The following is a 52,046-nucleotide window of genomic DNA, read 5'->3' as shown; positions in this document are numbered from 1 at the left end:
GTTCTTCCAGTWGCACCWGTGAATCCAGTTCTACCYGTAAATCCTGTTCTTCCRGTMGCACCTGTGAATCCAGTTCTACCTGTAAATCCTGTTCTTCCRGTAGCACCTGTGAATCCAGTTCTACCTGTAAATCCTGTTCTTCCRGTWGCACCYGTGAATCCRGTTCTACCYGTAAATCCTGTTCTTCCRGTMGCACCTGTGAATCCWGTWCKWCCYGTAAATCCTGTTCTTCCRGTMGCACCTGTGAATCCTGTWCGACCAGTAAATCCTGTTCTTCCKGTRGCACCTGTGAATCCRGTTCTACCCGTAAATCCTGTTCTTCCRGTAGCACCTGTGAATCCAGTTCTACCYGTAAATCCTGTTCTTCCRGTAGCACCCGTGAATCCAGTTCTACCAGTAGGTCCTGTTGGTCCAGTAGGTCCTGGTAATCCAATAGATCCTATTATCGTAACAGTTCCGTCTTCTGCTGTGTACGTAAAAGTCCCATCACCATTATCGACTAAGGTAGAAATAGTTTCTGTTACACTGCCTCCACCATTAGATAGTGTTATCGTATTACCGGTTTGACTTAAAATTTGAATTTCGTTAGTAGGATCTGGATCTGGATCATTTATTAGAGAAGTAAGATCCACAGACCCTCCGTCTTCTAATGTAAGAATATTGGTAACTGGATCAAAACTTAGGACTTGATTATCATTTCCACTACATAAGCTTGTCCAACTATTATTATTATACTGAAAGATACAATTGTCATCTGTATTGTAGATCAATGCTCCATTCAATGGAGTCATTGCATTCATTTGAGCAGTGTTGATTCTTGTTAAAACAAAAGCTTTATCTACGCTCTCTAACTCCAATATAGATGATGTATCTATTTGATTAGGGTTATCTCCAACTTTTACCTGAGAATATACTTGGGCTAATGATGAAAATATACATATAAAAATAAGTAATTTTATCTTCATAGGCTGTAGGAAGTTTCTTTTTAAAAGAGGTTTTACCTTCTTTTGGTTGGGGTTATCGCGTAATTTAACTTTTTTATTATCAGTGTCTTATCTTTGCTAAAATAGATAAGTTGCTAATATATTAATATTTTCTTAACTACAAAAATACACTTTTTATTCGATAAAAAGCATTTTTTTTCGATAAAATGCTTTTTTTATGCAAATTTAATTTTTTACAAGTACTTGTTAATCAATAGTAATAGTGTGTTTTTTAGCTTCTTAAAGATGGGGAATTATTTTAAATGTTAAAAATATTTATTTTTAGTTTTTATTTTTAAAGAATTCTAATACATTTGTCGCGTAAAAGCGGGAGTAGCTCAGTTGGTAGAGCGTCAGCCTTCCAAGCTGAATGTCGCCGGTTCGAACCCGGTCTCCCGCTCAAAAACCTGTCTTTTAGATAGGTTTTTTGTTTTTATATAATTTATCTTTTTATTTGAATTCATGTATTTTGCTAAATAAGTATTGTTTTATTAGTTAGATAAAGGCTTTTTAAATTCGTTTAATACTAACAGAAGTTAAGAAAAAAAAGATCACATAGTATTTTATATTTGTTTAGTTTAGAAAAACTGTTAATGGTTCTAACACCATTTTGATGAAAAAAAATAGCATTAATATTAGTTTTTGGTTAAAGTTTCTAGGGTTCTTTTTATTAGCTTTTTTAATTTATAGAGTTGGTTGGGAAGAAACTTTATTATCGATAAAGAAAGTTTCAATTATTCATATTATAGTTGGGTTAATAATTCTATGGCTTGCTTTTTTTATAAAGAGTATTAGATGGAGAATTATTTCTAGTTCTTATGGAATAAAATTCGGAACCTTTAAAGCTGTTAAAGTATTTTTTATAGGGCTTTTTTTAGGGAATATTACTCCAGGAAAACTTGGTGACTTTGGGAGGTTGTTATACATTAAGGATGACTTGCCTAGTCAAAAAATAGGATGGTCGAGCCTAATAATGGATAGGTTGTTTGATTTGTTATGCTTATCCTTTTTTAGTTTTTTAGCTCTTATTTATTATCAGTTCGTTTTTCATATTTTAAAGTTACCGAAGGAATATGGATTGATTATTCTTTGGTTAATATTAGGTGTTATATTTTTCTTTATAATTTTTAGATATAGAGGGAAATTTAAGAGCAAAATAAAACCTTGGTGGAACGCGTTCAATTCACATGATTTAGGGGTGATAAAGAGTTTTTTAAGCATAGCTCTTACTGTATTTAGCATGATTTTGATCTACGGAGTCTTTAATTTTATTGCCTGGGCAATGGAAATTGATATAGATAATGTTGGTTTGTTTTTAGGGACTTTTATATTAGGTATTTTAAGTTTACTCCCAATCACTGTCTTAGGTATAGGAGTTCGTGAGACTTCTCTTGTTCTTATTTTTCAATTATATCAACTTCCAGCAGAAGATGCTATTGCTTTATCTCTGATAATTTTTTTACTTCAAATACTGTCATTCATGCCTGGAGCAATATGGTTTTATCTATCTCCAATTGAATTAAAAGAACTAAAATTTTCGAAAGACAATTAGATTACTTAGAAAGTCTTTCATTATCTTGAATATCCATCCACATTGCAAAGAGTAGTGATTGAAAACCAGATATGGTTAAGAATATAAATATTATTAAATAATCTGTTGGAGTCTTGGTGTCTGGATCTAAAAAATTAGATACTAATTGATAAAAGAAATAACTGTTGATAATGGCTATAATGAATGATATCCAATACAATAAATATAATGGATGAAAACTTCTATATAGATATTTTGTTTGTAAGCGTTTAAAAAAACATCTAATTAATAAGAACAGTATAGGGAGTGAAACTTTTATTATATTCAATTTTGATTTTTCTCCTACTCCATAGATCGGTTTAATTTTTACTTCTCTTATTGTACAAAACGCAATATTTAATTTTACTAATAAGTCATTAGGCATCCCATATCGTTTATAAATATCGTATAGAGGAACAGAGTTAAGTGCATTATTTGATATTGCAGTATATCCACTTTGAGTATCTGATACTCCCCAATATCCTGAAGCAATTTTCGTTAAAATGCTTAGGATAGAATTTCCTAGAAATCGTACTCTAGGTATGATTACCCAAGCGCTTTTGTGAATTAATCTATTCCCTTTTACATAATCGATATCTTCTTCAACCACAGGCTTGCAAATCGATTCTAATTCATCAGGATCCATTTGTCCATCTCCAGCCATTACGGCTGTACAATCAATATTATGATCCTTGCACCATTTATAACCAGTAGCAATTGCCGCTCCAACACCTCCATTGGTTAAATGTTTGATTACTATAATTTTTTCATTGTCAGGATTTGTATTGACGATTTCACTGGGAGTGAATTTTTTGATTTCATCGATGCTTTTCTGTCTAACTTCAATATCAGCTCTATTATAAATATTTGCAGTAATTTCTTTTTTTAAATTGGAAGTTAGTTTAAGTTTAGTTGTGTTTTCTGTTAAATGCTTCATTACAGTGCCAACTGTATCATCCTTTGAAGCATCATCTACGACTATAATCCTATCCACAAATGAAGGCATACTATTGAGTACCATCATAATTTGTTGAGATTCATTATAACAAGGTACTACTACGGCAATTGTTTTGTTATTCAGCATTTTGTTATTCTTTAATATTATTTGTGGCCCACCTTAAGTTATTCTTAGCTAATTGAAAATCAGGTTTGATCTCTAATGCTTTTCTGCAAGCTTCAGCTCCTAACTTCCATTGTTTAAGTTGATTGTATGAAGCACAGAGATTGTTGTAAGCATCTGCATTATTAGGGTCAAGTTTTAAAATCTCTTTACAAGTCTGTATGGCTTTTTGATATTCTCTGGCATCGTAATAAGCTAGACTTAATTTTATAAAATCCTCTATTGAATTTGTATTATTAACATTGTTCAAGAGACTTTTTATTTGTTGTTGATAATTATCCGCTTTACCTGAAATTTGAGCCAATAACTCTTTAGAACTTGTATGATTAGGACTTTTTTGTATGGCAAGCTTTAGATATTTTTCTGCTTCACTATATCTTTTTTTGTCCACTAAAAAAATTGCATAACAATATTCGGGATCAGGGGATGAAGAATTAAGATTCAAAGCTTTTTTAAAATGTTCTATAGCTTTTGCTTCATTGTTTATGCCATTGTAGAGTATGCCAAGATTAATATGAAGTACATAATAATTTGGTAAAATAGCTAGTGCTTTATTGAAGTATAAGAGTGCATTTTCATAATCTCCTTTAGCCATATGGGTAAGGCCATAATTCATTAAACCTCGACCGTTTTTAGGGCTTTTTATCGTTACATCTAACCATAGAGACTCTGCAGAAGACCATACCTTTGTTCTGTTGATTGTTCCAATTCCGTGACCAATAAAAAGTAAGATCGATACAGAGATTATCGAAATTTTATGTTTTTGTAAAAGATTATACTTTTGCAATAAGATATAGATTCCATAAGGAATGGTAATAAAAAGACCTATATAAGGGAAAAAAGTTCTATGATCATTTGCAATTTGAAATAATGGATTCAATGCAGTTGGAAGTAAAGCAATAAAAAACCAAGCTATTCCAAAAGCAATGGGTCTTAGTTTCTTGCTAAATGACGTTTTAAGCATCAATGTCAGCATTCCGAGAATTACTAATAGTCCAAATATATTTTTGAAATGATACCATGGTCTTATAATAGCAATATCTGGATCTGCACTTAGGTTGATAGGTAATAAAAAATTAGATAAATAATGAACTGTTACGTACCATTGGGTACTAAAATACTCAAATCTTGATACATCATAATTTGTAGAATGTGTCGATGTAGGTGTAAGAAAATATTGGTTGAAAATAAAAAGTGAAACAGCTATGATACCTGTTGGCGCAATCTTTTTGATTACTCTAATTAATTTCGCAATTGTATCTTTTTTAAAATTGGTTATTAATGATTCTTCTTCAAATAATATTACATACGCGGTTAGAATTGGAAAGAACATTACTCCAGTTTGTTTAGTCCATATCCCAAGTACCATTGTAATTAGATATAAGAACCATTTTCTTCCTAAAGGGTGTATGTATAATAAGAGCGAAGCAACTATACAAAGGGTTGAAAAAGAATCAGAACGAGCACAGATATAGTTTATAGTTTCTGCATTTGCTGTATGCAAGGCGAACCAGGTTGTGCTAAAAAGAGCAATAATATTTAGATACTTTTTGTCTTTCCAAGAAATTGAATATATGTGTTTAGATAATTTTTGAATTAGGATAATAAGGGCAATAAACCAAAAGAAAATATGATAATGAAAAAACTTAGAATCCAATCTGCCGGCCATAGAATAATCAATAGCATTCATAAGGGTTACTAATGGACGATAGGCTCTATTAGCTGGTAAGGAGCTGAATGTGTCCGCATTGGTGAAAAAATCAGTCCAGTTTTGTAAACTCCGGATAGATTCGTTTTCAGATATTGTATGCTTATCATCGAAAAAAAAAGGATTGTCAAAATGACCAATATATACCAAAGTGGTTATGACTACGATTAGTGTTAAGATAAAAATCTCAAATTTTCTTGAAGCAAAATTTTTAAGCATATAAATTTTGAGGTTTTTTAATACTAAATAACAAGCAAGTTTTACCCAGATCTTGTTTGCTTTTAAAAGTGAGTAATGCGAATATAATTTAAATTTTAAATATAATAGTTTTAACTTGTTTTAAGAGATGTTCCGAATAAATAATTTTAAGATAAGACATCTAATAATTTCATTTTTGAAATAAAAGAAAAATGAATTATTCTATATTTGGGAATCTTAAAAATAATTTTTAAGTACAATTAAAAAGGCTAAATGAATAAGGAGTATTTTGTACACGAAACCGCAGTGATTGATGCTGATTGCCAAATAGGAGAGGCTACCAAAATATGGCATTTTTCTCATATCATGTCTGGTTCTACCATCGGAAATAATTGTAACATTGGTCAGAATGTTGTGATCTCACCGGAAGTAATAGTCGGGAATTATGTAAAAATTCAAAATAATGTTTCTTTATATACTGGAGTAACCTGTGATGATTACGTTTTTCTGGGTCCATCTTGTGTGTTTACTAATGTGATTAATCCTAGAAGTGCTGTTAATCGAAGAGGGAAATATTCAAAGACTCATGTTGGAGAAGGGGCTACAATTGGAGCTAATGCAACTATTGTATGTGGAAATGATATAGGAAGATACGCATTTATTGGAGCAGGATCTGTTATTACTAAAGCAGTAAAGCCATATGCCTTAATGGTAGGAAATCCAGCGCGACAGGTTGGATGGATGAGTGAATATGGAAGTAGGTTAGAATTTGATATGAATAATAAAGCTATTTGTTCAGAGAGTAATGAAGAATATGAATTAATAGACGAAACCGTTTTTAAAATATAGTTTATGAACAATAAGAATTTTGCAATTATGGGTGTCGGAGGTTATATCGCGCCAAGACATCTTAAAGCTATAAAGGATACAGATAATAATTTAATAGCTGCACTGGATAGATTTGATAGTGTAGGTATTATTGATAGTTATTTTCCTGATTCTCATTTTTTTGTAGAATTTGAACGTTTCGATAGGCATATTGAGAAGCTAAAAAGAAGAAAAAATATTCAGTTGGATTATGTAAGTATTTGTACACCGAATTATTTGCATGATTCTCATATTCGAATGGCTTTGAGAAGAGGTGCGAGTGCAATATGTGAGAAACCATTAGTTTTAAATCCATGGAATATTGATACGCTGGTCGAGATTGAAAATGAATCCGAAGGGAATGTGAATACTATTTTACAGTTAAGATTGCACCCTAGTATTATTGCTTTAAAAGAGAAAGTTGCAAATGGTCCTAAAGACAAAATATATGACTTTGATTTAACGTATCTAACCTCCAGAGGTAATTGGTATCATTCATCTTGGAAAGGAGATGTTTCTAAGTCAGGAGGAATAGCAACTAATATAGGTGTTCACTTTTATGATATGTTATCTTGGGTTTTTGGAGAAGTTAAAGGTAATAAAGTTCATTTGTTAACAGATGATAGTGCGTCTGGTTTTTTAGAATTTGAGAAGGCGAGAGTTCGATGGTTTTTGTCGATTAATTATGATAATATCCCTGAACATATCAAAGCAGAAGGTAAACGTACGTATAGATCTATCACCTTAGATAATGAAGAAATTGAGTTTAGTTCTGGATTTACTGAGTTGCATACAAGAAGTTATGAAAGTATACTAAAAGGTGAAGGATTTGGCTTATTAGAAGCAAAACCTTCTATACAAATAGTTCATGATATTAGAAATGCTGAAATTTCCCCATTAAAAGAGGATTATCATCCGTTTATGAAGAGATTTTCTTGATACATTTTCAAATAATTAATTAGCTTCTATTTTATTAATTGTAATTTTTCTTTGGGTCTTTTATCCTAATTTTTATACTTTCATGAGTGTAAAATTGGTTGGTTTTATTCTATTTTATAAAAAACAATTACATAAAGAGAAACAATTTTTCTTCCTAATAAAGAATGACTTCAAAAAAGATAGCTATATCACAATCAAATTATATACCTTGGAAAGGATATTTCGATATGATTAATATGGCAGATATTTTTGTTATCTATGATGAGGTTCAGTATACTAAAAATGACTGGAGAAATCGAAATATTTTAAAAACGAAAAATGGTTCAGACTGGATAACTATTTCAGTTAAACAAAATAAATTAGGCCAGACAATAGATGAAACTGAAGTTTCTTTTTCAAAATGGAATGTTAAACACTGGAAAACTATACAGGCGATATATGGAAAATCACCTTTTTTTAAAGATTATAAAGAAAGATTTGAAGAATTATATCTAGGAATAAAGACTCCTCTTTTAAGTGAAATTAATCGCAGATTTATTTCAGAAATCTGTGATATATTAGATATTAAAACATCAATAATTGATAGTAGAGAGCTTTCGCTTAAAGGGAATGCTAATGAAAGGTTAGTAGATGCTTGCGAGAAGTTAAGTGCAACCACATATCTATCAGGACCAGCGGCAAAAGCCTATATAAATGAATCTATTTTTGAGAAAAATTCTATATTAATCGAATGGATAGATTATTCGGGATACAAGGAATATAAACAAATGTGGAATCCATTTGAACATAGAGTCAGTGTTTTAGATCTTATATTTAATACAGGAGATCAAGCTAAGACATTTCTTAAAACCTTTAATTCATGAAGTTATCAGTAGTTACAACTTTATATAGATCAGAGCGATTTGTAAAAGAATTTTATGAAAGGGTTAGTGTTGTTGTTAAGGAAATTACAGATGATTATGAATTGATTTTTGTTAATGATGGATCTCCAGATAATTCTAATTTGAAAGTTTTACAAGCGAGAGAATTAGATGATCATGTTAAACTTATTGAACTTTCTAGGAATTTTGGTCATCATAAAGCGGTGATGACTGGTTTGCGATACGCTTCTGGAGATTTGATTTATCTACTTGATATTGATTTAGAAGAACCACCAGAGCTCTTAAGAGTATTTCATGATAACATGGTTGATAAAAAAGTAGATGTTGTTTATGGAGTTCAAGAAAAGAGGAAAGGCAAATATTTTGAAAAAATAACTGGTAAGTTTTTTTATACCATGTTTAATTTAATGTCTGAGATACCCATTGAAGAAAATATTCTAATGGCAAGATTAATGAATAAAGAATATGTAGAATCTTTGAAAAAATATAATGAAAAAGAATTGTTTTTGGGAGGTGTCTTTGCAATGGTAGGATACAACCAAATTTCAATTCCGGTTGCTAAAGGATCAAGACCAGATACAACATATACTTTTAAAAAGAAGATGAGCTTATTGGTGAATGCAATTACAGCTACTTCAAATCGATTATTAATTTATGTTTTTTATTTAGGATTAATAGTTAGCGTCGCTTCTTTTGCAGGTCTTGTATATTTTACTATAAGAGCTATTTTTTATGATGATTATTTAGAAGGATGGCCCTCATTGATTGTTTCAATATGGTTTTTAAGCGGTTTAATTATTATCAGCATAGGAATATTGGGGATATATTTATCTAAAATATTCAATGAAGTCAAACAGAGGCCTTTAACGGTGATTTCAAAAATCTATGATTAATCTATGCGTTGAGTTTTATAATATTTGATTCGTGATGTGATAGATTTATTGAAGCTTTAAAATATAGGTATGAGTGAAATTTTAGGTATCATTGGGGCTGGTGATTTGGGACAGCAAATTGCAAACTTCGCTCTAAAGGACAATCACTTTAAAGAGGTTGTTTTTTTTGATGATTATACAGATAAAGATGTCATTAAAGGATGTAAAGTGTTAGGTAAACTTGACGATGTGTTGAATAGTTTTTCTGAAAAGAAAATAACGCATTTAATGATAGGTATTGGTTACAAGCATATGGATGTGAGAGCTGAGATATATGATCGATATAAAAGTATAATACCATTCGCTACCATCGTACATTCTTCTTGTTGGATTGATCCATCTTCAAAAATTGGAGAAGGAGTAATTATATATCCAAATTCAACTATAGATGCCAATGTAGTGATCGAAAATAATGTACTTTTAAATATTGGTTGCGCTATTGCTCATGATACAGTTATAAAATCTCATTGTTTTTTGTCACCTAGTGTAGCATTAGCTGGTTTTGTAGTGATTAATGAACGATCTATATTGGGTATTAATTGCACAATTATAGATAATGTAACGGTTACATCCAAAACACAAATTGGAGCAGGAGCGGTGGTTGTTAAAGATGTAGTTCAAAGTGGAATATATATTGGAGTTCCAGCAAAGATTTTACGTAAGAAATAGTATAAACAAATCATTGTATCAATAGATGATAAAACGAATACAATATTTTTTTTCAAAAAAAATTTCCTCAAAAGGATTAGCTATATTTAGAATAGTTTATAGTTTCATATTCCTATTAGAAGTAATAAAAATATTTAATTATCGACAGTTGTATTATGATAATCTACCATATCTAAATCCTCATTTTCCCGATGTTAGTTTGATATTCATTTTTTGGATGGTCGTTATTGTATTTTTAATTCTTGGTTTTTATACAAGGATAATGACCATAATTAATTATGTTCTTACTCTTTTTCTGATTTCAAGCGCAGTTGCTTACGAATATCATATGTTTTATGTGTATTCTGGTATGAACTTTTTTCTTGTTTTTTTGCCTATTTCAACGACAATCTCAATTGATTCGATTCGAAAAAAACTAAGTTATTTAAAACAAGGTTTCATATATGTAGCACCCAAAGTATCTAAATTAAATTATCTAGTGCCGGTTTTTGTTGGCTTAGGATTGGTGTATTTTGATTCAGTGATTTTTTATAAAATGCAATCTCCTATGTGGCTTAGAGGGCTAGGTTTATGGTTGCCTTCTTCATTGCCTCAAATTACAATCTCTGAAAATCAATGGTTTTTAAACCAAGAATTTTTGGTAAGATCATTATCTTATCTAACCCTTTACTTTGAGTTTGTATTTATTTTTATGTTTTGGAACAAACTGTTTAGAATACCACTTCTTATAATAGGGGTGGGTCTTCATTTAGGGATTCTTATAGAGTACCCTATTCCATATTTTGGTTTAGGCTGTAGTGCAGTTTATATTTTAATGGTACCTGTAAGTCTTTGGTCTAAATTATGGGATAAGATTTTTAAAAATAAAAAAAATCTTACAATATATTATAACCATTTAGATTTATCACATCAAAAATTTAGGGTGATGATTGAGGCATTAGATATATTTAAAAAAGTTGAATTTAAAATAGCAACAACTCAAGACAGTAATAATATTTCTGATAAAAAGGAGATTGCGAGTGAGATTTATGGAATTGATAAGAATGAAAATAAGTATACAGAAAAGTTATTACTTAATAAAATAGTTCAAGTTTCTCCAATATGTTATTTGCTTGTTGTTTTTGATAAGTTATCAATACACGAACTCTCAATGCTAAGTGATTCAAAAGTGAGTTCAGAATTTAAAAATAGCTTTTCTTATATTGAGAAAGGTGGTGCTAATGATGAACTTCATTATAAAATGAGAAATGTAATATTAACTTCATTCTTTTTCTTTTCTTGTATAGCTCAAACACAAGTTCATTACAGTTTTTTTGAGGCTAGAGAAACAACTAGAAACGTGAATCATTTTTTGGTTAAGCATTTTGGGATTTGTCAACATCCTGTTTTTATGGATGCTCATTTTAGAGGGTATAATACGATATACACTTTAAAATATAAAGGAGAGTTTTTGCCAATAGTCGATGAAAGAGGAATGCCAGATACATATTTGTCTGGAGGTACTTGGGTTAATTGGATGTGGAGGGTTAATAGGCCAACGCAAAATAGGTATTCTTTAAGAAAAGGGTTTGAGGATTATACTTCTTTTTGGATGCATAATAATGGATTAAATATCTATGAAGGGCAGGAATTTGAAATTGTAAGAAAAAAAATAAACGTGGTTTTTGAGTGGCAGAAGGATCTATTGAAAAATAATATTAATTCTCCTTGGGAAAAGGCAGGAACATTAAAATGGAGCGGAAGAAAGACTGAAATATCTTGGGATTCATCTAATTAGAAAATTAGTTGGTGAATTTTACCTATGACCATAAATGATATATATATTCTAAGGAGTCTACTTTATATCCATTTTTGMTGTAAAATTTGTAAGCTGTAAGGTTATCAAATTGAGATATAATTTTAATTTGGTTTTGATTATTTTGTAAAGTAACTTCTTCTATTTTTTGTAATAAAGCTGTTCCTATCCCCATTTCCCTATGTCTTTCTGAGGTTGCTATTAAACCTATTTGATGAAATCCATCTTTCTTTTTWAAAGTTACAAAACCAATAATTTCATCATTTTTTTCATAAACAAAAACATAATCGGCTAATTTGCCATTTAGACTATTTTGGATCCATAGCGTATATAATTCTTCAAATCGATGAGATAACTTAGGGTCTAATTTAAATCTTGAGTATAAACCACTGGCGATTGCTAGATCTACTAATTCTTTCGTTAAGCCTCCTTTATACTCTTTTACAGCTGGAGTTAAGTTTTTATGATCATTAGATATCGTTTTAACAAATGTTACCTTTTTGTCATAACAGGGTATTTTAGTTGTTAAAAGTTCGTTTTCAGAATGAACATATATCAAATCAAAAGACGTATTGCTTAAGGACAGTTTTTCATCTTTGTTTATTAAACTTCCAACTTCAATTCCAAAAAAATCAGAATCCCAATCTAATCTCATTATTTTTTGATTCTTTTTCATAAATTAAGCTTTTCCGAAATGATAAAAGTTGGTCTTTCCTTTACTTTGTCAAAAGTCTTACCTAGGTAAGTTCCTATTATTCCTAATATAAAAATAATTAAACCTGATAAAAACCAAATAGAGATAATTATACTAGCAAACCCAAGAACAAGGATTTCATTATTTAGATATTTATAAATATATACAAGTCCAGCAATAAAAGAAAGTACAGCAATACTTATTCCTAAACGAATTGTTAGTCTTAGTGGTTTGTCCGAAAAAGAAATAATGTTGTCAATAGCTAACGTAATGAGTTTTTTCCATGAATAAGAAGATTCACCTTCTGCTCTAGAGCTGTGTTCTACATTTACTTTCGTACTATTATATCCTACCCATTGAACCATAGTTGGAAAAAACCTAACATGATCTTTCATAGAAAGAATAGAGGCAACCACTTTCTGATGATATATACCAAAATTAGCAATGGTTGGGTCTTGTTTGCTATTTGTTAAGTAACCGAAAATTTTGTAAAATATTTTTGAAGATATTTTTTTAAAGAAGCCATCTTGTCTTAATTCTCTTTTGGCGTATACAATATCATAACCTTCGATAGCTTTATTATATAATTTTGGTATTTCTTCAGGTTGATCCTGTAGATCACAATCCATTACGATTACCCATTCTCCAACGGCATTATTTAGTCCGGCGGTTATTKCATAATGTTGGCCAAAATTTCGACTTAGCTTAATTCCTTTTACATTTTTATTTTTAGTACATACAGTTTCTATAACTTCCCAGGAGTTATCTGGACAACCGTCTTCAACAAGGATGATTTCATAAGTATCAAAGACTTCTGATAATACGCTCTCTAATCTTTCTACAAGTTCATGAATAAGATTTTGAGCTTTATAAACCGGACTTACTATTGATATTTTCAAATGTTTTTTTATGTTAAGGTAACTATTTTTTTAAATTATTAAATTAATCAACTTATTTTTATTTGATTTATGAAAAAGACTTAAATACTTCTGAAAAATAATTAAATTTAAGTTTTTTAAGTTATAACCAATCAATAAATGATCCCATTCAACAAACCCTACATGACTGGCGATGAGCTGTATTATATTAAAGATGCAGTATCAAAGATGAAAATTTCTGGTAATGGATATTATACCAAAAAATGCCATTCTTATTTTAAAGAGAAAGCTAGTTTTCGAAATTGTTTGTTAACATCTTCCTGTACAGATGCTTTAGAAATGGCAGCAATTCTAGTAGATATAAAAGCTGGAGATGAGGTGATTATGCCATCTTATACTTTTGTGTCTACGGCAAATGCATTTGTATTGCGAGGAGCTAAAATTGTGTTTGCAGATTCCTATGAAAATAATCCTAATATAGATGCAAATTCATTAGAAAATTTAGTAACTGAAAAAACTAAGGCGATTGTAGTTGTCCATTATGCGGGTATTGCTTGTGATATGGACATTGTTATGGATCTTGCTAACAAATACAATTTATTTGTAATAGAGGATGCAGCTCAAGCCATTGATTCTTATTATAAGGGTAAACCATTAGGTACTATAGGACATTTAGCTGCTTTTTCTTTCCATGAAACTAAAAATATCATTTCAGGAGAAGGCGGAATGTTAGTTGTTAATGATGAAAGATTTGATGCCAGAGCTGAGATCATATGGGAAAAAGGGACCAATCGTTCTGCGTTTTTTAGAGGTGAAGTGGATAAATATTCTTGGGTAGATGTAGGATCTTCATTTTTGCCCTCGGATGTTACTGCAGCTTTTTTGTATGCCCAATTAGAAAACTTACAAAAAATACAATCGAGAAGAAAAACACTTTGGAATAATTATTATGATAATTTAAAGGTGCTTGAAGAAGAAAAATTGATAAAACTACCTGAAATACCTGATTATGCTACGTGTAATGGTCATTTATTTTATATAGTTTGTAACTCTCTAGAACAAAGGAGTAAATTGATTTCATTTTTATATGATAATAATGTTTGTTCAGTTTTTCATTATCTATCACTTCATAAAAGCCCTTTTTATTTGGATAGGAATGAATATGTAGAATTGCATAATTGTGATATTTTTTCTGATCGGTTATTGCGGTTACCTTTATTTTATGAATTACATGTAGGGGATCAAAATAAAATAGTGGATCTTATAAAAACATTTTTTGATAGAAAGGAACAAGTATGATATCTGACTTTTTAAGCAAAAATATATATCGAACAGCATTTATATTTTGTTCGATTTTTATTGGATTGTTGATGACTTTTTTAAGTCAGGATTATGGACCTTTAGAAGACACAAAAATTCATCAGGATCATGGTGTGCGTATATTAAATTACTTCAAAGGAGTAGATGAATTGGCGTCACTGAGTCCGGTTGATGAAAATGGGAAGTATATTGACGTTGCATTAAGTAAGGATAATGAAAATCGTGGGATGAATGGTTTTGGTGGTTTTTTTGATTTATTAACCAATTTTCTGCATCAGTATTTTGAAGACGTTAATGTTTACACTTTTAAAAACCTTATCAATTCCGTTTTTGGTTTCCTTTTGTTTCTTTTTTGCGGATTGATAGGAAAAGAAATTGGTAATTGGAAAACCGGGATGTTGGCTTTGTGTTTTGCGGTATTATGTCCAGTGTTTTTTGGATACGCTATGAATAACCCTAAAGATATACCTGCTGCTGCATTTTATATGTTTTCCTTATATCATATTATCAAATTAATAAAAGAACTGCCTAAAATTAGTTTAAAGAGAGCCTTTTTTTTAATTGTAAATATTTCTTTGCTAATCAATATTAGAGTTATTGGTTTAATGACAATAGGTTATTTAGTGCTAGCTGTTTTTTTATGGTGGTTTTTAGAAAATTATGAATCGAAATTCACAAAAATAGACAAAAAAGCTACATTGGTTTTGTTAGGAAAAACAATAGGGGTTTCAATACTTTCTTATTTGGCGGTAAGTATTTTCTGGCCATATGCACAAACAAACCCTTTAAAAGTTCCAGTGGAGATTTTATTTAAAATGGGTGAGTTTAGAGGTTTTGAAAATTTACAGTTGTTTGAGGGCGAATGGAAGAGTAGTTTTGAAATGCCTTGGTATTATGCCATAAAAAACCTGTTTATTATTATGATGCCATTACATGCATTTCTAGGTTTCTTTTTGATACCATTACTGTATTTTAAAGAAACCAAACAAAATATACTCAAACTTTCGATGGTTTTATTTGCATCAGTATTTCCAATGATCTTGATAATTATTGCAAATCCAAATAGCCACGACGGTTCTAGACAGTTCATGTTTTTGGTATTACCTATGGTTATTTTAAGTGCAGCTAGTTGGTATAAATTATTCAGTATGATTCCTACTAAAAATATAGTCAGAATTGTTTTTGGTTGTATGGTATTTCTGATGTTACAGCCTTTGAAATTTATGATACAATACCATCCATTGCAAGCATTGTATTTTAGTCCAATCATTGGTGGTGTGTCTGGAGCATTTGGTAATTATGAGATTGATTATTACGGTGTGGCGGCAAAATCTGCTGTGGATTGGTTGTCAGAAAATGTAGGAGACAAGAATAATCCTCCAAAAGTGCGAATGTATTATGGTAGTCAAACCAAATTTAATTATCGAGATGAGAAAGAAACTGGTCTGAAATATATCGAGGATAGAAGGCATTCGCTAGATTGGGATTATTCTATCGTTTTATTGGCAGAAGGAAAATATAATAAAGATCATCTCAATGTTAACTGGTCAAAAGACCATACAATTCATGAAATAAGAATTGATGATGTTGCTATATGTTTTATCCTCAAAAATCATAAAGATTTAAATAGACATATTTCAGAACTTAAGTTAGAATTACAAAAAAAAGCTTCTTCAAATGGATATGGACAGTTGGCAATTTTAGAATATGATAAAGGGAATTATTTTAAAAGTATAGATGCTTTGAACGAATCCGTTAGATTAGATCCTTACAATTTTATTGCATTTAATAATTTATGTTCGACATATAATCAACTATTGATGTTTGATGAAGCTAAAATTGCTTGTGAAAAAGCTTTGTTAATTAAATCAGACTTTGGATTGGCAAAAAATAATAGGAGTTTAGCTATACAAGGTATCCAAAAAAGGAAAGCTAAAAATTTTACGGTAAAAGAATATAACTTTATTAGTGACAATTATTATAAAATAGGATATCAAAGAAAAAGTATTCTTGCCATTGAAGAGTTGCTCGAGAAAGATCCGAATAATGCTGTAGCATATAACAATTTATGTACTTCTTATATTAGATTAGGTCTTTATGATAAGGCTATAGAAGCATGTAATCGAGCAATAGAAATTGCTCCTGATTTTCAAATGGCAAAAAACAATCTTAAATGGGCCGAAGAGAGTCAAAAAAATAAGTAAGAAGTGAAGTTCTTTTACTTAATTTAAATTATAGAGTTTCTGTGAATATTTTAATTTCAAATAGGTATAGAGGATATGTAGATATAACATTAGGTTTGATAGTCCTGTATGGTATATTATATCATTATACTGCACTTATTACTTTAATTACCGATTCTTACTATCCAGTAAAAAGCGATGAATTTTTATATTTCATAAATACAGAATCTTACATTTTAAATGATACACTTAGAGCAGCATTGACATTTACGGGAAACGGTAGCCCTGTTTTTGGGACTGATTCACATGGTTTTGGATATCCGTTAATGCATGGTTTTATAGGTGAAGTTTTTGGATGGGGACATCTTAATTTCATTTATTTTAATTTTATTATAGTATTAGTAGCTATTTTTTTTATAGCAATAATGCGATCCATTTCACTCAATCAAAAGTTATGGATAACATGTATCATACTCTTATTTCCTTTTTTTCCTATATTCTCTTTCACCTATATGCAGGAAATAATTCACGTCTTTATAGGGATATTGATGAGCATATTATTATATAATATCTATAAGAAGAATGATAACATAATCTATATATCAATTTTTATTGGTATTACCATTGCTGCTGGTTTTTTTCGTCTGTTATGGCTTTTTTGGTTAATAGGACTAATTCCGTTGGCAAAAACAAAACCTGAATTTGTAAAATATGGACTGATATTCGTTTTTGGTGTTATACTTTCTTTTGTTTTTGTTAAGTTATTTGCTGAACCAGTTTCAAATTATTTCACTTCTGTCATAAACTTATTAACCAAAGGTGAAATTATAGAGGCGATTAGTTCTGTGGTGAATCATTTTTTTAAGAATCTTAGGCTTTATTTTTTTGAAGATGATGTTACGATAATTTATACTTCTATAAAGTATATCAATTTTGGACTTGTAGCTTACTTTTCTTTTGATGCAATTAAAGATAGAAACAGATTGTCTATGGCAATTGCGTTAATCGGAATTATAAATTTTTTGTTACTATTTTTTTTGTACGATGCTTTTGCATGGAGAGAAATTAGAACCTTATCTCCATTGTTCTATTTTCATGTTATTTTTATAGTGTTAAAATTAAATAATATTGGGAAGTATGTATTAGTGACAGGTTTATGTTGTTTGTTTTTTCTAACATTAAAAACTTCCAATAGAGTTATTTCAGAGAGAAATAGCGTTGATGTACAAAATTTGAATAAGCAAAAAAAAATATACAGTGAGATTGCAGAAAAAGTTCCAGATAATAGTACTATTTTATTGGCTTATTTACCACAGGATTTTTCTTTAGATTTACTTAGTTTGCCATTGCGTAATACTAATAATTCACCTATTCGTTACATTGTGCAATATCAAAAAGTTAAAATTGGGAAGTATGATTATATTCTGAGTAGACCAGGAGCCAATGTGCCTAATAAAAAGGTTATCGAAAATAATTTGTACGCTCTTTTTGAAAAAAAATAGTCAATATTTTTATACGAACTATTACCAAAAAAAATAAATAATATGGTAGTTAAAAATATCTTTGAATCAAAAGTAATTGATCGAATAGTGGTGTTTACACTGTTTTTTATTCTTTTTTGGTTTATCATAAAATACCTTCCTGCAGATATGAAGCTTCATATTGATGCAATTGTTAGAGTAAATAATGGGCAAGAGTCTTATTCCCCACATTTTTTGTTCTTTTTTATAGTTAATTTTCTTTCTTTTTTTTCCAATAATATTTCTTTAATGATTTTTGTTACAGCAGTAGTTTTAGCATTGGCAAGTCTTGGTAAATATTTAATAACAGATAGAATGATTTCAGATGTTGGGTTAGGTATTCAGGAAAAGTATAAGGCTACTGTAATTAAAATGATTTCTTTTGCATTGCTGTTCTGTTTTGCAATTCCGGATGTTTATAGCTTTTTTGTTTTAAAAATGATGTATTTAGGGAGAACCCCATCTATGGTTTGGCATAATTCTACCATTATAACCGTTTTTCCCTTTGCAATACTTCTTTTTTGGAAGCAATTAAGAATATTTGATAACAATTATGAAAAGTTGTTTCATAAGGATATTATGATAGTATCTCTACTGGTTATTATAAATATATTAATTAAACCTTCTTTTGTTTTTGTGTATATTCCGGTTACTGCTCTTTTTATTCTTAAGCACTTTGATATTCGTAATTATAAAGATTTTTTAATTAAAATTTTTCCAATTGTACTGGGGGCTATCGTAATTTTAATTCAATTCATTAGTATTTATTACAATACATCAGAATCTTTAAAAGTGGATAACAATTCTATAGCAATTGGGACTCCATTTGAGTTTATTAGGAATTTTATTCCAAGTTGGTATATACCTTTTGCTTTTATATTCTCTTTTGCTTTTCCGATTATTGTTGCTTCCCTTTATAAGGAGATTTTGAAATATCTCCCTTTTGTATATTCAGTATATCTAGCTATTTTCGGAATTTTGGTAAGTGCTTTTTTTATAGAAGATGGATCAAGAAAGTTTCACGGTAATTTCACTTGGCAAAATATAGTTTGTGCTTATATGGTTTTTTTAAGTACTGTTCTTTTTTTAGTGTCTAAGCATTCGGAAAAGAGAGATTTTTCTAGGAAGATGTTTATCGTTTGGGGTGTTTTGCTACTACACTTTTTATCAGGTGTTTTGTATCTGTTTAAAATGTATTTTACGGGATCATATATCTAAGAAAATTTCATCTAGTTATTTTTCTTAGCTTTAAGAGCATTTAAATTGTTTTTCGCTAATTGAAAATTTGGATCAATTGTTATTGCTTTTTCGCAATGTTTTATTCCTTTTTCATATTGTCCTATTTCTCCATATGCATAGCATAAATTATTATGGGCAATTTTATTATTTTGATTGATTGTTAATACTTGTAGATTTATAGTTATGCTCTCGTTATATTTTTTATTAACCATATAATTGATACCCAATTGAATTAATTCATTTTCTTTTTTAGGTTGTTCTTCTTTGGATATGGTAGAAACTGGATCGTTCTTAATTTTTTCTTCAACTTCACTTTTACTTTTTGAAAACAATATTATAAATACTATAAAAGGAATAATTAATAAGCTAAAAAACTCAATAATCGTTGGTGCCTTTTTATTAAAAAAATTAATCTTCATACTTTGTTTTAATAATGTTGATGTTGTACTAAAATAATATTAAAATATAGAAAATCCAGTAAGAGTTGTTAATCTTTCTAATGCAAACATACCTAATTCAGAATTTCCTTTAGGATTTAGTTGAGGACTCCATGTAGTAACTGCATATTGACCTGGATGTATTGCTGCAATTCCACCACCAACACCACTTTTGCCTGGCAAACCTACTCTAAAACTAAATTCTCCGGCTTCATCATAAAATCCGCAGGTTTGCATAATAGCATTAATTCTTTTTACTTTCCGTTTAGAAATAATTTGAGTGTCATCAAACAGCGTTTTACCAGAATTAGCATAAATCATAAAGGCAGTTGCTAATTCTTTGCAAGACATCTCGATAGCACACTGAAAAATATAGAGATCCAATACTTTTTCAATATCGTTTTTAATATTGCCAAAGGATTTCATTAGATTTAATAAAGAAGCATTTCTATGACTAAATTTTTTTTCGGATTGGAATACTTTAGGATTGATATCAATTTCCTTATTATCAGAAATAGTCCGAATAAGTTCTAGAAACTTCTCTTTAGGATCGTCTACAATAGAAATTAATATATCCGCTATCACCAGAGCACCTGCGTTGATCAATGGGTTTCGCGGAATTCCATTTTCATATTCCAATTGTACTAAAGAATTGAAAGGATCTCCAGAAGGCTCAACATCAACGCGTTTGAACAATTCATCATCTTCAAGTAATGACATTGCCAATGTTAATGAAAATACTTTAGAAATACTTTGAATAGAAAACCGTTCGTTTTGATCTCCAAAACCATAATGTCCAGAATTAATGCAATAAAGATGCATTCCAAATTTATTGGGATTAATTTTAGCTAACTCAGGAATGTAAGAAGCAACATTACCATTAGATTTTTTATGAAAAGCTTCTTTTTCAATACTGTTTAAGATCTTCTGATATTCCATATAAATAGTTAGTTTAAGTCAGCTAAAAAACTACCAGTAGCTATTTCATAAGGAGTTTTATTTTGTTCAAATACTCTAGCAGATAGATTGCCTTCAAGCGATATTTGATCTCCATTTATTTTTAACCAACTTCCTTCTCTTAAACCTACAACAGGTTGAGGATTTAAATGATGAAATTCTTTAATGCGAGTTTCTCGGGTTTCCCCTTTATGAGTGGAGTTGGGATCAGGATCTAAATAATGCGCATTTATGTTAAAAGGAAGTATTCCTAAGGTTTTGTGGCTTGGTGGATGTACAATAGGCATATCATTTGTAGTTTGCATCGTGAGACCACAAATATTACTTCCTGCACTTGTTCCTAAATATGGTACACCTTGATTAATTGCCGTTTTTAAAGAAGGTAAAACTTCATTTCTATATAACTGATCTACAAGTAAAAAGGTGTTTCCTCCTCCAGTGTAAATACCTTGGGTATTTTCAAAAGCTTCATTTACAGAAGAAAACATATGTATGCCCAGTACTCGTTTATTTATTTTCTTGAAAATGTTATTTACCCCAATGGTATACTCATCATGAGAAATTCCTCCAGGACGCGCATAGGGAATAAATAATATTTGATCAGCATCTTTGAATAGTTCTATTAAAGTTTCAAATAAATATTCTAAAGGACCACTACCATGAATTGTAGATGTACTTGCTATGATACAGTTTCTCATAAAATTATTTTTTGTAAAAGTAGTTTAACGTTTTCTTATAAAGAAATCTTCTGAGGATATTGAAAAAATATAGTATCTTGAATACGAAGAAATGTAATTGCACCAACTATGAAAATGAAATTATCCCTACTTTTTATATTCCTTATTGTTACTAGTTCGATTGCTCAAATTACTTCAAGAGTTATGATTGATGGAAGAATAAGTGCGCCAATTGGAGATGACGTGGAAGGAGTTGTAGTGTATAACCTAACTACAAAAAAAGGAACGATTACAGATGGCGATGGTAATTTTAGAATTAGTGTAGGAACTAATGATAAGATAGAAGTTATTGCGATGCAATATCAAAAATTTGTTGTATTAGTCGATAAAGGGGTGTTGGATAATAGAAGATTAAATATTTTCTTAAATGAATCTGTTAATTTATTAGAAGAAGTGATTGTTACTCCTTATGATTTATTAGGTAACGTGACTATAGATGTAAAAAAAATAAATGTTGCCGAAAGTGGAGTAGATGAGGTAGCCAAGTTAACTTCTTCTAGAATTAATGATACTGATTATAGTTGGACCCAAGATGAGCTATCAGAGCTGGATAACAAAGTTTTTTTAGAAGATAGAATGATTTATGGATTAAACTTTGTCAATCTTTTTAGAGAAGTGTTTCAGAAAACGAATAAAAAAGATAATAAGATTCCAGCGGATATTGATGTGAAAGTGAGAAAAATGTATGATGATGAGTTTTTTAAGACAAATCTAGCTTTAGAAATGGATCAGATCAATGATTTTATATTTTTCGCGGAAGAGAATGGTCTTAATACCACATATTTAGAGGAAGGAAATGAGTTGAATCTAATAGAATTTTTAGTCTCTCAAAGCAAAGTCTATAAAGGACGTAACTAGTAACACTCTTTTCTTTTCGCAACATTTTTAGGAAATTTTCGTCTTTGGATTAGTTGATTGAATTTTGAAAATATTTCAAGTTTGGTCATAAACTAATTCAATATATGATCAAAATACTACCTTTCTTTATACTTATTTTTTTTGCGTTTCATTTTTCTTTTGGACAAAATACAAGACTCAAAGGGACTATTGTTGCAGATTCATTACAAGGTTTTGCAATTAATATTGTAAACTACACCAAAAAAATAGGAACAACTAACGATCAAAGTGGATTCTTTGATATTCCTGCATCTGCGAATGACTCTATTATTTTTTCATCGGTTCAGTATAAAGTTGTTTCTATAATCGTATCCGAAGATGATCTTGATAAAGAAACTTTTAAAATTAAATTATTTCCTGTAATTCAAAAATTAGATCAAGTCAATGTTAGTAATGTGAAACTTTCCGGAGATATAACAAAAGATGCTAAAGATATTCAGATAAAACCACACATAGATAATAGAGTACTAGGATTGCCCGTTAGAAATATAAAACAACCTACTCTGGAGGTTAGGAGGATATATACAGCAAGTTCTGGACCTGTAGATTTGTTATTAAATACTTTAAATGGAAGGTTGAAAAAATTAAAAAAGCTAAAAGAACTTGCGGATTTAGAAAGTCTTATCGAAAAAGGAGAAAGAGCTTTTGACACTACCTTTTTTACTGAAGATTTAGGATTACCAGAAAATCTGATTTCTGATTTTGTATATTATTGTTCTGAAGATGAGTATTTCGAGAATTTATTAGAAAACACGAAAAGGTTGTCATTACTGGAGTTCTTTCAGAAAAAATCTAAAGAATACAAAGTGCATAAAGAAATTGACTGACATTTATTTTTTTACAATAAAGATTTTTTGGCACGGTATTTTATGCCAAAATAGTACATTTACGACTTTCTAAAATAAGAGAAATTGAAGAAACAATTATTTATAGTATCAGTACTTGTAATTTCATTATGTTCATTTAACGTGTTACATAAGTTTTATGTGAGCGTAACCCAGATAGAATTCAACGAGGAGGAACAATCATTGCAAATAATCTCCAGAATTTTTATCGACGACATTGAAAAAGTGTTGAGAGAACGTTATGACGAAAAACTTGAATTACAATCTAAGCAGCAAGAAACAAAGGTTGATCAATATCTAAATACCTATTTAAAACAAAAGCTAAGAATTACTGTTGATGGAGAAGAAGTATTCTTTAGTTTTTTAGGTAAAGAGTATGATAATGATTTGGTATTGTGTTATCTGGAGGTTGAGAATGTTTCATCCTTCGAAACTATCAAAGTTTCTAACCTGGCATTAATGGATTTCTTTGAAGAACAGCAAAATATAATACATGTTAAGAAAGGAAAAAAACGAAAAAGTTTGATCTTAGAAAAAGAAAGGGATCAAGGGATGTTAAAGTTTAGTGAATAAATGACTAAACTTTTAAAAAACAATTATTTTGCGGATTATTACTTAACACAATTACACTTCTAATGAAAAAAATTCTCTTTATTCTCTCGATTACTTTTTTGGTATCTGGAACGGGATTGTATGCACAGAATCAGGGTTCTAGTGAAAAAGCTAGAGAGCTAGGGCATACAAACGAAAACAAGTTTAAGCAAATGTATGATGAGTTTGCGACACCAAATATGTATAGAACAGCATCAGGAGCACCTGGATCTGCTTATTATCAGCAACAAGCGGATTACAAAATGGATATTGAGCTTGATGATAAGAATAAAAAACTTACCGGAAAAGAAACCATTACGTACACAAATAATTCACCTGATAACTTAGAGTTTCTTTGGGTGCAATTGGATCAAAATATGAGATCCAGAAAATCTAAGACTCCGTTAATTCAGCCAACAGGTGTTGATGCGGCAGATCCACCACAAAGATTTGTTGGTAAATACTTAGGAAAGCCTTTTGATGGAGGGTTTAACATAACTTCTGTTAAAGATGCTTCAGGAAAGCCTCTAGAGTATACTATCAATGCTACAATGATGCGAGTTGAGATGCCTAAAGATTTAGTGCCAGGAGGGAAGTTTGTGTTTTCTATAGATTGGTGGTATAATATAAACGATCATGTAAACGGAAGAGGTAGATCTGGCTATGAAGAGTTTGAAGATGGAAATAGAGCCTACGTAATTGCTCAGTTTTATCCAAGAATGGCGGTTTATAATGATGTTGAAGGATGGCAAAATCATCAATTCTGGGGTAGAGGAGAATTCGCACTTCCTTTTGGAGATTTTGAAGTAAATATAACAGTTCCTTCCGATCATATTTTAGATGCTACAGGAGTTTTAGTAAATAGAAAAGAAGTGTTTACTAAGGAAATGATGAATCGTTATGACAAGGCTAAAAAATCATATGATAAACCTGTACTTATTGTAACACCAGAAGAAGCAGAAGCCAAAGAAAAATCATTCTCTGAGAGTAAAAAAACTTGGAAACTTCGCGCTAAAAACGTGAGAGACTTCGGATTTGCAACTTCAAGAAGATTTATCTGGGACATGATGGCCGTGAAAATTGGCGGTAAAGATGTTATGGCTGTTTCAATGTATCCTAAAGAAGGAAACCCATTATGGGAAGATTGGTCGACTAAAGTTGTTGCAAGTACATTGAAGTCTTATAGTAGAATGACTTTTGATTATCCGTATCATAAAGCTATTTCTGTACATGCGAAGAATCAAGGAATGGAATACCCAATGATTTGTTGGAATTACGGAAGACCAGATAAAAAAGGTAATTTTAGTGATCGTACCAAATTCGGGATGATGAGTGTAATTATTCATGAGGTAGGTCATAACTTTTTCCCAATGATCGTAAACAGTGATGAGCGTCAATGGACTTGGATGGATGAAGGTTTAAATACTTTTGTACAGTATGTTGCAGAACAAGATTTTGGAGAATGGTATCCAGATGCTGTTGCACCACTAAAAAGTTATCCATCTAGAAGAGGACCTGCAGCTAAGATTGTTCCTTATATGAGTGGAGACCAGAGTTTTATTTCTCCGATCATGTCTCAGTCAAATAATATACACCAATTTGGAGCCAATGCTTACGCAAAACCAGCTACTGGACTAAATATCCTTAGAGAGACAGTTATGGGAAGAGATCTTTTTGATTATTCATTTAGAACCTACTCTCAAAGGTGGATGTTCAAACATCCAACTCCTGAAGATTTCTTTAGAACAATGGAAGATGCATCTGCAGTTGATTTAGATTGGTTTTGGAGAGGTTGGTTCTACACTACTGATTATACCGATATAGGTGTTACAGATGTAAAGAAATATGTTGTATCTAAAGAGCCAAATCAAAGAGCGAAAGATTTTGCAGCAGCAAGAGGCGCTAACATTGAAGATTTTGGTCCACTAGTGTTCATGGTAGAAGAAGGAAGTGATGAGTATGAAACTATAAAGAAAAATGGTAACATCATAGATGATGCTAAGACCTTAAAAGAATATTTAGTAGATAACTTTTCTGTTGAAGAAAGAGAAGTACTTAAAGAACCAAAATATTTTTATGAGATTACATTCGAAAAACCAGGAGGTCTAGTAATGCCATTGATTGTAGAATATACATATGAAGATGGAACTTCTGAAACGGTTACATATCCAGCAGAAATATGGAGAAAGAATGATGCTTCAGTTCGGAGAGCAGTTGCTTCTGAAAAAGCGATTTCTAAAATCGTAGTAGATCCAAATCAAGAAACTGCTGACATAGATACTTCTAATAATAGCTGGCCTAAAAGGAAAAAACTAGGAAAGTTTGATAAATTTAAAAGTAAAGTAAAAGGTCAATAAGTTAAAAAACCTTTAAATCAAAATTTTAAAGCCGTTCGTAGTGTCGAACGGCTTTTTTGTATACATTATTGTAGTTATATTTGCAGGGATATGATAACAATACCTTTATTCATAAGCGGAACTGAAATTGCATTTATAGTATTTATTCTTGTAATGGTTTTTGGTGCAGATAAAATCCCTGAAATAGCTCGCGGTTTAGGTAAAGGTATGCGTATCGTTAAAGACGCTACTAATGATATCAAATCTGAGATCACTAAAAGTGCAGAAAAACATGGAATAGATACAGAACTTCCTAATTCCATAACATCCGATATTAAAAAAGAAATCACTCAGGCGAAAAATGATATTGAAGATGTAACCGGCTCCATAAAACGGAAATTATAAGTTTTTAAAGCTTGTATTTTGTTGTTTCTTTAAAATTTACCATGCAATTTTTTCATTATCACAAAAAATAACCCAGTTTTTTGAGGTTATCTTATGTTGTAGTATTTTTCCTTAAAACCCTTGTAAACATTGGTAGTTAGCACCTCATCTTAGTCCTATGCAAGCATAGGATCGTTATTTTTTTTAAGATTCTTTCAAAAAAAAGTATCATTATTTAGATAATATTTAATAAATTGGTACTGAAATTAACTAAATGGTAATTATTTGATATTTTAAGAATAAACTATACTTAAAGATCAAATTCACACAAACTCATTAATCTTATACTAAAATGAAAAAAATTATTCCTCTAGTTTTAGGGCTTTTCCTCGTTGTCTCTTGTTCTAAAGACGATCCTACAGAAGTAATAGAAGAAAATCAAGTATCACAGAAGATTTTATCTATTGACGAAATCAACTCTTTTATAGAAAATAAACTAAAAGAAAATGGAGATTTGGACTGGGCTAAAGATGCTTCATCACAAATATTGTATAGCGCAGTAATGCATGGAGGCGAGGTTCTTACTATAGGGTTTGGACAAAAGGGAGAAAGCTTTATTGAGGGTGCGCAAAGATCTTCCCGATTGAACGGAATTGTAGAAGATATTTATAATACTGTACAAATTAGTGAAGGAACAAAAAAATCAGATATTCAGGTATTTGAAGACAATACGTTAAATGTATTAGATGTTCACATAACTAAATTAGAAACTATAGAAGAACTTTTAGCGATGGATAATATTCGCTATTTAGAACCTAATGGATACGGTTTCTATTTAGAAGAAGAAGTACAGCAGAAGTCTGCTGGATGTTCACAAAATGGTCAATCTATTAATAGTGCAGATTACAGTGTGATTTCTCCTAATGCAAGAGTTCCATGGAATTATAATATTCATAACATACCTCAAGCTTGGAATTATAGTACTGGAGCTGGTATTACTGTAGGTTTAATTGACAGTGGAGTATCTGCAAATCAAAATCTTTTAGGAAACGGTTTTAATGATGGCGCTTCTAACGGAAGAAGTATTCAAAAAGTCGGGACTTATATTGACTCTTTTTGGTGGTGGTCTAATAATATTGATGGACCAAATGATAAATGTGGTCATGGTACGCAAATGGCTTCTATAATTGCTTCTCCTCGTAATAATGACTTTATGCCAATGGGAGTTGCATACAATTGTAATTTAATTTCTTATAGAGGAACTTCAGATGTAGTTTTAGAAGATTATCACGAACGTAAAGGGGTGAGTAATGCCTTAAAACAATTAGGTAATAACGGAAATGTAAAAATAATTTCTATGTCTATAGGATATCCTTGGTCAATTGGAAATGTAAAAGATGCGGTTAAATATGCTTATGGAAAAGGAAAAATGATTGTAGCTGCAGGAGGAACTTCTACAACATTTACAAATTGGTACGGTGTTATTTTTCCGGCTAGTATGAATGAAACTGTTGCAGTTACAGGATTAAAAGACAACGGATATAACAGATGTAATATTTGCCATGATGGAAGTAAAATTGACTTTACCATAGTGATGCAGAGAGCTAATGATTCTAATAGAAATGTGCCGGTTTTAGGATTTAATAATGGAGATCAGTCATATGTAGGTGGATCTTCAGCTGCAACCGCTGCTACCGCAGGTATTGCCGCTTTGGTTTGGGCTCGTAATCCAAGTATGACCAGAGCTCAAGTATTGGATAAATTAAAAAGAGCAGGAGAGTTTTACCCAAATAGAAATAACAAATTTGGATACGGAAATATAGATGCTTTAAAAGCTGTACAATAACATATGAATTAGCAATTGTAGTTACTAATACATGTTAAAAGTGGGGTCTATTTGTTTAGATTCCACTTTGTTATAATACTCTACTAACCGTTAATCCGTCTCTTATTGGTAACAATACGGTTTCTACTCTTTTATCTTCTACCAATAATTTATTGTATGTTAACAAGGCTTTTGTGGACAGATCATCTTTCGCTATTGGTTCAATGACTTTTCCACTCCAAAGAACATTATCTGATAAAATGATCCCTCCAGAATTCATCTTTTCGATGATTAACTCAAAATATTTAGGATAATTCGGTTTGTCGGCATCAATAAAAACTAAGTCAAATTGTAGATCTAGAGCAGGAATGATTTCTGTTGCATCTCCAATGTGTTGGAATATTTGAGAACCATAAGGTGAAAGGTTAAAGTATTTTCGCTGAAAATCTTCTAGCTCTTCATTAACATCTATCGTATGTAATACACCATCTTTTTTCATACCTTCTGCCAGACATAATGCAGAATACCCAGTATAGGTTCCAATTTCTAAAATGTGTGTTGGATTGATTAGTTTGGAGAGTATGCTCAATACTCTACCTTGATAAGGACCACTTAGCATTCGTGGTTGTAATATTTTTTGATACGTTTCACGAGTTAGTTTCTGTAGTAGTTCTGGTTCCTGTTGCGTGTGATTCACAACATAGGTATCAAGTGCTTCTGGAATGAAGTGCATATTTTCAAACTTTCTGCAAAGCTAGAATTTCTAGGGCCAAATAAAAAATAGATCCTACAATATTAAGTAGGATCTATAAACCATAAATACCAGTTTTATTTATCGCATACCCTGACAGGTAGCTCCTGCTCCGTTACAACGTGTACCAGCATTATTCAACGCATCATTGATAGATTCGGCTGCAAAGGTGAACCATCCTGATGCTGGATTATCCACAAAACCACAATAGCATGCAAACACCCTACTTTCACCAGCTAACCCTAAGCTCGCTTTGATGTTTTTTTGTGCTGTTTTATTTAATATTTTTATGCCTTTTGTCTGTAATAAATTATGTTTCATTTTTAGAAATATTTTGTTTTATTAAAAAATATGATATCCTACTCTTTAAAGGATTTTCGGATTCCTCCTGTATTTACTATTTTAAAATTTCTGATAAATCCATAACACTGTATTCTCTTGGTAGTTCATACCCATTGATAAAAATTGTAGGCGTATGATCTATATGTTCATTCGTACACCAGGTACTCATTTCCTGTATTTCTTGATCGAGAATGGAGGTGTTCTGATATGTTGGATTTTCATTAGTTAAGTTCTGAAGCTTTTTGTCTTTTAGAGCATACCATGTATTTAGTGTGTTTTTAAGAGTTTTTGGTTGAGTTTTTAAGGATAAAAAATGTTTTACAACATGGGTATTAGGATCATTTATATTATTACTTACGGCAAATATGATTTGTAGATTAATAAGCCCTTCGTCTAATAATTTTTCTAAAACAGGATGTGCTTGAGCACAAGGGTTACAATAAGGATTACAAACTTTTATTACATTAACTAATGCGTTTTTTGATTCGAACCTAATACCTAATTCGTTTGGTGTAGATTGTACTTTCCTTGATCTTATTAGTAATTCATTAAAAACATTCTTATTGTATTTAATTCTTTTTAGACTTCTCTTGTATAAATTAATTTGTTTTGTTTTTAAAAGAAGAGGTTGTATTAGTTTCCAAACTAATATTGAGGTTAAAAACAAAGTAAAGAATACGGGTAGTGTAGAAGTTTGAAAAGAGTTGTAATGAAATTTACTAACTAAACTAATTATGATTTCACCTAGTAAAACAAGTTGTAGTCCAATACAGAATTTGCACCATCTTTTAATTATGATAGCCTGATAATAAACAGATAAAATTACTATTGGTATAGCAAGTAAACTAAGATTTGTTAGCCATGATAATATAGAGGGAGATAATCCATAAATCCATGTGTATGAAAGGCTGGCAAAAAAGTAAGAAACCCCAAGTGTACTTAAGCGAATGTTTCCATAGAAAATAGTTGCTTGTTTAGAATTGAGTACTAGATTACAATCTACTTTTTTTCCACCTGAGCATAGACTTTGTAATGTTGGGTTATATTCGTCAAATTCGAAATATAAAATTGTTACAGCAATTGCGAATCCAATCAGTTTTATAGTAAGATATAAGATGCTATTTAGATTATATAGGAAACTATTTAATGTATTTCCTTGACCTAAGGAAAACAAAATTTTAAATAATATGGAAATAGAGACAAGTAATAAGATAACATTCAGGGTTCTCTTTTTTGATATTTTAAACTCTATTCCTTTTTCTTTTGACAAGTCTGATTTTTCAGCCATTAAACAAACTCCAGTCCATTTGTTTAGGAAATCCTGTTTTGACGTTGTATTTAGTTGATTGTTATGATCAAAATAAGTGACCAATTCTTCTTTAATGCTTTTTAATGTATAGAAAAATGTCGTTTCTTTTGTTTGTACTTGAACTATAGAAGGAGTTGATAGAACATCTAGTTGATTTTTACCCAGTTTTACGGCTAAATTTTTTATGTTATATCCTGTTAATGTATCGGATATTGATAATAAGCTATCATTTTCAGGGTGACTTAACAATGCGTCCTCTAAGTAACTTTTTGTATACTTTACCTGTAATAGATCAAGTATTTTTTTTGTAGTATTAATATAATTTTGCATAACAGAAAAATTTGTATAAACCAATTGTAAATACATACAATTGGTTTATTATTTAGTTTGGATTTTACTGTTCAGCGGCTAGAGCTGCATCACTTTTACAAGTAGCTCCACTATCACAACGACGATGAACATCGTCAATCATTTGTTGAACATTTAAGTAATTCCAGCTGAAAGTGTAACCAGTTCTTTTACAGGTACAAGTCATCCACTTTCCTCCTAAAACATTTTTCAATTGATCTTTTTGTAAAACTTCAACCCCATTAAGGTTTGCAATGTTTTCTAACATAATATTTGATTTATGAATTATAATTTCTCGATCATTTATAGACATTCGAGATTCCTGTCTCCTCTTCGCGAATGAGATATTTTTATTTCTTTTAGATTAAAAAGGACATAGAGGAGTGGCATTAAATCTTTCAAGGCATCCGATATATGCTTGGTTGTAGCCATTACTGATAAAAGGAAAATCTCCGTTTACAGCAATATTGGTTCCAATACCTCTAACTTTACACCATACCTGATCAAATACATATACATCGTATCCGTTAGTCCCTTTTGGGGTATTTCCAACTATATATAAATGAGATTTGCTTCCCTTTCCTTCAGCAATGTCTCTTGCTCTACCTGGAAATTTTTGCCATCTACCATTTACTCTTTTATAAATGTCACTATGTTTATTAACTAACCATGCTTGTGCATCAGAATTTCCGGCTGCAATTCTTTTTCCTCGACCACCTATTTTATGCCAGCGGTTATTTTCTCTTTTATAAACATCATATTCTCCGCCTCGATCTGAATCTCCTAAAATATAAACATCACCTTTTTCATTAGCACCTATATCTGTTGCTTTACCACTCATTTTAACCCATCTCGAATTTGTTTGACTTGATGGGTAATAAGTTGATTTGTAAATTTCATTTTTATGATTAGTAATCCAGATTACATTATTACCATCTACTGTAATTCTTCTGGCTTGACCTCCTAAAAAAATCCACTTTCCATCAGATCCATCAAAAGCATAAACAGCTCTGTTCTTTGCTACTGCGAAAATGTATTTTGAATTAGCAGCTACATCAATAGCATCTCCAGGAAGTGCTTTATATGTTATTTGATCTCCACAAGATACTTTGTTGATGTTTTCTATATCTGCATTGGATGGTTCAATTGGAGTTTGATAAGTTTCAATGTCTTCTGAACTACAAGAAGTAAATAAGAATACTAATGATAGTATATAGTATACGAATGTTTTTTTCATGATAAATAAATTTGTGTGTATTCATTAAGATATTTTTAAATACTTAATGAAAGATTGTTTGTTTAAATCAACTTGAACATTTATAGACATTCAAGATTCTGTCTACTCTTCGCGAATGAGTTTTCATGGAGTAGTTCAAGAAGAAAAATTCTGTTACCCAAAAAAATTATTTTTTTGAGAATTTTTTATAAAGTGTAAATAGTAAAAGAGAAGAAAGTAAGATTCCCAGAAGTATATACCAGGTGTTTAATGAAGAATACATCGGGTCAGGATTTCCGATTAAGACAAGTGATGACCAGTAATAAGGAGAAGCTTCACTTAGAGAATGATTATGCAAGTATTCCAATTTCGCCTTTCGTAAGGCTTCGGATTTAGATGCTCCTCTTTTGAGATAGGTATAAAAATTGGTTATAATTTTTTCTGTAGATGTATCATCTGCTTTCCATAAAGTGGATACTACACTATTAGATCCGGTATTGAAAAATCCACGAGCTATGCTCATCACACCTTCTCCTTTTTGCAATTTCCCTTTGGACGTATTGCAAGCACTTAAAGTGACCAATTCTGCATTGTTTTTAGTACTGTAAATATCATTTAAGGTAATGTTTTTAGTGCTAGTAGCAATCCATGGTACAATAGTATCATTGGCATTAGCGTGTGTAGAAAGGTGAATAATTTTGTATGCTGGTAAAGAATTAATAAGATCTTCTTTAGTCGCATTATGGTTTACTAAAATATCACTATCAAATTTTTCTGCAATAGTTCGTACTTCTTTAGCGCTATTCGGAAGTTTTGGTAATTTTTTGTAATCTATAGGTGCCATGCCTAAAAACTCTTTCTGAGAGCTTCTTTTTAACCTCTTATTTTGTTCTAGAAAAGAAATAGAGTATGCATAACTGACTTCATGTTCCGCAATTAAATAATCCCCTTCTTTATTCATTAATGTTTCAAACGGAAAGCTTAATAAACTATCATCAGGAATAATGATAATTTTATTTTTTGATTGATAAAAGACGCTGCCGGGAAGAAGTTTCTTATACAATTCTCTAGCTAGCTTTTGAAATTCTTGTTTATCCGCTTTAGAAGCAAAAGGAGTTGAAGATAGCTCGTGAAAACTTGCAATGTAGTTTTGCAGTAAGGGAATATCAGGGATTTCATAAAGTTTTTGTTGACCTTCTGAAATTACTAGTATATATCCTAACTCATCATTCAGAATATAATGAACAAAAGACGTATTCGTTTTAGAAGCTTGATCTACTACTTTATCCAATGATAGAATAGCAGCTTCTTCTTTGCTATGATAATATTTTGGGAATCTATATTGTAGTGAATCAATAAAAGATGTATACTGGTTTTTAATTTCAAAAAGTTCTAGTGAACGATCTTTATCGCTATAAGTTTCGGACAAAGATTTATTCATAATCAGTGCTATTTTTCGTTTAAAAACCCGTTCTTTTTTAATAACACTATCAGGAATATTAAAGAACGTTTTAGACCGTTCTTTAGTAAGATCTTCCAATAACAATAGTGCTTTATTTTTTTCCAGATAATGATATGCTAATTCTGGATTATTTTGCAGGTAACAAACTTTAACCAAACTAATGTAAATATCCGATGCTAATCCTCGCCAGAATAATTTGGATTCTTGATGCATGCTTTCTAGTTTGATCAGGTCTATTAATCGATCTGCCTGTTTTAGTAAAAATAGAGCATCATCCAATAGTTCAACAGAATTTTCCGACTCATATTTTTTAATTTGAACAATAGCAAGGTTTTTAAGGAGTCCAAGGCCTAAGTTTTTATCATTTAATTTAATAGTATTTTTCTCAGAAGTATCTGTTTTTTTATTGTCAATTTTTATTATATCTAATGAACTATTTAATGAATTATAGGCAAGATCATATTTTTCTTGATCCATATATGAAAGACCTAAACTATATAATACAGCTGCGCTTAGTGCTTGGTCTTCATGATGATAACTGAGGGATTTCTTAAAATAAAATAAAGCAGAATCATTATCGACATATCTGTATACATGACCGATATTATTGTTTATGAGACATATTTCTCGGTTGTTATCTATCTTTTTTGCAATAGAAAGAGCTTTTTTATAATACGGTAAACTGGCACAAGGATCAAAAAGAGTTTCATAGTTATATAAATTTCCTAATCGCTCATTTATGAGATATTCATCAAATATATTGTAGTCGATTTTATCTTTTATACTATCTAATGTTTTTAAGGTTTCTATGCCTTTAATTATACTCTCATTATCCAATATATCTAGGTAATTGGTAGATAATTGTATTGAAGCATCAAATAACTTACGATGTTTTTTTTCTTTTCTAAATTCCTCGATTGCTTTTAGAAAATAATTAGTTGYTATATGAAAATTAGCCTCGCTATTGTGATTATTGGCAATTTTTAAATAAATGTCACCTACAGCGGTTTTTGGTTTTTTACTTTTTAAAAATTCAAAATAAGTCTCATTAGAGTCTATATAATTACCAATTTGTGAATAAAATCTGGCTAAAAGTTTAAGATTATATGAGTAAAACCGATCATTACGAGGAGTCAGTTTTTTATAGAATTTAACCGCTTTTTCAGACTGTGAGGTACCTAAATCATAATATTCGTTTTGGTATAACCAAAATGAAAAAGCAGTTAAATCAAGACCATATTGTATAGAATCTTTGTGTTTTAAATGGCTATTTAATAATGTTTTTATTTTATTTATTTTTTCTTTATCAGTATAATTCTTAGCACTTTTGATTGTATTATATGCCGTTGATGGCTGTTGTGCAAAGAAACTTACATAGAAAAGTGATAATAAAAAGAGACTAAAATATCTTTTAAAATGGCAAATTTTAGTCATTCTTGGATAAAAACAATTTATTAATAACTTATTTTATTGATGATTGTTAAAGGGATCTTCTATAGGATCTGGATCTTTTGGTGGAGTGGTAGGACAACCTCCTCTTGGGCATCCACGAGATTCATAAGAACCATTTTCATCACTACCTGGATTTTGATTTTCATATGCTTCAAATAATAAGCAATCGACAATCCATATTTCAGCTCCAGTATTAGGGTCGATTGAATAAGAATAGAAAAAATTATATGAATTTCTAATTGCATCTTTTTCAGCAGGAGTTAAATTAGGATCGTGAAATGTATATTCAATCGTGCATCCTCCAATAATAGGCCCACCTACATTCCCGCTTAGGGCATTTTTTCCATTGATTTCTTCAATTAATTGTAAGTCTTCTTCAAAAGTTTCTTGTTCATCAATAGAACAGCTTTGAAATACACTTAATAAAAAAGAGATTAAAATAATACTTAAGGTTTTCCTCATGATGATAATTTGTTTAAAAATATTAATATTTATTGATTTAGAAGCTATGATAGCTAGTTTTCATTATATAGTTCCAAAAAATACTTTTTGTAACCCATTAATTGATTTTAATTTTTAAATTGAAGCAAACCTTAGTGTTGACAAAAGGTTCCATCATTGGATCTTTATATTTCTAATCTATTTATGTTCTGTTTTTCTAAAACAAAAATTTTCATTAGTTGAAAAATTTAAAACTGAAGTGTAAATGTAATAGAGAATAGAATAATTCTGATTTTTCTTATAAATTGCATTTTTATTTTATTTCAATATTGCAACTTTAGAGTTCTGATAACGTTGTATGATCGTAAGCTTTTAATTTCGTTATAGAAAAGCTAGTTTTGTTACCCAATTTTTGAAATTGTTTTCATTATACTAATGCCAGAAAATAAATACTTTATTCAAGGAATTCTAGACTCTAATGAAAGAGTTATTACAGAGATATATTCCTCTTTTTTTCCAAAAGTTTTAGGATTTGTTCTTAATAATAAAGGACAAACTGCTGATGCGGAAGATATTTTTCAAAAAGTTCTAATGCAAATTTCTGCAAGAATAAAGCGTAGAGATTTACAAACTATTAACTCTACTTTCGAAGCATATCTGTTTACTGCATGTAAAAATTTGTGGAGAAGAGAATTAAATCTAAAAAAACGGGTAACAAATGATGTCATTAAGGAACATGTAAGTGAAGAAACTGATATGGCCTATGCTTTGTTGGAACAAGAGCGATGGGAACTTTTTAAGGAAAAGTTAGAACAATTATCTGATAATTGTAAACAAGTACTAACTTTATTTTTAAAAAAAGTATCCTACGCAGAAATCGTTGAGAAATTATCCTATGCCACTGAAACTGTAGCAAGGCAACGTGTTTTTAAGTGTAAAGCCAAACTTATTAAAATTATTAAATCAGATAAACGATTWAAAAATCTGATATCATAATGGATGCTAATCAAGAACAATATCACGATCAAATTGATGCATATCTTAGAGATGAATTGTCTAATGACGAAAAAATACTCTTTGAACAATCTTTGCAAAACAATCCTGAGTTATCGGCAGAGTTTAAAATACATCAAGAGCTATTTGCTCAAATGGATGAATCTGTATGGATTACAGACATGTTTACTCCAGAGCAAGAAGAAATTAAAGAAATTACAAGCTACTTTAGAAGTGAAGAAGCAAAGAAGTTAAAAGAAACTATAGAAAAAGCGAAAGCTAATTACTATAAAACCGAAAGAACTTCGATACTAAAAGGAAAATGGATCATCCCGGTTTTAATTGCTGCATCATTCTCCATATTTGTAATTTTATATTCTATTAATTTCTCCGAATCTCCTCAAGAATTATACGCAAAATATAATGAATGGAACGACCTGCCTTCACTTACAAGTCGGAGTGATGAGGATCAATTAACAAAAGGTCAACAACTTTTCGAGGAAAAGAAGTATAATGATAGTTTCTTATTATTCGAAAATTACATTCAGTCTACTGATGAAGTCGTACCAGCAACACTTTTATATGCAGGTATTAGTGCTTTGGAATTAGATGAATATAAAAAAGCGATTTCCTATTTCGATCAATTAATCAATTCGAATGCAATAGATCAATCCAAAGGGTATTGGTATAAAGTTTTGACTTATCTCAAACAAGGAAAAAAAGAAGAAACTATTCAAGTTTTGGAGATTATTATAAAGGATCAGGAAAATTATAATTTTGATAAAGCAAATACATTACTAAAAAAATTACGGTAGGTGATTCATATTACTGTAGTTTTTTTAGTAATGTATTACAACTATGTTGCTAGCATATACTAATTTGTACTAGCAAGGTACGCAAAACCAATCAGGACCGGGAAAAATAATCTGTCCACATTCTCCTGGTCCGCAAGGAGGGCAATGCCCACCATTTACATTTTTCTGGATCTCTCTACTGATTTCCTGCACACCGTTTAATTTTTTTAATTCTTTCATAAGAAATAGGTTTTAAAAGTGATTAACTACCTGAATATTTTAAGACACTCAGGATTTATGTCTATTAATAAGTATTAAAGTTAGGTAGTTTAAACTGAGCTTTTAAGATAGAAATAAAGGGTAATTTCCCCAATATTTTTAACAGGTTTTTAAAAGATTATTTAATGTCGGTTCTAATATGTATTTTTGAAACAAAACTCAAAAATGCGATTCGAAAACAGTAGAGAATTTGCTAAAAAGCTAGATGAGAAAGATCCTTTAAAATCCTATCGAGATCGTTTTCTTTTCCCGAAAGTTAATAACAAGCAAGTCATTTATTTTACAGGTAATTCTTTGGGACTTCAACCAAAAAATACTAAGAAATATGTGGATGAAGTAATGAATGATTGGGCAGAACTTGCTGTAGAAGGACATTTTTATGCAGATAAACCCTGGTGGGATTATCATGAAAGAATGGCAAAACCATTAGGTAAAGTCGTTGGAGCGAAACCATCAGAGATAACCGTGATGAATACATTAACTGTAAATCTACATTTGTTGATGGTTTCATTTTATCGCCCTCATGGAAGACGATATAAAATAATTTGTGAAGAAAAAGCTTTTCCAAGTGATCAATATATGTTACAAAGTCAAGTACGTTTTCACGGGTATGATCCAAATGATGCCATTGTAGAAATCAAAAAACGTCAAGGAGAACATAATTTTAGAACCGAAGATATTCTTGCTACTATAGCATCAGTAGGAGAGGAATGTGCTTTGGTGCTAATGGGAGGCGTTAATTATTATACGGGACAAGTTTTTGATATGAATACTATTACCAAAGCTGGACATGATATTGGAGCCTTTGTAGGTTGGGATCTTGCACATGGAGTTGGTAATATAGCATTGGAACTACATGATTGGGATGTGGATTTTGCGTCTTGGTGTAGCTATAAATACATGAATAGTGGACCTGGAAATGCCTCTGGATGTTTTGTGCATGAAAGATTTCACGATCAAAAAGATATTCCAAGATTTGAAGGTTGGTGGGGAACAAATAAAGAATCTAGGTTTTTAATGAAACCAGAGTTTGAGCCTATGCCTAATGCAGATGCTTGGCAACTTAGTAATGCTCCAATTTTATCGTTGGCACCTTATTTGGCTTCTTTAGAATTATTTGATGAGGTAGGTATGAGTGCATTAATAGAAAAAAGAAATCTTATTGTTTCTTATTTAGAATTTATACTACATTCGATAGATGCAGAGGTAGAAAGTACTTTTGAAATTATTACTCCAGCAAATCAAGAAGAACGAGGAACTCAACTTTCTGTTTTTCTTCATGGAGAAGGGAGAAAATTGTTCGACTTTTTAATGAAAAAAGGGGTGATTGTTGATTGGAGAGAACCCAATGTAATTAGATTGGCACCAGCTCCATTCTATTGTTCTTATGAGGATATGTATGAGTTTGGTCAGATTCTTAAACAAGGGATTTTAGATAAGAGGAAAGATTAACTTTTATTAATGCTATTGATATAAGAAGAAGGTGAAATACCTATATGTTTTTTGAATTGCTTGCAAAAATAGGAGGGATCGTTAAAACCACACTTGTATAAAACTTCAGATATTGAAGTATTATCATTTTCAAAATATTCTTGCGCTTTTTTTATTCTAAACTCATTGAGAAAACAAATAAAACTTTTGTCTGTAGCAGACTTAAATATCCTGCAAAATGAATTAGTGGTTAAGCCTAATTCCTTTGCAATCGATTTTGATTGTATCTTTTTCGAATAATTGTTATTTACATATTCAAAAACTTTTGATATTCTTGGCAAAGAGGTTTTGTCAATCTCAAGAAGTAGACTTGATTTGAAAATTGGTTTAGTATCTTTTGAAATCGAAAGTTGATGTAGAATTTGTAGAAAATTTAGTAGTTTCTCTGTATTGTTTTGAGTAGCAAATTTTAGAAATGAGTTGGACAGTTTGTTTTTTGTTCCTTTTGAAAAAATACAACCTTTAGACATCTTATGAATAAACTTTTGTATCGCTGAAAATTCTGGAAATAATTTTAATCTATCCGAAATAAAGTTCTGATTAAATTGTATCACAACCTCTACATTATCTTTTACATCTTTATTACCAAAAGGCATATGAGGAATATTAGGGCCAAGAAAAATGAGAAGTCCGTCTTCATACTTTTCAGTATTTGAAGCTACCTGAACAATTCCATTTCCATTTTTGATAAAAACTATTTCATACTCTGGATGTAAATGCCAATTTACCTCGTTGCAAAGTGAATCCTTAGTATAACTTTCTATTTTTAAGGATTTAGATTGCTCTACATAGATTTGCTCATAAGCTAATTTCATAAGACAAAATTATCATAAATGTTTCTAACTGTTATTATATTGGAATAAATCCTTTTAGTATTAGAATATTTTGTATTAACAAAACCTGTATTTTGTGATTATTTTTGGATGTGATTAATTGGTTAAATAGCACGATTTGAATTCTTTATATCTTATTGTTACTAAATTACGTTATTTCGGTCCTGCTTGGGTTTTTGCATCCCTTAATATAATGACTGGGACCTGGGTATTGTATATCCCTAAAGTGAGAACCAAGTTGTCAATAGATGACGCACAATTGGGAATAGCATTGTTTTGTTTTGCGTTAGGTACACTTACAATGATCCCGTTATCTTCGTTAATAATAAAAAGGCTTGGTGTTGGAAAGGCAACTATTATAGGAATTATTATTTTTTCTTTGTTGTTTTTGATGCCATTACTTGCATCCACTTATTTACTATTATGTGTGATTCTTTTTTCGGTAGGATTGTTTGCTTGTTTAACTGATGTAGCAATGAACGCTTTAGTGTCTGAAATAGAGCAGGAAGATGAGGTTCATATTATGTCTGCTTCTCATGGTTTTTTTAGTTTAGGAGGAGTAATTGGTGCTGGTATTGGTGGTTTTTTGATTACATATATAGAAGTTCCTCTTATGCATATGCTATGGGCAGCAATTTTTGTAATCGTAACCAATTTGTTGGTTTGTAAATCATATATGTCTATTAAAGGAAAAAAAGACGAAAACACTAAAAAATCGTTGAATTTAAAAATAGTTAAACCATTATTAGGATTAACTATTATTGCTTTTTTGATTATGGGTAGCGAAGGAGCTATAGAACATTGGAGTAAACTTTATATGCAGGATATTGTAAAGATTTCTTCAGAAAAAATATCTGGATTTGGATTCGTGGCCTTTTCCCTTATGATGACTATAGGGAGGTTCTTTGGAGATGCAATAAGTAAAAACTTAGGATCTTTTGCAATTATTATTGGTGGATCTTCAATTAGTGCATTAGGTTTTGTTGCTGTGCTTAGTAGTACTTTGATATTTAGTATTCTTGGTTTTGGATTAATAGGTTTAGGTTTTTCGGTGATAATTCCTGAATTATTTAGGTTAGCAGGAAAAACAAAAGGTGTTTCTGCTGCTGAAGGAATATCATTTGTAGCTGGATTTGGATATCTCGGTTTTTTAGTAAGTCCTCCTTTTCTAGGGTTTTTGTCCAAAGTGGAAAGCTTAAAACTTAGTTTTGCTGCTTTATTAGTGGCAACTATTATAGCTTTAATAGTTACTCTGTTTATTTCAAAAAGGAAATCTAATTGACAAGAAATTCAATAAGAATTACTCCATAACTACTTCAATATCGGTGAAATGAAGTTTCCAGTTGCCTTCATTTTTTCGATGAGTCTTTGCAATGAGAATTCCTTTGAAATTCTCATAATCTTCCCAAGAAGTAATTAAAGATGGTTCTGGTTTATTTTTCTCCCTAAATACCCATTCTTTTATTTTAAAGTCTCCTTCGAAATAAAAATCATAAGCATCTCCAGGTGTATAGCCGCCTTCATTATTGTAAACAATGGTAAACTTTTGCATTTCTTTAGAGCTAATAGGAGCAATTGCTTTTACATTATGTGTAGATGTAAAATTATTTTGATCCCAAACCAAATTAAAAGGAGCTAATAGCCAATATTTATCATTAATGAAACCTTGATCAGCTCTAATCGAAGTACTATCTATTGCAGCACGATTGTAAGAAATAGTATCTTTTGCGGTAGTCAGAGTAATTTCACTTTTTTTAGGCTTCCAGCTCCATGTTCGTTCGTAATGGCTACTATCTCTATCTACATTAAAAGTAAATTTGATTTGTTTAACTTTTTTCCAGTTGTCAAAACCATTTGCTTTAGCAATTGCCTCTGCAGTTGTCAGAATTTTAGGAGTAGCTTGTGTTTCTTTTTCTTCGACATCATTTTCATACGTATACTCTTTTTTAGTATCTGTTTTACAGGAAAATAATAATAAAGAGCACACTATTAATCCAATTACATGTTTCATTATTAGGAAATTTTAGGCTAAAATATATAAAAGGATACCTATATGAATGCTATTAACAAGGTTTTAGGTTTTTTAATGCTATATTATTCATACTACTCTAAACAAAAAAACTCCCTGAAAAGGGAGTTTTTATAGTTATTCTTTTGGAATATTTACTCAACAATAAGTTTGTATTGAGGAGTTTTATTTAAAGGACAGAAATAAGTGTATTCTCCTTTTTGTAATGTTACTGTTTTAGAACTTTCTGTTTTTCCTTCTGCAACTACTTTAGTTACATAAGCTTCCTGAATGTGATTTTTAGGATTAGTAGCGTCTTTACCGGCAGGAACTAAAACAAATCCAACATCAGTTCCAGAGTTGTTGTTAGATATATTAAAAACATAACTACCCTCTGATAATGTAACTTGTTTTTGAGTAAACTCTCCTTTAGTTTGTTCTAAAGAAACCGTTTTAACATCTTGTGCATTTGCACTTAAAGTAATTGCGAAAATAAACGTGAATAATGTGATTAATTTTTTCATGATTTTAGTATTTAAATAATTAAGGTTGAAAATGATTTTTATTTTTCTGAGAAGAAAGAAGCTTTTTAATTCTCTTTCTTCTCAGAACTGTTTAATTGTTAGTATTTATTGGTGGTTGGGTTTGTTGTTGTTAGGCAGTTGCAGTTTCTAAAGGCTGAGCTACTGGAAAATCAACAGGAACTTGTGTAGTACTATGAATATAGTTTGAGATAGTTTTATCACCTACTAAAACAATAGTGTCAATTAAGTTTCCTTTATCATATCCAGCTGCAAAGAAATTATCTACCACTTCTTGGTCAGCTCGACCTCTATTTTCTGTTATGTTTTTAGCTAGTTTAGCTAAAGCATCTAATTTACTGTCAAAAGAAGCTTGTCCAGCTCTTAATTCTAGGATTTGTTCATCAGTAAAACCGTTAATCTTTCCGATTGCAGTGTGAGCAGATAAACAGTAAATACAATTGTTTACTTCACTTACAGCTAGGTTTACAACTTCTTTTTCTTTAGCTTTTAACGATGTTTTCGCGTTAGAGAAATTTAAATAGTTTTCTAATGCAGTTTCACTGTGCGCATATGTTGCATATAAGTTAGGAACGAATCCTAAAGCTTTTGTAAGGTTATCAAAAATTCCTTGATTTGTTGCGTTTACTTCTTCTTTTGTTGGTACATTGAATGTTGCCATGATTTTAATTTTTTATATCCCTTTTTTGAAATTTCAGGATGGGTTTATATTTGAGTTTTAATTGTCTTTTAATTTGACAAGGCAAAGATCCGATCGAAATAGTTGTATTAGAATGTTCGTTTTTCCCGATGACTTGTCAATTTTTCCTTCTTCTATTTTTTAGAAGCGATAAAAGGTCTTTCTACATCACAATAAAAATCATGATGACTTCTTTGCTCACAATGAGCTTTTGTATTTAAAGTATTTACGATTGTTCTTTTTCCTTGACGAAAAATTTCTATTAAGTTGAATATGGATTTATTATTTGTTATCATTTTTATATTGTTTTAAATTAACAGTACAAAGATGAAGCGATAATAAAGGCTATAGAATGTCATTTTTTCCTAACCGCTTGTAGATTTTTCCCTAAATAAAAAAAACCTCCATTTCTGGAGGTTTCTAGCAATAAGTTTATAAATATTAGAAGAATTTGATTTCTTTTCTTTTTATCCAAAGTATGACTGCACTCAGAATAAAAGTTAATAATGCCGTAATAAAAAGAACACCTCCATCATTATTGATTTCGACACCCAATTTAGTTAAATGCATAAAAATGGCTCCTCCAATTACTCCAAGAGTTATAGTGGCTCCAATCCAGACTGTTTTTGGAATTAATAATAAGATACCAGCAACCAGTTCTACAATTCCAGTAGCTATTCTGCCATAAGGCTCTAAGCCAACTTTTGAAAAAATGTAAACACTATCAGGATGCGCGGTAAACTTAAATCTAAGGGTTTGTATAAGAATAATAGCAACAATTATTCTTAATACCAGGGGTAAGGCATTTTTCATTTTTAATTATTTCAGAGTTTGTGTTAGTTACTATAGAACGCTGGGTAATGCGTCTATTTTACCATTAAATGTATCCTTTCTAGAAATAATATACAATTCTTTAAGGTTATTGTCTTTTGATAATTGGTTAGACAATTGCGGTAAATTGTTACGTAAGAAAGTTTCAAAGGTTTCTTCATTCCTACTTCGATTTGCAGCTTTTCTTATGATTTTCAGGTAAGAAGCTTTTTCTAACACTACATTTTCTTTATTTGAATCAAAATGCAAAAGGTTGTTTTTTCCCTTTAATTTTTTTATTTCTTTTTTGAATTTTATTTCGTTTGAGGCGATCAAATCGTGATTATACTCACTAAAAGTGTTTGTATAAACGATCTCTTTAGTATTTTTTAAGTATATAGTTTCTAGCTGAGACTTATACATATTTTCTTGTCCATAAGATGGAAAAGTACCAATTAAAAAAACGAATAATGCGATAATCGGATAGTATAAATTCTTCATAATGGTATGCTTTTTAGTAAATACTAATTATACTACAATACCGGGGCTAAAATATGTAGATTTAAAAATCTCAATAATTGTTTAATGTTCAATTTGTCGAAGTAACATCATAAAAATTACACTTTCTATTCATAATTTTTACAAAAGTATAATTAGATTGGTTTTATGTGTTAACCTCTTGTAAATGTAGTCATTATACTTCGTAAAATATGTTAGAGAAAATGTAATTGTTGTATAACCACCCTTTTTTTATTTTTAATACAGAGATAATCTAGATTTATCAGGTTTTAAAATTGGATAAAGGATTTATGTTCATAACACCATGCCCAATTTTCATTGGGTTCTGCTGAGGTAACTACCGGATGTTGATGTTGCCTAAAATGCTTTGTGGCATGCTTATTCGGAGAAGAATCACAACATAAGGTGACGCCGCATTGTTGGCAAGTTCTAAGGTGAACCCAGCTGTCTCCGGTTTTTATGCATTCAAAACACTCATAGCTGTTACTTTTATGTATGTTTTGGGCATCGAAGTTTTCCAGGTGATGACAAGTTTTAATTTTAAATCCCATATCAAGTTTCGGCTAAATATTCGTGAACAAATTTTATGGCCATTGCACCTTCACCTACAGCAGATGCTACTCTGTTCATGGCTCCGGCTCTGACATCACCAGAGGCAAAGATTCCTGGGCTACAGGTTTCTAATAAAAAAGGTTCTCTTTCTTTTTTCCAGATTTTTTTGAAATTATCATAACGATTCAGATCTCTTCCGGTTTCAATGAATCCTCTGTCATTTTTAATAATATCTAGCAAAATCCATTCTGTATAGGGTTTGGCTCCTATAAATATAAATAACGCATCTGCATCCACCATCCTCGTTTCAGAAGTACTACTATTGGTTAATTCTAAAGAGGTCAGTCTTTCATTTTCTCCTTCAGCTTTTGTGACATTAGTGTGTCCTAATAAAGTGATGTTATCAATAGCATCAATCTGATCAATAAGATAACTAGACATACTGCTGGTAAGGTCTTTTTTTCGAACGATGATATATACATTTTTAGCAAACTTAGAAAGATAAACTGCAGACTGTCCTGCAGAGTTACCACCACCAACGATGTACACTTCTTTATTAGAACAAGCTTGTGCTTCAGTCATAGAAGAACCGTAATAAATACCTGCTCCGGTGTAGTCCTCTATTCCTTTAGCTTCAAGTTTTCTATAGTTTACTCCAGTAGTAATAACCACACTTTTTGTGCTAATACATTCTCCATTACCCAGAGAAATACTTTTATAACCATCTTTTTCTGTTATAGAGGTAACTTCTTGAGGTGATAAGAATTCTATTCCAAATCGCTTTGCTTGTGTAATTGCTCGATGCGTCAATTCCTGACCACTTAAGCCATTAGGAAAACCGAGATAATTCTCAATTCTAGAGCTGGTTCCCGCTTGTCCACCTGGAGCGTGTTTTTCTATTAATAATGTTTTTAAACCTTCGGATCCTCCATATACCGCAGCTGCTAATCCAGAAGGTCCAGCACCAATAATTACTACATCATACAGGTTGTCTTGAGGATGTGCATTTAAACCAAGGGCGGAAGCTAATTCAATGATATCAGGATTTTTGTAACAACTACCATTTTGTAATGAGACTACAGGAAGATCTGTGGGGATTAATTTATGAAGTTCTATAACTTCTTTTGCTTTTTCACTGGTTTCAGCATCTAACCATTGAAAAGGAAATAAGTTTCCGGATAAAAAATCCTTAATGTCATGAGATTTTGGAGAATACTGATAACCAATTACTTTGATCCCATCAAACTCAGGTTGAAAATTTACCTGCCAGGCATTTAATAAATCATGTAAAGTAGGATATAGTTTTTCTTCAGGAGGATTCCAGGGTTTTGTTAGATAGTAATCCAACTGTACATCATTAATAGCTTTTATCGCTGCATCCGTATCAGAATAGGCTGTTAGCAATACTTTTTTAGCCTCTGGGAAGAATGCTTTAGCCTTTTTAAGGAATTCTACACCAAGCATTTCCGGCATTCTCTGATCGATCAAAAATAAAGCAACAATCTCGTTTTTCTTTTTTAAATCTTCTAAAGCTTCTAATGCATCGTGAGCAGATTCAGTGCTCATAACCCTGTAGTCTTTTCTATATTCGGATTTTAAGTCCCGAGTTACCGCACGTAAAACTTGTGAGTCATCATCAAGTGCAAATATGATAGGTTTCTTCATTATTATTTTAAATTTAATGCAGACTAAAAATTGAAATTATTTGGGTCCGGTCCAGTTCTTTGATTTTTATCCAAAGATTTAATATATAGGATATCTTCATGAGATAACTCAAAATCAAATATGTCTGCATTTGCTATAATTCGCTCTTTTTTTACTGATTTGGGAATGGTGATCACTCCTTTTTGTAGATTCCATCTAAGCACAATCTGGGCTACTGTTTTTTGATATTTTTTTGCCAGATCATCGAGTATAGGAAGATCAAAAATCTTTCCTTGCATCATTGGCGACCAAGCTTCATATTGAATTTTATGTTGGTTGCAGAAATCAATTAAATCCTGCTGAATTAAATATGGGTGAAACTCCATTTGATTAACCATCGGTATGGTTTCTGATTCTTGCATAAGACTTTCCAGATGGTGTTGCATAAAATTACTTACCCCAATAGCCTTTATACGTCCATCATTGTAAAGTTTTTCCAGAGCTTTCCATGTTTCTATATATTTTCCTTGTACTGGCCAATGAATAAGATATAAATCCAGATAATCTAATTGTAATTTATCAAGGCTTTTATCAAAGGCTTTAAGTGTGGATTCATATCCCTGATCGGAATTCCAAACTTTACTTACTACAAAAATATCTTCTCTGGGGACATCGCTATTACGTATTGCTTTTCCAACGCCTTCTTCATTTCTATATATACTTGCGGTATCTACGTGACGATATCCCGCATCCAAAGCCCATTGAACAGCATCAATAACTTCGTTATCATTATCAGATAAATAGACACCAAGACCAAAGTAAGGCATGTCTACTCCGTTGTGCAGTCTAAAGGTTCCTTTTATATCGGTTATTGTATTCATAATTTAAACTAGGTAATAGGTAAATAAACGGTAAATGTGGTTTCCCCTTTTTTAGATTTTACGCTAATGTCCCCCTGATGTTGGTTAATAATTCGTTGTACCACTTCTAATCCCATTCCTGTTCCTTCGCCAATAGCTTTTGTAGTGAAAAAGGGATCAAAAATGCTGTTTAAATGTTCTTCTGGTATTCCTTCTCCATTATCAGTTATGTCTATCTTAATGAAATTTTGATCTTTACTGGTTTTGATTTTTAAATTTCCCGAGTGGTTCATAGCATCAATCGCATTGTCGATCAAGTTGGTCCATACCTGGTTTATTTCGCTGACAAAGATTTTGGCTTGTGGGAGATTTTCCTGAAATTCTTTTTCTAAGGAAATGTTTTTCTTTTTCAGTTTATGATTAAGCATAATAACTGTACTTTTTAAACCAGTATGAATGTCTGTCAATATTTTTTCGGGAGCGCGATCCATATGTGTGTAGCTTTTGATAGAACCAACCAGGTTGGATATTCTGCCCGAAGCTTCACTGATTTCATCAACCATTTTTTCTGTTGTTAATACATTTTCAATCCACTCAATAGCACTTGGGAAATTTTTTTTACCTGTGATTTCATAAATTTCTTCCATAGCATCTATACCCATACAAAAATCTAACAGTGTTTCGGTTAGTTCATAGGCATTTTCTACATCATGATCTTCTAACCATTCTTCTAATTCATCTTCTTTTTCATTACGCTCGGTGAGCTTCATATTATTTTCAGGACGATTGTTTAGCTTGTCAAAAAGAATTTTATTAAGGCTATCAACCTGATGATCTTCAATCTTTAGCGAAACTACTCGTTTAAATTTTTCTGGAACATGGCCTAAGTGCTTTTTAAGTGCCTCAGCACTGCGCACCATTGCAGAAGCTGGATTATTAAGCTCGTGTGCTAATCCAGCAGATAATTTTCCTAATGACATCATTTTCTCTGCCTGTACATTATCTTTTGTAAATTCTCTTACACGTGAAGTCATTTTATGAACCAGGCTTTCCGTTAGCTCATAATGATTGCTTATCATTTCCCTGAAATGAGATTTTTCCAGCACCAACACCTCACTATCTTCTATAACTTCTCCAAAACCTAAGGCTACACTCGCTCTGGAGAAAGGAAGTAACCCTCCAATTTGATGGGTATCCATAAGGGTTACGTGCTTATAGTTTCCATTTTGTTCGACTTTCACTTCAATCTTTCCTTTCAGGACAATAAATAGCTTATCGATAGGATCACCTTTCTGAAAAAGATATGCGCCCTTTTTTAAGTTTTGACTATAAGACTTATCAATAAGCCACTGTAATTGATTATCAGGGACAAGAGAGAATTCTGAAATTGGATGAAGTTGGTTGACGGAAAGTTTCATTAGATTAAAATTAATCAATAAAAGACCACTTTCCAATACTAATAAAGGCTGGAAATCTTAAGGTTTTTATAAAATTTATGGAGTATGAAAGTAAATATTAATTTTTTAAGATTTGTTTACCTTATTGTAGTTGTCAAGACTAGCTTGGAAGTGATTTGCTATATTTAGGATCTGATAAAACAAGAGGATCATGTCTAGCGAATTTCAAAAGTATTTTAAAACCAATCAAACAACCTGGGATAAGAAGGTAGAGGTTCATGCTTCAAGTGATTTTTACGACCTGCAATCATTTAAAAAAGGGGAGAGTTCTTTAAAAAAGTTTGAAATAAATGCATTGGGAGAAGTAAAAGGAAAATCGCTATTACATTTACAATGTCATTTTGGTCAGGATACACTGAGTTTTAGCAGGATGGGAGCAAAGTGTACTGGGGTTGATATTTCTGAAAAAGGAATAGAGCTGGCCAAGAAATTAGCACTAGAACTAGATTTAGATGCAAATTTTGTATGCTGTAATGTTTTGGATACATCCGAACATATAAAAGAAAAATTTGATATCATTTTTACGAGCTATGGAGTGATTGGTTGGTTACCAGATTTGAAGCCTTGGGGACAAATGATTGCTGAAAGGCTTAAACCTGGAGGAATGTTTTATATTGTAGAATTTCACCCTATAGTATGGATGTTTGATTATTTGGATAAAGAACCAAAAGTCAAATATGGATATCATCAAAAAGAAGCCATTTATGAAGAATATCAAGGAACATATGCAGATATGAATTCAGATATGATTAGTAAGGAATATGGATGGAATCATGGATTAGGTCAAGTAATTTCTGCATTGTCGGAAGCAGGATTAACTATTGAATACCTAAAAGAATATGATGAATCTCCTTATAACGTTTTCCCGAATATGATAAAGAATGATAATGGAATGTTTGAAAATGCTGATAAATTATTCCCGATTCTATTTGCTATTAAAGCTTTTAGGTAACAATTCTTTGATAATTTTTTTACATTTGTTGAAGGTTTTAATGTTTATAAAAGCTTGAAATATATAAAGCTAGTTTGCCAAGTACATTAAAACTCGGATCTTATGATGTTCCTTTTCATACATTGGCAAACTGGAATCACTTTTTCATATGCAAGCAAAAAATATAGCTATCGTGGGAAGTGGGCTGGCAGGTTCACTATTAGCAATTTATTTAAGGAAGCGCAATCATAAAGTTACTGTTTTTGATAGAAGACCGGATATAAGACAAGTTAAATTTAGCGGTAGGTCAATTAATCTTGCGATGTCTGTTCGTGGTTGGAAAGCATTGGATACAGTTGGAATAGGTAAGGAGATTAGAAAACTTGCTATTCCGATGGATAAAAGAACAATGCATGTAAATGATCAGCCAGTGTATCATCAATATTATGGTAAAGAGGGAGAAGCAATCTATTCTATTTCTAGAGGTGTTTTAAATCGAAAAATGATCAGTTTAGCAGAAGAATCTGGTGCAGTTTTTAGGTTTAATGAAAAAGTATGGGATGTAAATTTACCAGAAGCAAAAATTTATACAGGGGAAACGGAAAAAGGTGAATGGAAGGAGTATCAGTATGATCTAATTTTTGGTTGCGATGGTGCCTTTTCTAGAGTTCGTCATAAAATGCAGCGAAGAAGTAGATTTGATTACTCACAAGATTTTCTGGATGCAGGTTATAAAGAACTTAGTATTCCTGCAAATGAGGATGGAACTCATAAACTAGATAAGAATTCACTTCATATTTGGCCAAGAGGAAAGTTTATGTTGATAGCTTTACCTAACTTGGATGGAAGCTTTACCTGTACACTGTTTATGCCTCATGAAGGAGAAAACTCATTTGATAGTTTAACTACAGATACTATTGTGAAGGAATTTTGGAAAAAGTATTTTCCGGACACTATAAAACTAATGCCAACTCTTTTGAGTGATTTTAATAATAACCCAACTAGCGCATTAGTTACTATGAAGTGCTATCCGTGGAGTTATTGGGATAAAGTGGCTTTAGTTGGAGATTCGGCGCATGCAATAGTTCCTTTTTATGGTCAAGGAATCAATGCTGGATTTGAAGATATTTCTATCCTTGATCAAATTATTGAAGCTCATAATGGAGAGAATTGGCAAGAGATTTTTGAAGAATATCAAAAGGCAAGAAAACCAAGTACAGATGCTATTGCCGAACTTTCTTATCGTAATTTTATGGAAATGAGTAGTAAAACAGCAGATCCGGAATTTTTACTTCGAAAGAAAATAGAAAAGCATTTTGCTGAAAAACATCCTGATAAATGGGTTCCTTTATATTCTAGAGTGACTTTTACGCATAGGCCTTATGCAGAAGCCTTGGCAATAGGAAACCAGCAATCAGCGATTATGGATGAAGTAATGAAAATGGATAACATTAATGAAAAATGGAATAGCGATGAGGTCGAGCTGAAGATTATTAGTCTTCTTAATATCGCTATGTCTGATTCTGTACGCTAAAAACTTATCCAATTAACCTCTTTAACCATTTTAATTTAGAACTGGTATATGGAGCATATTTTAAATTTAATTCTATTAAAAAGGATTTTTCTAATACACTTTTATAATGCGAAAAGGTTTCAAAACCTGCTTTACCATGGTAACTGCCAATACCACTATCTCCAACTCCTCCAAAGGGTAAGTTTTGTTACATAAAATGCATTACAGCATCATTAACTGCGCCACCACCAAATGATATCTCTTTGAATATCTTATTTTTAATAGCTTTACTTTTTGTAAAGACATAGCATGATA

Annotated in this window: 49 protein-coding genes and 1 tRNA gene; 24 read left to right on the top strand and 26 right to left on the bottom strand. The window is 31.0% G+C overall.

The window, feature by feature from the left end; translation table 11 throughout:
* Positions 1-965 (bottom strand): collagen-like protein (locus GBO31_RS16775; protein ID WP_219009517.1); only part of this gene is annotated, 965 nt, incomplete at its 3' end.
* A 345-nt stretch (positions 966-1,310) separates the two neighbouring features.
* On the opposite strand from GBO31_RS16775, the gene GBO31_RS16770 reads away from it, so the two are divergent.
* Positions 1,311-1,383: transfer RNA gene (locus GBO31_RS16770), tRNA-Gly, on the top strand.
* 213 nt (positions 1,384-1,596) lie between these two features.
* Positions 1,597-2,535, top strand: a complete 939-nt coding sequence (locus tag GBO31_RS16765; RefSeq protein WP_219009516.1) for a lysylphosphatidylglycerol synthase transmembrane domain-containing protein — start codon at positions 1,597-1,599, stop codon at positions 2,533-2,535.
* A gap of 1 nt (position 2,536) precedes the next feature.
* Here the strand turns inward: GBO31_RS16765 and GBO31_RS16760 are convergent, their stop codons facing one another.
* Together GBO31_RS16760 and GBO31_RS16755 are read right to left on the bottom strand one after the other, a co-directional pair.
* On the bottom strand, positions 2,537-3,637 hold the full coding sequence (locus GBO31_RS16760; protein ID WP_219009515.1) for a glycosyltransferase family 2 protein: 1,101 nt from the start codon (positions 3,635-3,637) through the stop codon (positions 2,537-2,539).
* Positions 3,638-3,641: 4 nt separating this feature from the next.
* Positions 3,642-5,600, bottom strand: a complete 1,959-nt coding sequence (locus tag GBO31_RS16755; RefSeq protein ID WP_219009514.1) for a tetratricopeptide repeat protein — start codon at positions 5,598-5,600, stop codon at positions 3,642-3,644.
* 252 nt (positions 5,601-5,852) lie between these two features.
* Between GBO31_RS16755 and GBO31_RS16750 the strand changes: the two genes are divergently transcribed.
* The 6 genes from GBO31_RS16750 (at position 5,853) to GBO31_RS16725 (ending at position 11,644) form a co-directional block, all read left to right on the top strand.
* A complete protein-coding gene (locus tag GBO31_RS16750; protein ID WP_219009513.1) occupies positions 5,853-6,428 on the top strand; it encodes an acyltransferase in 576 nt (191 codons plus the stop codon).
* Positions 6,429-6,431: 3 nt separating this feature from the next.
* Entirely contained in the window at positions 6,432-7,385 is a 954-nt protein-coding gene (locus GBO31_RS16745) for a Gfo/Idh/MocA family protein (protein ID WP_219009512.1), read from the top strand.
* A 164-nt stretch (positions 7,386-7,549) separates the two neighbouring features.
* Complete coding sequence (locus tag GBO31_RS16740) at positions 7,550-8,248, top strand: WbqC family protein (protein WP_219009511.1); 699 nt, start codon at positions 7,550-7,552, stop codon at positions 8,246-8,248.
* Positions 8,245-9,159 carry a glycosyltransferase family 2 protein gene (locus GBO31_RS16735; protein ID WP_219009510.1) on the top strand — a complete coding sequence of 305 codons (915 nt, stop codon included), beginning with the start codon at positions 8,245-8,247 and terminating at the stop codon, positions 9,157-9,159. Before GBO31_RS16740 ends, GBO31_RS16735 begins: the two co-directional genes overlap by 4 nt.
* A 69-nt stretch (positions 9,160-9,228) precedes the next feature.
* On the top strand, positions 9,229-9,867 hold the full coding sequence (locus tag GBO31_RS16730) for an acetyltransferase (protein WP_219009509.1): 639 nt from the start codon (positions 9,229-9,231) through the stop codon (positions 9,865-9,867).
* Between the two features lie 262 nt (positions 9,868-10,129).
* Positions 10,130-11,644: a hypothetical protein gene (locus GBO31_RS16725; RefSeq protein ID WP_219009508.1), complete on the top strand. Its 1,515-nt coding sequence runs from the start codon at positions 10,130-10,132 to the stop codon at positions 11,642-11,644.
* Between the two features lie 22 nt (positions 11,645-11,666).
* Here GBO31_RS16725 and GBO31_RS16720 read toward each other — a convergent pair whose 3' ends face one another.
* Positions 11,667-12,338 carry a GNAT family N-acetyltransferase gene (locus tag GBO31_RS16720; protein WP_219009507.1) on the bottom strand — a complete coding sequence of 224 codons (672 nt, stop codon included), beginning with the start codon at positions 12,336-12,338 and terminating at the stop codon, positions 11,667-11,669.
* Complete coding sequence (locus GBO31_RS16715) at positions 12,335-13,255, bottom strand: glycosyltransferase family 2 protein (protein WP_219009506.1); 921 nt, start codon at positions 13,253-13,255, stop codon at positions 12,335-12,337. Before GBO31_RS16715 ends, GBO31_RS16720 begins: the two co-directional genes overlap by 4 nt.
* 138 nt (positions 13,256-13,393) lie before the next feature.
* Between GBO31_RS16715 and rffA the strand changes: the two genes are divergently transcribed.
* The 4 genes from rffA to GBO31_RS16695 are packed head-to-tail and all read left to right on the top strand — an operon-like array spanning position 13,394 to position 19,475.
* Complete coding sequence (gene rffA / locus GBO31_RS16710) at positions 13,394-14,533, top strand: dTDP-4-amino-4,6-dideoxygalactose transaminase (protein ID WP_219009505.1); 1,140 nt, start codon at positions 13,394-13,396, stop codon at positions 14,531-14,533.
* Entirely contained in the window at positions 14,530-16,758 is a 2,229-nt protein-coding gene (locus GBO31_RS16705) for a tetratricopeptide repeat protein (protein WP_219009504.1), read from the top strand. Before rffA ends, GBO31_RS16705 begins: the two co-directional genes overlap by 4 nt.
* Positions 16,759-16,799: 41 nt before the next feature.
* Positions 16,800-18,239 (top strand): hypothetical protein, encoded by a 1,440-nt coding sequence (locus GBO31_RS16700; RefSeq protein WP_219009503.1) that lies wholly within the window; start codon positions 16,800-16,802, stop codon positions 18,237-18,239.
* Positions 18,240-18,281: 42 nt separating this feature from the next.
* Entirely contained in the window at positions 18,282-19,475 is a 1,194-nt protein-coding gene (locus GBO31_RS16695) for a hypothetical protein (protein ID WP_219009502.1), read from the top strand.
* 11 nt (positions 19,476-19,486) lie between these two features.
* Here GBO31_RS16695 and GBO31_RS16690 read toward each other — a convergent pair whose 3' ends face one another.
* From GBO31_RS16690 to pepE, 3 genes are read right to left on the bottom strand one after another with little or no spacing between them, the layout of a single operon-like run.
* The gene (locus GBO31_RS16690; protein WP_219009501.1) at positions 19,487-19,915 is read right to left on the bottom strand and encodes a tetratricopeptide repeat protein; all 429 of its coding nucleotides are present in this window, start codon (positions 19,913-19,915) and stop codon (positions 19,487-19,489) included.
* A 39-nt stretch (positions 19,916-19,954) separates the two neighbouring features.
* Positions 19,955-20,872, bottom strand: coding sequence for a glutaminase (locus tag GBO31_RS16685; RefSeq protein WP_219009500.1), 918 nt, complete (start codon positions 20,870-20,872; stop codon positions 19,955-19,957).
* A gap of 8 nt (positions 20,873-20,880) precedes the next feature.
* The gene (pepE, locus tag GBO31_RS16680) at positions 20,881-21,588 is read right to left on the bottom strand and encodes a dipeptidase PepE (protein WP_219009499.1); all 708 of its coding nucleotides are present in this window, start codon (positions 21,586-21,588) and stop codon (positions 20,881-20,883) included.
* Positions 21,589-21,702: 114 nt separating this feature from the next.
* Between pepE and GBO31_RS16675 the strand changes: the two genes are divergently transcribed.
* From GBO31_RS16675 to GBO31_RS16650, 6 genes are all read left to right on the top strand, one after another.
* On the top strand, positions 21,703-22,485 hold the full coding sequence (locus GBO31_RS16675; RefSeq protein WP_219009498.1) for a carboxypeptidase-like regulatory domain-containing protein: 783 nt from the start codon (positions 21,703-21,705) through the stop codon (positions 22,483-22,485).
* Positions 22,486-22,589: 104 nt separating this feature from the next.
* Positions 22,590-23,351, top strand: a complete 762-nt coding sequence (locus tag GBO31_RS16670) for a hypothetical protein (RefSeq protein ID WP_219009497.1) — start codon at positions 22,590-22,592, stop codon at positions 23,349-23,351.
* Positions 23,352-23,435: 84 nt separating this feature from the next.
* On the top strand, positions 23,436-23,942 hold the full coding sequence (locus GBO31_RS16665) for a DUF6702 family protein (protein WP_219009496.1): 507 nt from the start codon (positions 23,436-23,438) through the stop codon (positions 23,940-23,942).
* A gap of 62 nt (positions 23,943-24,004) precedes the next feature.
* Positions 24,005-26,317, top strand: coding sequence for a M1 family metallopeptidase (locus GBO31_RS16660; protein ID WP_219009495.1), 2,313 nt, complete (start codon positions 24,005-24,007; stop codon positions 26,315-26,317).
* A gap of 90 nt (positions 26,318-26,407) precedes the next feature.
* Positions 26,408-26,701 (top strand): Sec-independent protein translocase subunit TatA/TatB, encoded by a 294-nt coding sequence (locus GBO31_RS16655; protein ID WP_219009494.1) that lies wholly within the window; start codon positions 26,408-26,410, stop codon positions 26,699-26,701.
* Positions 26,702-27,032: 331 nt separating this feature from the next.
* Positions 27,033-28,526: a S8 family peptidase gene (locus tag GBO31_RS16650; protein WP_219009493.1), complete on the top strand. Its 1,494-nt coding sequence runs from the start codon at positions 27,033-27,035 to the stop codon at positions 28,524-28,526.
* A gap of 70 nt (positions 28,527-28,596) precedes the next feature.
* On the opposite strand, the gene GBO31_RS16645 is transcribed toward GBO31_RS16650, so the two are convergent.
* The 7 genes from GBO31_RS16645 to GBO31_RS16615 all read right to left on the bottom strand — a co-directional run bounded on the left by GBO31_RS16645 (position 28,597) and on the right by GBO31_RS16615 (position 35,847).
* Positions 28,597-29,238, bottom strand: coding sequence for an O-methyltransferase (locus GBO31_RS16645; protein WP_219009492.1), 642 nt, complete (start codon positions 29,236-29,238; stop codon positions 28,597-28,599).
* 99 nt (positions 29,239-29,337) lie between these two features.
* Positions 29,338-29,577, bottom strand: coding sequence for a hypothetical protein (locus GBO31_RS16640; protein WP_219009491.1), 240 nt, complete (start codon positions 29,575-29,577; stop codon positions 29,338-29,340).
* A gap of 76 nt (positions 29,578-29,653) precedes the next feature.
* Complete coding sequence (locus GBO31_RS16635; protein ID WP_219009490.1) at positions 29,654-31,237, bottom strand: vitamin K epoxide reductase family protein; 1,584 nt, start codon at positions 31,235-31,237, stop codon at positions 29,654-29,656.
* A gap of 64 nt (positions 31,238-31,301) precedes the next feature.
* On the bottom strand, positions 31,302-31,568 hold the full coding sequence (locus GBO31_RS16630; RefSeq protein WP_219009489.1) for a hypothetical protein: 267 nt from the start codon (positions 31,566-31,568) through the stop codon (positions 31,302-31,304).
* 51 nt (positions 31,569-31,619) lie between these two features.
* A complete protein-coding gene (locus GBO31_RS16625; RefSeq protein WP_219009488.1) occupies positions 31,620-32,492 on the bottom strand; it encodes a tectonin domain-containing protein in 873 nt (290 codons plus the stop codon).
* A 166-nt stretch (positions 32,493-32,658) separates the two neighbouring features.
* Positions 32,659-35,367 (bottom strand): CHAT domain-containing protein, encoded by a 2,709-nt coding sequence (locus GBO31_RS16620; RefSeq protein WP_219009487.1) that lies wholly within the window; start codon positions 35,365-35,367, stop codon positions 32,659-32,661.
* A gap of 33 nt (positions 35,368-35,400) precedes the next feature.
* On the bottom strand, positions 35,401-35,847 hold the full coding sequence (locus tag GBO31_RS16615; RefSeq protein WP_219009486.1) for a hypothetical protein: 447 nt from the start codon (positions 35,845-35,847) through the stop codon (positions 35,401-35,403).
* 414 nt (positions 35,848-36,261) lie between these two features.
* Between GBO31_RS16615 and GBO31_RS16610 the strand changes: the two genes are divergently transcribed.
* From GBO31_RS16610 to kynU, 3 genes are all read left to right on the top strand, one after another.
* Entirely contained in the window at positions 36,262-36,822 is a 561-nt protein-coding gene (locus tag GBO31_RS16610) for an RNA polymerase sigma factor (protein ID WP_219009485.1), read from the top strand.
* The gene (locus GBO31_RS16605) at positions 36,822-37,634 is read left to right on the top strand and encodes a hypothetical protein (RefSeq protein WP_219009484.1); all 813 of its coding nucleotides are present in this window, start codon (positions 36,822-36,824) and stop codon (positions 37,632-37,634) included. The genes GBO31_RS16610 and GBO31_RS16605 overlap by 1 nt, the downstream gene beginning before the upstream one ends.
* Positions 37,635-38,057: 423 nt before the next feature.
* Positions 38,058-39,344, top strand: coding sequence for a kynureninase (gene kynU, locus GBO31_RS16600; RefSeq protein ID WP_219009483.1), 1,287 nt, complete (start codon positions 38,058-38,060; stop codon positions 39,342-39,344).
* Here kynU and GBO31_RS16595 read toward each other — a convergent pair.
* Positions 39,341-40,198 carry an AraC family transcriptional regulator gene (locus GBO31_RS16595; RefSeq protein WP_219009482.1) on the bottom strand — a complete coding sequence of 286 codons (858 nt, stop codon included), beginning with the start codon at positions 40,196-40,198 and terminating at the stop codon, positions 39,341-39,343. The genes kynU and GBO31_RS16595 overlap by 4 nt on opposite strands.
* Before the next feature lie 136 nt (positions 40,199-40,334).
* Here GBO31_RS16595 and GBO31_RS16590 point away from each other — a divergent pair, with 136 nt between their 5' ends.
* On the top strand, positions 40,335-41,498 hold the full coding sequence (locus tag GBO31_RS16590; RefSeq protein WP_219009481.1) for an MFS transporter: 1,164 nt from the start codon (positions 40,335-40,337) through the stop codon (positions 41,496-41,498).
* Positions 41,499-41,516: 18 nt separating this feature from the next.
* Here the strand turns inward: GBO31_RS16590 and GBO31_RS16585 are convergent, their stop codons facing one another.
* The 10 genes from GBO31_RS16585 to GBO31_RS16540 form a co-directional block, all read right to left on the bottom strand.
* A complete protein-coding gene (locus GBO31_RS16585; RefSeq protein ID WP_219009480.1) occupies positions 41,517-42,227 on the bottom strand; it encodes a hypothetical protein in 711 nt (236 codons plus the stop codon).
* A gap of 152 nt (positions 42,228-42,379) precedes the next feature.
* The gene (locus GBO31_RS16580; protein WP_219009479.1) at positions 42,380-42,748 is read right to left on the bottom strand and encodes a cupredoxin domain-containing protein; all 369 of its coding nucleotides are present in this window, start codon (positions 42,746-42,748) and stop codon (positions 42,380-42,382) included.
* A gap of 130 nt (positions 42,749-42,878) precedes the next feature.
* Positions 42,879-43,427: a carboxymuconolactone decarboxylase family protein gene (locus GBO31_RS16575; RefSeq protein ID WP_219009478.1), complete on the bottom strand. Its 549-nt coding sequence runs from the start codon at positions 43,425-43,427 to the stop codon at positions 42,879-42,881.
* Between the two features lie 152 nt (positions 43,428-43,579).
* On the bottom strand, positions 43,580-43,741 hold the full coding sequence (locus GBO31_RS16570; RefSeq protein WP_219009477.1) for a hypothetical protein: 162 nt from the start codon (positions 43,739-43,741) through the stop codon (positions 43,580-43,582).
* Between the two features lie 145 nt (positions 43,742-43,886).
* A complete protein-coding gene (locus GBO31_RS16565) occupies positions 43,887-44,258 on the bottom strand; it encodes a DoxX family membrane protein (protein WP_219009476.1) in 372 nt (123 codons plus the stop codon).
* Positions 44,259-44,288: 30 nt separating this feature from the next.
* Positions 44,289-44,756 carry a hypothetical protein gene (locus tag GBO31_RS16560; RefSeq protein WP_219009475.1) on the bottom strand — a complete coding sequence of 156 codons (468 nt, stop codon included), beginning with the start codon at positions 44,754-44,756 and terminating at the stop codon, positions 44,289-44,291.
* Positions 44,757-45,043: 287 nt separating this feature from the next.
* Positions 45,044-45,325, bottom strand: coding sequence for a UBP-type zinc finger domain-containing protein (locus tag GBO31_RS16555; protein ID WP_219009474.1), 282 nt, complete (start codon positions 45,323-45,325; stop codon positions 45,044-45,046).
* Position 45,326: 1 nt separating this feature from the next.
* Entirely contained in the window at positions 45,327-46,991 is a 1,665-nt protein-coding gene (locus tag GBO31_RS16550) for an FAD-dependent oxidoreductase (protein WP_219009473.1), read from the bottom strand.
* Positions 46,992-47,014: 23 nt separating this feature from the next.
* Positions 47,015-47,851, bottom strand: coding sequence for an aldo/keto reductase (locus GBO31_RS16545; RefSeq protein WP_219009472.1), 837 nt, complete (start codon positions 47,849-47,851; stop codon positions 47,015-47,017).
* Positions 47,852-47,859: 8 nt separating this feature from the next.
* On the bottom strand, positions 47,860-49,248 hold the full coding sequence (locus GBO31_RS16540) for an ATP-binding protein (RefSeq protein WP_219009471.1): 1,389 nt from the start codon (positions 49,246-49,248) through the stop codon (positions 47,860-47,862).
* A 190-nt stretch (positions 49,249-49,438) separates the two neighbouring features.
* On the opposite strand from GBO31_RS16540, the gene GBO31_RS16535 reads away from it, so the two are divergent.
* Together GBO31_RS16535 and GBO31_RS16530 are read left to right on the top strand one after the other, a co-directional pair.
* Positions 49,439-50,239 carry a class I SAM-dependent methyltransferase gene (locus GBO31_RS16535; protein ID WP_219009470.1) on the top strand — a complete coding sequence of 267 codons (801 nt, stop codon included), beginning with the start codon at positions 49,439-49,441 and terminating at the stop codon, positions 50,237-50,239.
* A 148-nt stretch (positions 50,240-50,387) separates the two neighbouring features.
* Positions 50,388-51,752 carry an FAD-dependent oxidoreductase gene (locus GBO31_RS16530; protein WP_219009469.1) on the top strand — a complete coding sequence of 455 codons (1,365 nt, stop codon included), beginning with the start codon at positions 50,388-50,390 and terminating at the stop codon, positions 51,750-51,752.
* Positions 51,753-52,046: the final 294 nt, after the last annotated feature.

Source organism: Aquimarina litoralis (assembly GCF_019295435.1).
Classification (GTDB): Bacteria; Bacteroidota; Bacteroidia; order Flavobacteriales; family Flavobacteriaceae; genus Aquimarina; species Aquimarina litoralis_A.
The sequence above is the reverse complement of the archived record's forward strand: the minus strand, read 5'-3'. Positions and strand labels throughout refer to the sequence as shown.

Excerpts from the sequence above, each read along its gene's own strand:
- GBO31_RS16765 (WP_219009516.1), top strand. The coding sequence starts at position 1,597 with ATGAAAAAAAATAGCATTAATATTAGTTTTTGGTTAAAGTTTCTAGGG.
- GBO31_RS16760 (WP_219009515.1), bottom strand. The coding sequence starts at position 3,637 with ATGCTGAATAACAAAACAATTGCCGTAGTAGTACCTTGTTATAATGAA.
- GBO31_RS16755 (WP_219009514.1), bottom strand. The coding sequence starts at position 5,600 with ATGCTTAAAAATTTTGCTTCAAGAAAATTTGAGATTTTTATCTTAACA.
- GBO31_RS16750 (WP_219009513.1), top strand. The coding sequence starts at position 5,853 with ATGAATAAGGAGTATTTTGTACACGAAACCGCAGTGATTGATGCTGAT.
- GBO31_RS16745 (WP_219009512.1), top strand. The coding sequence starts at position 6,432 with ATGAACAATAAGAATTTTGCAATTATGGGTGTCGGAGGTTATATCGCG.
- GBO31_RS16740 (WP_219009511.1), top strand. The coding sequence starts at position 7,550 with ATGACTTCAAAAAAGATAGCTATATCACAATCAAATTATATACCTTGG.
- GBO31_RS16735 (WP_219009510.1), top strand. The coding sequence starts at position 8,245 with ATGAAGTTATCAGTAGTTACAACTTTATATAGATCAGAGCGATTTGTA.
- GBO31_RS16730 (WP_219009509.1), top strand. The coding sequence starts at position 9,229 with ATGAGTGAAATTTTAGGTATCATTGGGGCTGGTGATTTGGGACAGCAA.
- GBO31_RS16725 (WP_219009508.1), top strand. The coding sequence starts at position 10,130 with ATGACCATAATTAATTATGTTCTTACTCTTTTTCTGATTTCAAGCGCA.
- rffA (WP_219009505.1), top strand. The coding sequence starts at position 13,394 with ATGATCCCATTCAACAAACCCTACATGACTGGCGATGAGCTGTATTAT.
- GBO31_RS16705 (WP_219009504.1), top strand. The coding sequence starts at position 14,530 with ATGATATCTGACTTTTTAAGCAAAAATATATATCGAACAGCATTTATA.
- GBO31_RS16695 (WP_219009502.1), top strand. The coding sequence starts at position 18,282 with ATGGTAGTTAAAAATATCTTTGAATCAAAAGTAATTGATCGAATAGTG.
- GBO31_RS16690 (WP_219009501.1), bottom strand. The coding sequence starts at position 19,915 with ATGAAGATTAATTTTTTTAATAAAAAGGCACCAACGATTATTGAGTTT.
- GBO31_RS16685 (WP_219009500.1), bottom strand. The coding sequence starts at position 20,872 with ATGGAATATCAGAAGATCTTAAACAGTATTGAAAAAGAAGCTTTTCAT.
- pepE (WP_219009499.1), bottom strand. The coding sequence starts at position 21,588 with ATGAGAAACTGTATCATAGCAAGTACATCTACAATTCATGGTAGTGGT.
- GBO31_RS16675 (WP_219009498.1), top strand. The coding sequence starts at position 21,703 with ATGAAATTATCCCTACTTTTTATATTCCTTATTGTTACTAGTTCGATT.
- GBO31_RS16670 (WP_219009497.1), top strand. The coding sequence starts at position 22,590 with ATGATCAAAATACTACCTTTCTTTATACTTATTTTTTTTGCGTTTCAT.
- GBO31_RS16660 (WP_219009495.1), top strand. The coding sequence starts at position 24,005 with ATGAAAAAAATTCTCTTTATTCTCTCGATTACTTTTTTGGTATCTGGA.
- GBO31_RS16655 (WP_219009494.1), top strand. The coding sequence starts at position 26,408 with ATGATAACAATACCTTTATTCATAAGCGGAACTGAAATTGCATTTATA.
- GBO31_RS16650 (WP_219009493.1), top strand. The coding sequence starts at position 27,033 with ATGAAAAAAATTATTCCTCTAGTTTTAGGGCTTTTCCTCGTTGTCTCT.
- GBO31_RS16645 (WP_219009492.1), bottom strand. The coding sequence starts at position 29,238 with ATGCACTTCATTCCAGAAGCACTTGATACCTATGTTGTGAATCACACG.
- GBO31_RS16640 (WP_219009491.1), bottom strand. The coding sequence starts at position 29,577 with ATGAAACATAATTTATTACAGACAAAAGGCATAAAAATATTAAATAAA.
- GBO31_RS16635 (WP_219009490.1), bottom strand. The coding sequence starts at position 31,237 with ATGCAAAATTATATTAATACTACAAAAAAAATACTTGATCTATTACAG.
- GBO31_RS16630 (WP_219009489.1), bottom strand. The coding sequence starts at position 31,568 with ATGTCTATAAATGATCGAGAAATTATAATTCATAAATCAAATATTATG.
- GBO31_RS16625 (WP_219009488.1), bottom strand. The coding sequence starts at position 32,492 with ATGAAAAAAACATTCGTATACTATATACTATCATTAGTATTCTTATTT.
- GBO31_RS16615 (WP_219009486.1), bottom strand. The coding sequence starts at position 35,847 with ATGAGGAAAACCTTAAGTATTATTTTAATCTCTTTTTTATTAAGTGTA.
- GBO31_RS16605 (WP_219009484.1), top strand. The coding sequence starts at position 36,822 with ATGGATGCTAATCAAGAACAATATCACGATCAAATTGATGCATATCTT.
- kynU (WP_219009483.1), top strand. The coding sequence starts at position 38,058 with ATGCGATTCGAAAACAGTAGAGAATTTGCTAAAAAGCTAGATGAGAAA.
- GBO31_RS16595 (WP_219009482.1), bottom strand. The coding sequence starts at position 40,198 with ATGAAATTAGCTTATGAGCAAATCTATGTAGAGCAATCTAAATCCTTA.
- GBO31_RS16585 (WP_219009480.1), bottom strand. The coding sequence starts at position 42,227 with ATGAAACATGTAATTGGATTAATAGTGTGCTCTTTATTATTATTTTCC.
- GBO31_RS16580 (WP_219009479.1), bottom strand. The coding sequence starts at position 42,748 with ATGAAAAAATTAATCACATTATTCACGTTTATTTTCGCAATTACTTTA.
- GBO31_RS16575 (WP_219009478.1), bottom strand. The coding sequence starts at position 43,427 with ATGGCAACATTCAATGTACCAACAAAAGAAGAAGTAAACGCAACAAAT.
- GBO31_RS16570 (WP_219009477.1), bottom strand. The coding sequence starts at position 43,741 with ATGATAACAAATAATAAATCCATATTCAACTTAATAGAAATTTTTCGT.
- GBO31_RS16565 (WP_219009476.1), bottom strand. The coding sequence starts at position 44,258 with ATGAAAAATGCCTTACCCCTGGTATTAAGAATAATTGTTGCTATTATT.
- GBO31_RS16560 (WP_219009475.1), bottom strand. The coding sequence starts at position 44,756 with ATGAAGAATTTATACTATCCGATTATCGCATTATTCGTTTTTTTAATT.
- GBO31_RS16555 (WP_219009474.1), bottom strand. The coding sequence starts at position 45,325 with ATGGGATTTAAAATTAAAACTTGTCATCACCTGGAAAACTTCGATGCC.
- GBO31_RS16550 (WP_219009473.1), bottom strand. The coding sequence starts at position 46,991 with ATGAAGAAACCTATCATATTTGCACTTGATGATGACTCACAAGTTTTA.
- GBO31_RS16545 (WP_219009472.1), bottom strand. The coding sequence starts at position 47,851 with ATGAATACAATAACCGATATAAAAGGAACCTTTAGACTGCACAACGGA.
- GBO31_RS16540 (WP_219009471.1), bottom strand. The coding sequence starts at position 49,248 with ATGAAACTTTCCGTCAACCAACTTCATCCAATTTCAGAATTCTCTCTT.
- GBO31_RS16535 (WP_219009470.1), top strand. The coding sequence starts at position 49,439 with ATGTCTAGCGAATTTCAAAAGTATTTTAAAACCAATCAAACAACCTGG.
- GBO31_RS16530 (WP_219009469.1), top strand. The coding sequence starts at position 50,388 with ATGCAAGCAAAAAATATAGCTATCGTGGGAAGTGGGCTGGCAGGTTCA.